This window comes from Gymnodinialimonas phycosphaerae, from assembly GCF_019195455.1.
GTDB classification, from domain to species: domain Bacteria; phylum Pseudomonadota; class Alphaproteobacteria; order Rhodobacterales; family Rhodobacteraceae; genus Gymnodinialimonas; species Gymnodinialimonas phycosphaerae.
Genome location: NZ_JAIMBW010000001.1, coordinates 3,327,191 through 3,383,514, shown reverse-complemented (window position 1 = coordinate 3,383,514; position 56,324 = coordinate 3,327,191). Strand labels below are relative to the sequence as shown.

At 62.6% G+C, this 56,324-nt stretch carries 54 protein-coding genes and 2 tRNA genes (2 of these 56 running past the window's edge); 19 read left to right on the top strand and 37 right to left on the bottom strand.

Annotation, left to right across the window (positions count from 1 at the left end; translation table 11 throughout):
* Together KUL25_RS16745 and KUL25_RS16740 are read left to right on the top strand one after the other, a co-directional pair.
* A protein-coding gene (locus tag KUL25_RS16745) for a thiamine/thiamine pyrophosphate ABC transporter permease ThiP (protein ID WP_257893961.1) crosses the window boundary here: on the top strand, positions 1-1,316 show its 3' portion. It extends 250 nt beyond the left edge of the window; 1,316 of the gene's 1,566 nt are visible here — the last part of the coding sequence; its start codon lies off the left edge, out of view; it ends in the stop codon at positions 1,314-1,316.
* Positions 1,303-1,992: a thiamine ABC transporter ATP-binding protein gene (locus tag KUL25_RS16740; protein WP_257893960.1), complete on the top strand. Its 690-nt coding sequence runs from the start codon at positions 1,303-1,305 to the stop codon at positions 1,990-1,992. The genes KUL25_RS16745 and KUL25_RS16740 overlap by 14 nt, the downstream gene beginning before the upstream one ends.
* 178 nt (positions 1,993-2,170) lie before the next feature.
* Here the strand turns inward: KUL25_RS16740 and KUL25_RS16735 are convergent, their stop codons facing one another.
* The 11 genes from KUL25_RS16735 to dapF all read right to left on the bottom strand — a co-directional run bounded on the left by KUL25_RS16735 (position 2,171) and on the right by dapF (position 10,644).
* Complete coding sequence (locus KUL25_RS16735; protein ID WP_257893959.1) at positions 2,171-2,980, bottom strand: cytochrome c1; 810 nt, start codon at positions 2,978-2,980, stop codon at positions 2,171-2,173.
* Between the two features lie 14 nt (positions 2,981-2,994).
* Entirely contained in the window at positions 2,995-4,350 is a 1,356-nt protein-coding gene (locus tag KUL25_RS16730; RefSeq protein ID WP_257893958.1) for a cytochrome b, read from the bottom strand.
* Positions 4,351-4,364: 14 nt separating this feature from the next.
* Positions 4,365-4,943: a ubiquinol-cytochrome c reductase iron-sulfur subunit gene (petA, locus tag KUL25_RS16725; RefSeq protein WP_257893957.1), complete on the bottom strand. Its 579-nt coding sequence runs from the start codon at positions 4,941-4,943 to the stop codon at positions 4,365-4,367.
* Between the two features lie 224 nt (positions 4,944-5,167).
* Positions 5,168-5,716 (bottom strand): pyridoxamine 5'-phosphate oxidase family protein, encoded by a 549-nt coding sequence (locus KUL25_RS16720; RefSeq protein ID WP_257893956.1) that lies wholly within the window; start codon positions 5,714-5,716, stop codon positions 5,168-5,170.
* A 45-nt stretch (positions 5,717-5,761) separates the two neighbouring features.
* Positions 5,762-6,178 (bottom strand): GNAT family N-acetyltransferase, encoded by a 417-nt coding sequence (locus KUL25_RS16715; RefSeq protein ID WP_257893955.1) that lies wholly within the window; start codon positions 6,176-6,178, stop codon positions 5,762-5,764.
* Positions 6,175-6,774, bottom strand: a complete 600-nt coding sequence (locus KUL25_RS16710) for a glutathione S-transferase (protein WP_257894886.1) — start codon at positions 6,772-6,774, stop codon at positions 6,175-6,177. Before KUL25_RS16710 ends, KUL25_RS16715 begins: the two co-directional genes overlap by 4 nt.
* Before the next feature lie 15 nt (positions 6,775-6,789).
* Positions 6,790-7,071: a hypothetical protein gene (locus KUL25_RS16705; RefSeq protein ID WP_257893954.1), complete on the bottom strand. Its 282-nt coding sequence runs from the start codon at positions 7,069-7,071 to the stop codon at positions 6,790-6,792.
* 50 nt (positions 7,072-7,121) lie between these two features.
* Positions 7,122-7,775 (bottom strand): FMN-binding negative transcriptional regulator, encoded by a 654-nt coding sequence (locus KUL25_RS16700; protein WP_257893953.1) that lies wholly within the window; start codon positions 7,773-7,775, stop codon positions 7,122-7,124.
* A 210-nt stretch (positions 7,776-7,985) separates the two neighbouring features.
* Complete coding sequence (locus KUL25_RS16695) at positions 7,986-8,327, bottom strand: hypothetical protein (RefSeq protein WP_257893952.1); 342 nt, start codon at positions 8,325-8,327, stop codon at positions 7,986-7,988.
* Between the two features lie 206 nt (positions 8,328-8,533).
* Complete coding sequence (gene mtaB, locus KUL25_RS16690) at positions 8,534-9,784, bottom strand: tRNA (N(6)-L-threonylcarbamoyladenosine(37)-C(2))-methylthiotransferase MtaB (protein ID WP_257893951.1); 1,251 nt, start codon at positions 9,782-9,784, stop codon at positions 8,534-8,536.
* A complete protein-coding gene (gene dapF / locus KUL25_RS16685; protein WP_257893950.1) occupies positions 9,781-10,644 on the bottom strand; it encodes a diaminopimelate epimerase in 864 nt (287 codons plus the stop codon). Before dapF ends, mtaB begins: the two co-directional genes overlap by 4 nt.
* A 120-nt stretch (positions 10,645-10,764) precedes the next feature.
* On the opposite strand from dapF, the gene KUL25_RS16680 reads away from it, so the two are divergent.
* Positions 10,765-10,840, top strand: a tRNA-Lys gene (locus KUL25_RS16680).
* Between the two features lie 45 nt (positions 10,841-10,885).
* On the opposite strand, the gene KUL25_RS16675 is transcribed toward KUL25_RS16680, so the two are convergent.
* Together KUL25_RS16675 and KUL25_RS16670 are read right to left on the bottom strand one after the other, a co-directional pair.
* Positions 10,886-12,637 carry a methyl-accepting chemotaxis protein gene (locus KUL25_RS16675; protein WP_257893949.1) on the bottom strand — a complete coding sequence of 584 codons (1,752 nt, stop codon included), beginning with the start codon at positions 12,635-12,637 and terminating at the stop codon, positions 10,886-10,888.
* Between the two features lie 34 nt (positions 12,638-12,671).
* On the bottom strand, positions 12,672-13,241 hold the full coding sequence (locus tag KUL25_RS16670; RefSeq protein ID WP_257893948.1) for a hypothetical protein: 570 nt from the start codon (positions 13,239-13,241) through the stop codon (positions 12,672-12,674).
* A 208-nt stretch (positions 13,242-13,449) separates the two neighbouring features.
* Between KUL25_RS16670 and KUL25_RS16665 the strand changes: the two genes are divergently transcribed.
* Positions 13,450-14,862, top strand: a complete 1,413-nt coding sequence (locus tag KUL25_RS16665) for an L-serine ammonia-lyase (RefSeq protein WP_257893947.1) — start codon at positions 13,450-13,452, stop codon at positions 14,860-14,862.
* 210 nt (positions 14,863-15,072) lie between these two features.
* Here the strand turns inward: KUL25_RS16665 and ggpS are convergent, their stop codons facing one another.
* Genes ggpS through KUL25_RS16650 form a run of 3 tightly spaced genes read right to left on the bottom strand, consistent with a single transcriptional unit; the run spans position 15,073 to position 18,488 of the window.
* The gene (gene ggpS / locus KUL25_RS16660; RefSeq protein ID WP_257893946.1) at positions 15,073-16,560 is read right to left on the bottom strand and encodes a glucosylglycerol-phosphate synthase; all 1,488 of its coding nucleotides are present in this window, start codon (positions 16,558-16,560) and stop codon (positions 15,073-15,075) included.
* A gap of 12 nt (positions 16,561-16,572) precedes the next feature.
* Entirely contained in the window at positions 16,573-17,349 is a 777-nt protein-coding gene (locus KUL25_RS16655) for an HAD-IIB family hydrolase (RefSeq protein WP_257893945.1), read from the bottom strand.
* Positions 17,346-18,488, bottom strand: coding sequence for an NAD(P)H-dependent glycerol-3-phosphate dehydrogenase (locus tag KUL25_RS16650; protein WP_257893944.1), 1,143 nt, complete (start codon positions 18,486-18,488; stop codon positions 17,346-17,348). Before KUL25_RS16650 ends, KUL25_RS16655 begins: the two co-directional genes overlap by 4 nt.
* 340 nt (positions 18,489-18,828) lie before the next feature.
* On the opposite strand from KUL25_RS16650, the gene KUL25_RS16645 reads away from it, so the two are divergent.
* Complete coding sequence (locus KUL25_RS16645; protein WP_257893943.1) at positions 18,829-19,719, top strand: UTP--glucose-1-phosphate uridylyltransferase; 891 nt, start codon at positions 18,829-18,831, stop codon at positions 19,717-19,719.
* Between the two features lie 116 nt (positions 19,720-19,835).
* Here KUL25_RS16645 and KUL25_RS16640 read toward each other — a convergent pair whose 3' ends face one another.
* Complete coding sequence (locus KUL25_RS16640) at positions 19,836-20,822, bottom strand: LacI family DNA-binding transcriptional regulator (protein ID WP_257893942.1); 987 nt, start codon at positions 20,820-20,822, stop codon at positions 19,836-19,838.
* Positions 20,823-20,965: 143 nt separating this feature from the next.
* Between KUL25_RS16640 and KUL25_RS16635 the strand changes: the two genes are divergently transcribed.
* Positions 20,966-21,042: transfer RNA gene (locus KUL25_RS16635), tRNA-Arg, on the top strand.
* Here the strand turns inward: KUL25_RS16635 and KUL25_RS16630 are convergent.
* From KUL25_RS16630 to KUL25_RS16595, 8 genes are read right to left on the bottom strand one after another with little or no spacing between them, the layout of a single operon-like run.
* Positions 21,001-21,708: an FkbM family methyltransferase gene (locus KUL25_RS16630; protein WP_257894885.1), complete on the bottom strand. Its 708-nt coding sequence runs from the start codon at positions 21,706-21,708 to the stop codon at positions 21,001-21,003. The two genes, KUL25_RS16635 and KUL25_RS16630, sit on opposite strands and share 42 nt — an antisense overlap.
* A 55-nt stretch (positions 21,709-21,763) precedes the next feature.
* Positions 21,764-22,807 (bottom strand): glycosyltransferase family 4 protein, encoded by a 1,044-nt coding sequence (locus tag KUL25_RS16625; RefSeq protein ID WP_257893941.1) that lies wholly within the window; start codon positions 22,805-22,807, stop codon positions 21,764-21,766.
* On the bottom strand, positions 22,804-24,345 hold the full coding sequence (locus KUL25_RS16620) for an ABC transporter permease (RefSeq protein ID WP_427854449.1): 1,542 nt from the start codon (positions 24,343-24,345) through the stop codon (positions 22,804-22,806). Before KUL25_RS16620 ends, KUL25_RS16625 begins: the two co-directional genes overlap by 4 nt.
* Before the next feature lie 5 nt (positions 24,346-24,350).
* On the bottom strand, positions 24,351-25,142 hold the full coding sequence (locus tag KUL25_RS16615; RefSeq protein WP_257893939.1) for an ABC transporter ATP-binding protein: 792 nt from the start codon (positions 25,140-25,142) through the stop codon (positions 24,351-24,353).
* Positions 25,143-25,145: 3 nt separating this feature from the next.
* Complete coding sequence (locus tag KUL25_RS16610; protein ID WP_257893938.1) at positions 25,146-26,138, bottom strand: ABC transporter substrate-binding protein; 993 nt, start codon at positions 26,136-26,138, stop codon at positions 25,146-25,148.
* Positions 26,139-26,187: 49 nt separating this feature from the next.
* A complete protein-coding gene (locus tag KUL25_RS16605; RefSeq protein ID WP_257893937.1) occupies positions 26,188-27,123 on the bottom strand; it encodes a lysylphosphatidylglycerol synthase transmembrane domain-containing protein in 936 nt (311 codons plus the stop codon).
* On the bottom strand, positions 27,120-28,730 hold the full coding sequence (locus tag KUL25_RS16600; protein WP_257893936.1) for an alkaline phosphatase family protein: 1,611 nt from the start codon (positions 28,728-28,730) through the stop codon (positions 27,120-27,122). The genes KUL25_RS16605 and KUL25_RS16600 overlap by 4 nt, the downstream gene beginning before the upstream one ends.
* Positions 28,727-29,455 (bottom strand): CDP-alcohol phosphatidyltransferase family protein, encoded by a 729-nt coding sequence (locus KUL25_RS16595; RefSeq protein WP_257893935.1) that lies wholly within the window; start codon positions 29,453-29,455, stop codon positions 28,727-28,729. The genes KUL25_RS16600 and KUL25_RS16595 overlap by 4 nt, the downstream gene beginning before the upstream one ends.
* 230 nt (positions 29,456-29,685) lie before the next feature.
* Here KUL25_RS16595 and KUL25_RS16590 point away from each other — a divergent pair, with 230 nt between their 5' ends.
* Positions 29,686-30,924 (top strand): Coenzyme F420 hydrogenase/dehydrogenase, beta subunit C-terminal domain, encoded by a 1,239-nt coding sequence (locus tag KUL25_RS16590; RefSeq protein WP_257893934.1) that lies wholly within the window; start codon positions 29,686-29,688, stop codon positions 30,922-30,924.
* 175 nt (positions 30,925-31,099) lie between these two features.
* Positions 31,100-34,036, top strand: coding sequence for an error-prone DNA polymerase (locus tag KUL25_RS16585; protein ID WP_257893933.1), 2,937 nt, complete (start codon positions 31,100-31,102; stop codon positions 34,034-34,036).
* Positions 34,037-34,116: 80 nt separating this feature from the next.
* On the opposite strand, the gene pip is transcribed toward KUL25_RS16585, so the two are convergent.
* Positions 34,117-35,106, bottom strand: coding sequence for a prolyl aminopeptidase (pip, locus tag KUL25_RS16580; protein ID WP_257893932.1), 990 nt, complete (start codon positions 35,104-35,106; stop codon positions 34,117-34,119).
* Positions 35,107-35,174: 68 nt separating this feature from the next.
* Here pip and ubiG point away from each other — a divergent pair, with 68 nt between their 5' ends.
* Positions 35,175-35,972, top strand: coding sequence for a bifunctional 2-polyprenyl-6-hydroxyphenol methylase/3-demethylubiquinol 3-O-methyltransferase UbiG (gene ubiG / locus KUL25_RS16575; protein ID WP_257893931.1), 798 nt, complete (start codon positions 35,175-35,177; stop codon positions 35,970-35,972).
* Here ubiG and KUL25_RS16570 read toward each other — a convergent pair.
* From KUL25_RS16570 to KUL25_RS16560, 3 genes are read right to left on the bottom strand one after another with little or no spacing between them, the layout of a single operon-like run.
* On the bottom strand, positions 35,969-36,412 hold the full coding sequence (locus KUL25_RS16570) for a MarR family winged helix-turn-helix transcriptional regulator (RefSeq protein WP_068360133.1): 444 nt from the start codon (positions 36,410-36,412) through the stop codon (positions 35,969-35,971). The two genes, ubiG and KUL25_RS16570, sit on opposite strands and share 4 nt — an antisense overlap.
* A gap of 57 nt (positions 36,413-36,469) precedes the next feature.
* Entirely contained in the window at positions 36,470-36,730 is a 261-nt protein-coding gene (gene grxC / locus KUL25_RS16565; protein WP_257893930.1) for a glutaredoxin 3, read from the bottom strand.
* A 34-nt stretch (positions 36,731-36,764) separates the two neighbouring features.
* Complete coding sequence (locus tag KUL25_RS16560; protein ID WP_257893929.1) at positions 36,765-37,493, bottom strand: ComF family protein; 729 nt, start codon at positions 37,491-37,493, stop codon at positions 36,765-36,767.
* 264 nt (positions 37,494-37,757) lie between these two features.
* Here KUL25_RS16560 and KUL25_RS16555 point away from each other — a divergent pair, with 264 nt between their 5' ends.
* The gene (locus KUL25_RS16555) at positions 37,758-38,441 is read left to right on the top strand and encodes a methyltransferase domain-containing protein (protein ID WP_345791001.1); all 684 of its coding nucleotides are present in this window, start codon (positions 37,758-37,760) and stop codon (positions 38,439-38,441) included.
* A 32-nt stretch (positions 38,442-38,473) separates the two neighbouring features.
* Entirely contained in the window at positions 38,474-39,526 is a 1,053-nt protein-coding gene (gene hemH / locus KUL25_RS16550; protein WP_257893927.1) for a ferrochelatase, read from the top strand.
* Between the two features lie 78 nt (positions 39,527-39,604).
* Here the strand turns inward: hemH and KUL25_RS16545 are convergent, their stop codons facing one another.
* The 4 genes from KUL25_RS16545 to KUL25_RS16530 all read right to left on the bottom strand — a co-directional run bounded on the left by KUL25_RS16545 (position 39,605) and on the right by KUL25_RS16530 (position 42,385).
* Positions 39,605-39,745 (bottom strand): hypothetical protein, encoded by a 141-nt coding sequence (locus KUL25_RS16545; RefSeq protein ID WP_201178937.1) that lies wholly within the window; start codon positions 39,743-39,745, stop codon positions 39,605-39,607.
* Between the two features lie 122 nt (positions 39,746-39,867).
* On the bottom strand, positions 39,868-40,266 hold the full coding sequence (mutT, locus tag KUL25_RS16540; RefSeq protein WP_257893926.1) for an 8-oxo-dGTP diphosphatase MutT: 399 nt from the start codon (positions 40,264-40,266) through the stop codon (positions 39,868-39,870).
* Positions 40,263-41,510, bottom strand: a complete 1,248-nt coding sequence (gene argJ, locus KUL25_RS16535; RefSeq protein WP_427854448.1) for a bifunctional glutamate N-acetyltransferase/amino-acid acetyltransferase ArgJ — start codon at positions 41,508-41,510, stop codon at positions 40,263-40,265. Before argJ ends, mutT begins: the two co-directional genes overlap by 4 nt.
* Before the next feature lie 23 nt (positions 41,511-41,533).
* Positions 41,534-42,385: a peptidylprolyl isomerase gene (locus tag KUL25_RS16530; protein WP_257893924.1), complete on the bottom strand. Its 852-nt coding sequence runs from the start codon at positions 42,383-42,385 to the stop codon at positions 41,534-41,536.
* Positions 42,386-42,623: 238 nt separating this feature from the next.
* On the opposite strand from KUL25_RS16530, the gene secA reads away from it, so the two are divergent.
* From secA to KUL25_RS16510, 4 genes are all read left to right on the top strand, one after another.
* On the top strand, positions 42,624-45,320 hold the full coding sequence (gene secA / locus KUL25_RS16525) for a preprotein translocase subunit SecA (protein ID WP_257893923.1): 2,697 nt from the start codon (positions 42,624-42,626) through the stop codon (positions 45,318-45,320).
* A 157-nt stretch (positions 45,321-45,477) separates the two neighbouring features.
* Positions 45,478-46,539: a hypothetical protein gene (locus KUL25_RS16520; protein ID WP_257893922.1), complete on the top strand. Its 1,062-nt coding sequence runs from the start codon at positions 45,478-45,480 to the stop codon at positions 46,537-46,539.
* 106 nt (positions 46,540-46,645) lie between these two features.
* Positions 46,646-47,647, top strand: a complete 1,002-nt coding sequence (locus KUL25_RS16515) for a hypothetical protein (RefSeq protein WP_257893921.1) — start codon at positions 46,646-46,648, stop codon at positions 47,645-47,647.
* Positions 47,648-47,671: 24 nt separating this feature from the next.
* Positions 47,672-49,222 (top strand): phosphate ABC transporter substrate-binding/OmpA family protein, encoded by a 1,551-nt coding sequence (locus KUL25_RS16510; RefSeq protein WP_257893920.1) that lies wholly within the window; start codon positions 47,672-47,674, stop codon positions 49,220-49,222.
* Positions 49,223-49,321: 99 nt separating this feature from the next.
* Here KUL25_RS16510 and radC read toward each other — a convergent pair whose 3' ends face one another.
* From radC to sfsA, 3 genes are all read right to left on the bottom strand, one after another.
* Positions 49,322-50,095 (bottom strand): RadC family protein, encoded by a 774-nt coding sequence (radC, locus tag KUL25_RS16505; RefSeq protein WP_068360110.1) that lies wholly within the window; start codon positions 50,093-50,095, stop codon positions 49,322-49,324.
* 193 nt (positions 50,096-50,288) lie between these two features.
* On the bottom strand, positions 50,289-51,098 hold the full coding sequence (gene map / locus KUL25_RS16500) for a type I methionyl aminopeptidase (protein WP_257893919.1): 810 nt from the start codon (positions 51,096-51,098) through the stop codon (positions 50,289-50,291).
* Between the two features lie 75 nt (positions 51,099-51,173).
* Entirely contained in the window at positions 51,174-51,902 is a 729-nt protein-coding gene (sfsA, locus tag KUL25_RS16495; RefSeq protein ID WP_257893918.1) for a DNA/RNA nuclease SfsA, read from the bottom strand.
* Positions 51,903-52,025: 123 nt separating this feature from the next.
* Between sfsA and KUL25_RS16490 the strand changes: the two genes are divergently transcribed.
* From KUL25_RS16490 to KUL25_RS21870, 3 genes are read left to right on the top strand one after another with little or no spacing between them, the layout of a single operon-like run.
* Positions 52,026-52,754 (top strand): competence/damage-inducible protein A, encoded by a 729-nt coding sequence (locus KUL25_RS16490; RefSeq protein WP_257893917.1) that lies wholly within the window; start codon positions 52,026-52,028, stop codon positions 52,752-52,754.
* 10 nt (positions 52,755-52,764) lie between these two features.
* Entirely contained in the window at positions 52,765-53,502 is a 738-nt protein-coding gene (locus tag KUL25_RS16485) for a GNAT family N-acetyltransferase (protein WP_257893916.1), read from the top strand.
* Entirely contained in the window at positions 53,499-54,461 is a 963-nt protein-coding gene (locus tag KUL25_RS21870; protein ID WP_257893915.1) for an OmpA family protein, read from the top strand. Before KUL25_RS16485 ends, KUL25_RS21870 begins: the two co-directional genes overlap by 4 nt.
* Positions 54,462-54,653: 192 nt before the next feature.
* Here KUL25_RS21870 and KUL25_RS16475 read toward each other — a convergent pair whose 3' ends face one another.
* Positions 54,654-55,559 carry a LysR family transcriptional regulator gene (locus tag KUL25_RS16475; RefSeq protein ID WP_257893914.1) on the bottom strand — a complete coding sequence of 302 codons (906 nt, stop codon included), beginning with the start codon at positions 55,557-55,559 and terminating at the stop codon, positions 54,654-54,656.
* Positions 55,560-55,750: 191 nt separating this feature from the next.
* Here KUL25_RS16475 and KUL25_RS16470 point away from each other — a divergent pair, with 191 nt between their 5' ends.
* A protein-coding gene (locus KUL25_RS16470) for a class II aldolase/adducin family protein (RefSeq protein ID WP_257893913.1) crosses the window boundary here: on the top strand, positions 55,751-56,324 show its 5' portion. Its footprint extends 167 nt past the window's final position; the window shows 574 of its 741 coding nt (coding positions 1-574); it begins with the start codon at positions 55,751-55,753; its stop codon lies off the right edge, out of view.

Here is a 56,324-nt window from a genome sequence, read left to right as displayed (position 1 = left end):
GCGGCGCGTATATCTCACTTATGGGGGCGCCGTTCATCCTGCCGGTGATCGTCGCTGTCATGGGGCTTCTGGCGATCTTCGGGCGTGCGGGCTGGCTGAATGCGGCGCTGGAGGCCATCGGCGCGGGCACGATCGAGATCTATGGCCTGACCGGTGTTGTCCTGGCCCATGTGTTCCTGAACCTGCCGCTGGCCACGCGGCTTTTGTTGCAGGCCTGGCTTGCCGTCCCGGCTGAACGCATCCGCCTTGCCCATTCACTGAACTTCACCGCCTCCGACATGCGCCGTCATTTCGAGGGGCCGCTTCTGCGAGCCACGCTGCCCGGCGCGGCCCTTGTGATCTTTCTCATCTGCACCACCAGCTTTGCGGTCGCACTGATCCTAGGCGGAGGCCCCTCTGCCACGACGGTGGAACTTGCCATCTACCAAGCCTTCCAGTTCGATTTCGACCTTGGGCGCGCGGCGCTTCTGGGCGTCATCCAGGTCGCCATCTGCGTTGGTGCCGGGGCGATCGCCTGGCGCTTTGCTTCTGCCGCGAACTTTGGCGGCGGGCTGGACCGGCCTGCGATGCACTGGCCCGGCGACAGCCCCCTTGCGCGCTTGTTGGACCGCGCCGCCCTTGTCACCGCCGGGGTGTTTCTGCTGCTGCCGCTGGCCGCTGTCACCGGCCAAGGCATTGGCGCCATCTCGGGCTTGCCCCCGTCGACGTGGGAGGCCGCCCTGCGGTCCATCCTCCTGGCGCTGGCCTCTACCGCGCTGGCTGTGACACTGGCCCTGCCCATCGCGCTTCTGATCGCGGGCAAGGCCTCGCGTGCGGGGCTGGAAGGCGTTGGCCTGCTGTCCATCGCAGTATCGCCGCTGGTCGTGGGCACGGGCCTTTTCATCCTGATCTTCCCCGTGGCCGACCCCGTGGCGCTGTCGCTGCCGATCACCGGCCTTGTGAACGCGCTGGTGGCGCTGCCGTTCCTGTTGCGCGCGCTCATCCCGGCGGCGGTGCAGGCAGAGGCCACCCAGGGTCGCCTTGCCGATGCGCTTGGCATGGGGGGCATGGCCCGGTTGCGCCACGCGATCCTGCCGCGCCTGCGGCGCCCGCTTGGATTTGGCGCAGGTCTGGCGGCGGCGTTTTCCATGGGCGACCTTGGTGTCATCGCGCTGTTCTCGGCCCAGGGGCAAGAGACCTTGCCCCTTGAGATGTACCGCCTGTTCGGTTCGTACCGCACCAACGACGCCCAGGGTGCGGCGGTGCTGCTCATGGCCCTGTCGCTGGGGATGTTCTGGATGTTTGACCGGGGGGGCCGCGTGAATGCTGCGTCTTGAAGGAATCCGCGTAACCCAGGGCAGCTTCACGCTGGCGGCCGATCTGACGATCCCCAAGGGCGCTCGCGTGGCGTTGATGGGCGCGTCGGGCAGCGGAAAATCAACGCTGCTTTCAACGCTGTCGGGGTTCCTTTGGCCGGATGCAGGGCGCATCACCATGGCAGGAGTGGACGTTACAAAGGCGCCGGTTGCGGATCGTCCGATCTCGATCCTGTTTCAGGACGGGAACCTGTTTCCGCATCTGAACGTCTCGGACAACATCGCGCTTGGGATCGCGCCGAACCTCAGGCTGACACCCGAAGACCGCGCGCGCGTGCTGGAGGCGTTGGCGAAGGTTGAGCTGGACGGGATGAGCGACCGGATGCCGTCCGAGCTTTCGGGCGGACAGCAAAGCCGCGTTGCGCTGGCGCGGATGCTGTTGCGGGACAAGCCGATTGCGCTTCTGGATGAGCCGTTTTCCGCGCTCGACCCCGGATTGCGGCGGGAGATGTTGGGGCTGGTCCGCACCCTGTGCGAGGAGACCGGGCAGACGCTGATCATGGCGACGCATGACTTGCGGGACGCCGAAAAACTGTGTGACCGGGTGGTGCTTCTGGACGCCGGAAAAGTGGTGCTGGACGCCCCCCTGAAACAGGCGATCCGGGACCGAAATGGGCCGCTGGAGCCGTGGATGTAGGGGTGCTCAAGCTTGAGCACACCCTCAAGTAATTGATTTCAAACAAAATACGCCGTGAACGTATTTTGAAACGCCCCCCGGCCTGCACCCACGAAAAAACGCGCCCTCAGACCTGAGAGCGCGCTTTGATGTTCAAACCCTGAAACCCGATTACTCGGCGGGTGGCTGACCCTTGGCCCTATTCTGCTGGAGCCGCGCCTTTGGCGCGAGCCTTGACCGGCGCCCAGAGGCGCTTGTTGGTCAGGTACAGCAGGACCGAGAAGATGCCGAGGATGATTACCGCAACAAGACCCATCTGCTTGCGTGCCATCATGTGCGGCTCTGCCGCCCACATCAGGAACGCCGATACGTCTTCGGCCATCTGCGATTCAGTCGCCACGGTGCCGTCGGCATATTCAACGGCCCCTTCCCACAGCGGCGGTGCCATGGAGATCAGGCCACCTTCCATCGTGGTGTTCTCGTAAAGGATCGCACCGTATTGTTCGACTTCTTCACCGGTATAGTGGGTCAGGAGCGAGTAGATGTACTCGGGCCCACCCAGACCGAAGATCAGCGGATTGATCGCCAGACCTTCCGGGCCAGAGAAGCCGGTGCGCGCCTTTGCCATCAGGCTCAGGTCAGGGGCGCCGACGCCGTCGTTGGCCGGGAAGTTGTCGTTCGGGGTTGCCGCACGCCAATCCTCGAGATCGTCATCGTAGACCTCGATGAAGTTTTCATCGATGTAGGCGCGCACCTCGTCCATCGTCCAGCCGATGCCGCCCTCATCCGCGAGCGTGCGGAGGGGGACGTACTGAAGCCCGTGACAGCCTGAGCAGACCTCGGTGTAGACCTGAAGGCCGCGCTGAAGCTGGTCCTGATCGAAGGTGCCGAACGGCCCCTGGAACGAGAACGGCACGTTGGTGATATCACCCCCGCCACCAGCTGCCATCGCGCCGCCGGTGGAGAGAGCCAGCGCTGCGGTGGCGCTGATTGCTAGTTTCCTGAACATTGTCAGATCCTCTCTCATTCTGCCGGGGTCGGCGCGGTGGCCGTACCGGAACCGGGTGTGCCGCCGTGGCTGCGCACTTGGTCGTTGAAGTCGTCTTCGATGGTGTCGGGCTGGGGCAGCGGCTTCTCGATCACGCCCAGAAGCGGCAGGATGATCAGGAAGTATGCGAACCAGTAAGCGGCACCGATCAGGGCGATGTAGGGGTAGATCCCTTCCGCCGGGCGCGCGCCGACCCAGGTCAGCACGACGAAGTTGACCGCGAAGACCCAGAACCACCACTTGAACATCGGGCGATAGCGACCGGACCGAACGCTGGAGGTGTCCAGCCATGGGGCCAGTGCCATCACGATGATGGCGCCGAACATGGCGATCACGCCAAAGAACTTCGCGTCGACGATACCGCCGGTCAGGAAGTCCGCCGCGATCACGACCCAGACCTCGCCGTCGAACGCACGCAGGATCGCGTAGAACGGCAGGAAGTACCATTCGGGCACGATGTGCGCGGGCGTCACCAGGGGGTTGGCCTCGATATAGTTATCGGGGTGGCCCAGGTAGTTCGGCATGAAGCCCACGATGGCAAAGAAGATCACCAGGATCACGGCAAGCGCGAACAGGTCCTTGATCACGAAGTAGGGCCAGAACGGCAGCGTGTCGGCCTCGGCTTCTTTCTTCGAGGTGCGGCGCACTTCGACACCGGTGGGGTTGTTGTTACCCGTGGTGTGGAAGGCCCAGACGTGCACGATCACAAGGCCCAGGATCAGGAAGGGCAGCAGATAGTGCAGCGACAGGAAGCGGTTCAGCGTGGCGTTGTCCACGGCCGGTCCGCCCAGAAGCCAAGTCTGGATGCCTTCGCCGATGAACGGAATGGCGCCAAACAGGCCGGTGATCACGGTCGCGCCCCAGAAGGACATCTGACCCCAGGGCAGAACGTAGCCCATGAACGCGGTGCCCATCATCAGCACGTAGATCAGCATACCGATGATCCACGTGACCTCACGAGGAGCCTTGTAGGAGCCATAGTAGAGGCCCCGGAAGATGTGCAGGTACACGGCAATGAAGAACAGCGAGGCGCCGTTCTGGTGGATGTAGCGAATCGCCCACCCCCCGTTCACGTTGCGCATGATGTGTTCAACCGACGCGAAGGCCATGTCGACATGCGGCGTGTAGTGCATGACCAGCAGGACGCCGGTGATGATCTGCATCACAAGGCAGAAGACGAGCACGATGCCGAAGATCCACATCCAGTTGAGGTTCTTGGGGGTCGGGATCATCAGCGTGTCATAAAGCAAACCGACAACGGGCAAGCGGCGGTGAAGCCACTTTTCGCCGCGCGAATTCGGTTCGTAGTGGTCGTGGGGAATACCACCCATGTGTTTATCCTCCGTTAACCGAGCAAAAGTGTTGAATCATCGATGAACTCTGCCGCGGGAATTGGCAGGTTCTCAGGCGCGGGGCCGCGACGGATGCGTCCGGCCGCGTCGTAGTGAGACCCGTGGCAAGGGCAGAACCACCCGCCGAAGTCACCAGCACCGTCACCGATGGGCACGCAGCCCAGGTGCGTACAAACGCCGATCTGCACCAGCCATTCGCCGGTGTTCTCGCCAGAGAAGTCGGGCAGCGTCCGGTTGGCGTCCGAGGCGTCGGAGCCGTCAGGGATGTTTGCGTTGCGCGCTTCCGGGTCGACCAAGTCACTGACGTCGACCGATTGCGAATCCGCAATCTCGTCTGCGGTGCGGCGACGCACGAAGACCGGCTTGCCCAAAAACAGCACCGTCAGCTGCGTACCGGGCTCGACCCCGGATACATCCACCCGAAGCTGGCTTGCGGCCTGCACGTCGGCCGAAGGGTTCATGGAGTTCACCAGCGGCCATGCCGCCGCGCCTGCTACCACCACCCCGGTGCCAGCCGTGGCGTAGTACAGAAAATCCCGGCGTTCGCCGGACGGATCATGTGTATCTGACACGAGCTCTGCGTCCTTTCTCTCTGGATCCAAACGTCTTTGGACCTGGAAACTTGCGGTTTGGGCCAAGGAATCCCTCCCATGGCCGCGCTACCGCTGCTGTTACTGTTTGATGTTATAGGCGTCCAGCGGACAAACGCGCACAGAGGGGCGGAAATGTCGCAACTTTCACACCATTTCACATCCAGAGGGTGAAATGGGCCACCTTGGACGACGCATGGTTGAATCTAATCCTCGAAAAGGGCGGTGGGCTGGCCGTCGATGGTTTCGGTATTCTTGCGCCGCCAGAAGGCTTCGGTGCCCTCTGGGCCGAGGTCTTCAAAATAGGGGATCATCTCAACGGCGGACCGGTCGGATTTGTAGTCCATGAACGGCACGCCGGACCCGCAGGACATGTTCACCGAAGTGATTTCCATGTCGAAGATCTGCCGTGTGCCGGCCATCTTGGGGAAGCGCGCGGCGGCTTCCGCCCACCCGGCATCGCGGGGGTGCAGCGTCGTGGCCGTGCCATAGAGGCGCAGGATCAGCGCGTCCCCCTCAAAGGCGCAGAACATCAGGGTCATGCGATCCGATTGCAGCAGATGCCCTGCCGTCTCATTACCGCTGCCCGACAGGTTCAGCCACTGGACGTGGGTATCGCTGAGGATGCGCAGGCTATCGGCCCCTTTGGGCGACATGTTCACCCGGCCCATGGGCGCGGCGGTGGCGACGAAAAACATCTGCTGACGCGCGATGAACGCGCGCAGGGTTGCGTTGAGTTTCTTTCCGAGAGGCATGGGGACGCTCCTTTTGGAGAAGGTAGAGAGAACACCTGCGAAAGGCTACAGCTTCACCCGCATCAGCCGGTGCAGGATGCCGGAGCCATCGTCGTATTCTGGCCCATCAGCGACGAACCCCAGCCGCGCATAGAACGGAACAGCGTAGGTCTGACTTTCCAACTCGGCCTGGGTGAAGCCACGCGCCCGGGCGTCTTCCATCAGGGTTTGCATGATGCGCAGACCAAGCCCGGTGCCGCGATGGGCCTGCATCACCGCGACGCGCCCGATCTTGGCGGTGCAGCCCTTGGCGATCACCCGCGCCGTGCCCGCATCTTCCCCCGCAAGGTAGTGCAAACATGTCGCGTCGTGATCGTCCCATTCCTCGGCCTCGGGGATCTGCTGTTCCTCGATGAAGACCGCGCGGCGGATGTCGAAACAGGCCTTCCGCGCGGCGTCGGTTTCTGCCAGCGAGATCTTCATTCCGGGGCGGTTGCCACCATCGAGGGGCGTTCGGCAAACCGTTTGTACCAGGCCGCCAGCGCGTCGCGGCCGCCGCGCCAGTCGCGGTCGCCATGGCGCAGGTCCAGATAACCCAGCGCGCAGGCGACGCTGACCTGACCCATGTCGAGCGGGCCGTAGAGGTGGCTCATCCACTGACGCTCCAACGCATCGAGTGACCGCGTGACCTTCAACCATTGGGCATCGAACCAGTCATTCCACCACAGCTCTTCCGGGCGCAGGCGCTTTTCATAGACGATGCCCACGGCGGCCTCCATGATGCCGTCGCCCGTGGCCTCCAGTGTCAACGTCTCCCACAGGCGACCTGCCGGGTAGAGGCCCGCTTGCGCGCGGTCATCAAGGAAGCGGCACACAACATTGCTGTCGTAGATCGTGGGGCCCCCGTCGCGCACCAGCGCGGGGATCTTGCCAAGGGGATTGGCCGAATTCAGCCGCTCTTCCCCGCCCATCGGCGTGGCCGTGACCTGCACGTAAGGCACATCGGTGATGCCCGCCTCCGCCACCAGAACCCGTGCCTTGCGCACGAACGGAGAGGCGTCAGAGCCCAGAAGTTCAATCATGTCGATATTCCACTATGTGAGTCGCCGTATTCTCAAACGCGCCAGCGCCGTGCCATCCATGCGGAAGCGCGGCCCGAACCGCCCCGCCCGCAGCGTTTTCGTGATCTTTCCCGCCGCCGCCAGTTGTCCGGGGGCCCGGCACACCTGAACGCCATCGGGGGCGGCGTCCATCTCGGCCTCCACGGCGGGCGAGAGCGTGCCGCGCGGCGCGTAGCGTGCGGCGGCAAAACCAGCGACGGCGACCGCGCCATAGCGCAACACGAGGAATGCCATGGGGGGGATGTTCAAAGCCATAAGAGTGTTCTCCTTATGCGCTACCGCCTTCGGCTACATGAGCGCCTGCACTAAATGTAGGTCAGCGGCGCGCCCTTATCAATCGACGGCACGCCGCCGTTCATCAAGGCCCCCAATGTTTCGACCTCATGGCCAATCGGCGATTGCTTGATCGCCTCCGCCGCGCCCTGGCGCGCGGCATCGGGCTTGTTCTGGTTCAGCTTCCACGTCCCCTCGACCTCTTGCACTTCGAGCCGGAAGGGCAGGATCTGGCGCATCATCCGATCCAGCGCGTCGTCGGACATCTTTTCCGTCGTCCAGGCCGGCTTCGGGGCCAGGCGCCCCTCGAAATGCCCGGACAGACGGTCCAGATGCTCACGCATCAGATCGCCGTCCATGGGCATCAGGACGCCACGCAGGTGAATCGCGACGTAGTTCCACGTCGGCACTTGATCCGGGATCTCGTACCAGTCCGGCGACACGTATCCATCGGGGCCATTCACCGCGATTACTGCGGGTGTGGCTTGCGTCACATGCCGCGCGATCGGGTTGGAGCGCACGAGATGCAGTTCCGCCATGCGCCCCGCCTGGTCCAGAAAAAACGGGACGTGACTGATCATGGGGGCCGGATCACCATTCAGGCACAACATCCCGAATCCGCGTTTGTGACACATCGCGATGTTGGAGAAGGCGGGCTCTTGGCGGAAAGCTGGGTTGGGATGCATAAAGTTGGCCTCGTTACAGGTGGGCGCACGACGCCAGAAGCTTTTGCTTTGACTGCCCATTGATACATGCGTTCAAGATATGGCCCACGGCCTGATCTTTTGCGAATACAACCTCTGCAATCTGCTTGGTCCGACCGTTTTTTCGGCTTTCCATCAAGGTGTTGTGGATTTGCCCTATCTGTTTGGACAGGTCCGTGCAACTTCCCCCGGTTAGTAGTCATCTCCCCCCATCATCGGGGGGCCTGCGAGCGCGTCAATGGCGCGGGCAAATGGCTGCTCACATCGGCGGACGTCAACCTGTCGCCAATTCGCCTCGTCGAACGCACTACATCGCGCGATCATGTCCTGTGGTCCGTAAGTCACCGTATCGCCGGGCACCAAATGGTATTCCAACGCAGTTTCCCCATCCAGGCGATCTGACGCGACCAAGGCAACCCGGTAGGTGGTTCCATCATATTCGTAGGTGCCAACCCACCTTTGAAACGTGACCCCAACCGAGAGGCAGGCCGATACCGTCAGAACCAAGGCTGACCCGACTATTGCTTTCCACATCGAAACTGATCCTTCCAAAAAATCTTCGGGCCGTGACAGCGACTGAAGATACAATGTGAGGCATCGCATCGGATCAGGCTTCACGGGCCAGAGTGCTGAAATGTGACAGGTTTGTTTCACGGAACTGCCCCGGCAGGCACAACGTGCCACGCCGTCGGAAACGCCTATTTCTTAGGCATCAACGTAGCAGACTGGGAGGGAATTTCCTAATCAGCCGTCAGGACCCTGCCGTTTGAACCGGTGATCCGGGCGAAAACGATGTGCCCTTCGGGTTGGTCTGTGGCGAATTTCACTTCGGTAAACTGCTCGGTCCGCCCGGTTTTCGGGCTTTCCATCAGGATGCTGTGGGATTGGCCAATCTGTTGGGACAGGTGCGCCGCTACAGCCGCGTCTCCCGCCAGTCGCAACTGCTTGGCGCGGGCCTTGATCACGGTGCCGTTGACTTGGGGCATCCGCGCGGCGGGGGTGCCTTCACGGGGGGAATAGGGGAAGACGTGGAGCCAGGTGAGGTCACAGTCATGGACCAGCTTGAGGGAGTTGGCGAAATGCGCGTCGGTTTCGGTCGGGAACCCGGCAATGATATCCGCCCCGAAGGTGATGTCGGGGCGCAGCTTGCGGGCATCCTCGCAGAACGCGATGGCATCGTCCCGCAGGTGGCGCCGCTTCATCCGCTTGAGGATCAGGTCATCGCCGTGTTGCAGGCTGAGGTGGAGATGCGGCATCAGGCGCGGCTCTGTCGCGATGGCCTGCATCAGCGCGTCATCCACTTCGATGCTATCGATCGAGCTGATCCGCAGGCGCGGCAGGTCCGGCACCAGCTTCAAAATGCGCAGCACCAGATCACCGAGTTTCGGCGTGGCGGGCAGGTCCGCGCCCCAAGAGGTCATGTCGACGCCCGTCAAGACGATCTCGTTGAACCCACGGTCCACAAGCCGCTTGATCTGGTCCACCACAACACCCGCAGGCACGCTGCGTGAATTCCCACGCCCATAGGGGATAATGCAGAAGGTACACCGATGGTCACAGCCGTTTTGCACCTGCACGTAGGCGCGGCTTCGCGTGCCGAAACCGTCGATCAGATGCTCGGCCGTTTCGCGTACCGACATGATGTCGTCGACGCGCACCTTCTCGGTCTCGCCGATCAAGTCCGGGGCGGCCCACGTGGCGGGGTCCATCTTCTCGGAATTGCCGAGGACCAGGTCGACCTCTGCCATCGCTTCGAACGTCGCGGGCTCTGTCTGGGCGGCGCAGCCGGTGACGATCAGCTTCGCAGCAGGGTTATCGCGGCGCAATTTGCGGATTTCCTGACGCGCCTTGCGCACGGCTTCGGCCGTCACGGCGCAGGTGTTTATCACCACGGCGTCTTGCAGCCCGGCTTGCGCGGTCATCTCGCGCATCGCCTCGGTCTCATAGGCGTTGAGGCGACAGCCGAGCGTATGGAAGACGGGCGCGCTCATCCCCCGGGATCCGAAGGCAACGAGTCAAGGAATGCGGGTGTCAATTCACCACTGAAGACGTGGGCCGTGGCCCCTGTCATCCAGACGCCGTCTGCGCGCCAATCAATAGCGATCTCACCGCCGTCGAGCGTCAGGCGCACCTTGCGCCCGGTCAGCCCCCGCCGTGCCGCCGCGACGGCCACCGCGCAAGACGACGAGCCCGAGGCCAGCGTCACCCCAACCCCCCGTTCCCACACCCGCATCCGCAGGTGATCGGGGCCGATCACATGGGCGAACTGCACATTGGTACGCTCAGGGAAAAGGGGGTGATGTTCGAACTTCGCGCCAAGGCCTTCCAGATCGACCGCATCGGCGTCTTCCACAAAGAAGGTGCAATGGGGGTTGCCCATTCCCGTCGCCACCGGGACGCCGTCAATCGGCAAACTCAGCGTGTCGCAGGCGCCCTTCAGGGGGATGTCCTTCCAGGTCATCACCGGCTGGCCCATGTTGACCGACGTCAGCCCATTGCCTGCGTCCACAGCTTCCAACAACCCGCGTTCGGTGCGCAGCGTGATGCGGTGCTTGCCGGTCAGCTCCATCTCTCGGCGGGCAATGCAGCGGGTGGCGTTGCCACACGCCCCCGCCGTCGAGCCATCGGCATTCCAGAACGTAAGCGCCAGGTCGCAATCTGTGCCCGCTTCGATCACGGCAAGCTGGTCAAAACCCACGCCGCGATGCCGATCCCCCAGCGCCCGCGCCAAGACGGGCGTCACCGCCCGCTTGGTTCCGCGCGCGTCGATCACGACGAAATCGTTGCCAAGGCCGTGCATCTTCAGGAACGGCAGGCCGGGATATGAGTTATGATCAGGCATTTGCCGCATATAGAAGAAGCCACGCACAGTTCAAAGACCTGATCGGCGCTTTCCCGGCCCGTTGGAAAAATCGTCCGGGATTTTGACTTGACGAGTCACCAGCACCCCCCTAAGCAACGGCCCTTGAGCGGGCCCTTAGCTCAGTTGGTAGAGCAGTTGACTTTTAATCAATTTGTCGCAGGTTCGAATCCTGCAGGGCTCACCATTCTTCTTCCCTTGATCTGAACGGTTATCTTTGTGTCGGTGGGGATCACTGACCCGCCACTGCGACCTGAAGATCAGATCCCGCGTCGCTGGAATCGTCCCCCGTGAGGGCCCCGGTCTGACTGACCCGAAACACTGCCACCAACTCTGCGATCGTATGCGCCTCTCCGGAAAGCGCGTGGGCGGCGGCGTTGCTTTCCTCCACCATTGCGGCGTTCTCTTGAGTCACCTGATCCAGGCTTAAGACGGCCTCATTGATCTCACCTAATCCGGTGGCCTGCCCCACCGCTTCCTGGGCGATGCTTGATACATGTGACGAAATTGACGCCACCTGCCTGGAGATTTCTTCCAGCGCCTTGCCCGCATTCCCGACAAGCTCGACCCCGGTCTGGACCTGTGACGACGATTGCCCGATCAACGTCTTGATCTGCATGGCAGCGTCCGATGCACGCTGCGCCAACGCGCGCACTTCCGATGCGACAACCGCGAAACCGCGGCCCGCCTCTCCGGCGCGGGCGGCTTCCACGCCGGCGTTCAATGCAAGCAGATTGGTCTGAAATGCAATCTCATCGATCAGCCCGATGATCTGCGAAACCTGAGCCGAGGACCCCTCGATATCCGTCATGGCGTTCATCGCGGATTGCACGATCGCCCCACTGCTTTCGGCCGTGGCGCAGGCATTCAAGACCACTGCTTCCACATCTCGCGCCTCTTGCGCAGTGTTCTGCACCGACTCGGTGAGCGTGCCGATTGCAGCTGCGGACTGTTCCAGCGCTGCGGCCTGTTGCTCGGTCCTGCTGGCGAGGTCATCGGAGCCTTGAGAAATGGCCTTAGAGCCCCGCGCGACCGAATTGACGTTGTAAGAAACCTCACCAATCACCTGCGCCATGCGTTGTACGGCAGCGTTGTAATCCATGCGCAAGCGTTCATAGGCCTCGGTCATGTCGTCGTCGATGCGGTGGGTCAGATCCCCATCCGACAGGGCAGTCATCGCTTCCGCCAGACGGTCCACGACAATGGTCTGAACGTGCCTTGCCTCTTCGCGTCGCGCCTCGTCGGCTTTGGCGTCGCTCAGACGGGCGCGCAGGGTTTCCAAAGCGCCAGCAATCGCCCCGATTTCATCCGCCCGGTCTTGCAGGGGAACCGTCTTGTCATAGTCCCCTTCGGCCAGGCCTGTGACGGCCTGTTCAACCTGCGTGATCGGGACACGCAACGTCTTCTGCAAGTTGCGCTTCATCAGCGCCAGGATCGCGATGAACACGAGTATCAGGACGGCAATTGCGATGGCACGTTGCACGGCGAGCTTCGCCAACACCGCGTTCGGGGACCATACGATCGCGATGGCGCCCACCGGTGGTCCATTATTATCGAAAAAGACCGGCTCTGCCACGATGTAACCCTGGCCGGCGGTTTGTCGGGTGCCTGACGTCAGCACTTCGGCGCCAAGGTCCACCAGGCCGTGGGCGGTTGCGTCCCCGACAGAAGCGATCGGAACGCCAGACACATCCACGGCAACAATTGCGACGAAGTTGTCAGCCGCCAAAACTGCGTGCCGCTCAAGCTCGGTCTGGACGGCTTCAGCATTCCCGAATCGCATATGAGGCCCAAGTTGACCAGCCGAGTTGCCCACGGCGCTTTCGGCCAAGTTGACCACACCTTCACGTGCGATCTGACTTGTCTGCCATACGGAGAACCCGATAGCCGCAACGACAATAATGACAGTGGACAACGCGGACAGCGCCAGCACCCTCAAGAACAAGGACTTTTCAAGCCCTTTTAGCATAGTCGAAATGGCCATCAGACACTCCTTCGGAAGAGAAAAGGCAGGCAATCTACAGCAAGGCTTGCGCGTCGACCCCAATGGTCACGGCGCCAATGGCATCACCGGTTTCCGGGTCCACCAGCGTCAAGGAGATCTGGCCCTGATACCGCTGGCTCGATTCATCCAGTTCGACGTCACCGAAATGGACGGCATCGGGGCCGACGCCGTAGGTCTCCTGGTGCTTGGCTTCATCGCCCTGCCAGTAGTCAGATGTCACGTGGCTGACGGCAACGTTCAGGCCCTGCGCATCCATCAGGATGATTTCGGTAATGATTCCGCCAGAATCCGCCACCACCTGGCGCAGGAAGTCAGCGGTTCCGTTATCAAGCACGCTATCGACAAGCGCGGTATCGGCGGTCCCGACCTCTGCGCGCCAAGCGGTATCCATGGCGATGATCTCGGCCTCGGAATAGCCGGCAGTTGTTTCATTGGCAGCGGCCACAGCCGCAACAACAGACGGCTCAGACGTCCAGGCGGCCGCCCCCGAGTCCAGATAGGCCTGCATCGAGGATTGATAATCCGTCGCAAAGGCGGGGGCGCTAGCCGACAACAGGGCCGCGGCGATAAGGAATTTACGCATGATGATCCTTTCAAGACGTGTGTTCACGAAGTTCGTCGGGACACCAAAGCGCAATACACCTATCAAATCGTGAACACGGCCCACGCGAAAGATAGGATTTCGCGCAATTCGACAGGTCGGGCGCTCGACGCGGGGCGTCGTATCCGGGATTGGAGGGGCGTCAGAAACCCCTATAATCGGGCCGTGCATTGGGCGGTGGGGTAATCGTATGTTCTTGAGTATATTCGATATTTTCAAGGTGGGCATTGGCCCGTCGTCGTCCCACACCATGGGACCGATGAGCGCGGCCGCGCGCTTCCTTGATGACCTGCGCCGGGGGCGCGAGAAAGAACCGGGAGCCGGTAACCTAGGCGGCCTGGGTTGTTCACTTCACGGTTCGCTGGCTTTCACCGGAAAGGGCCACGCGACCGACCGCGCGGTGATTCTCGGCCTCTCCGGCCACACGCCGTCCACGCTGGACCCCGACCAGGCCGAAGCGCTGGAGGCGCAGATCCGCGCCTTGGGCAGGGTCACGCCCCCGGACCTTCCGCCGCTGAAATTCGCGCCCGAAACCGACCTTGTCTTCGACTACGACACCACCTTGCCCGGCCATGCGAACGGCATGATCCTGCGCGCCTATGACACCGCCGGGAACCTTTATCTGGAGGAAACGTATTACTCCATCGGCGGCGGCTTCGTGGTCACCGCGAAGGAGTTGGACGCCCAGGGCGATGGCCCCGAGGCGCTTCATGCCGAGAAGGAGGAAGCAGGCTTCCCCCATCCCTTTGGCTCTGCCGCCGAGATGCTGGTGATGGGCCAAACGTCAGGCAAGACCATCGCCCAGATGAAATGGGAGAACGAGGCCGCCTTCTCCCCCCGCGCCGAGGTCAAGGCCCGTCTTGATACCGTCTGGCGCGCGATGGACGATTGCATCGACCGTGGCCTGCGGATGGAGGGAGAGCTTCCCGGTGGCCTGAAAGTCAAACGCCGCGCCAAGAAGATTTATGACCAACTGAAAGCCGAGGCAGGCACCAACCAGGCGCAGCCCCATGTCGCAAACGATTGGCTATCGGTCTACGCCATGGCCGTGAATGAAGAGAACGCCGCCGGGGGCCGCGTCGTGACCTCGCCCACCAATGGCGCCGCTGGCGTCGTCCCTGCCGTCCTGCGCTACTACCGTGACCATTGTATTGGCGCGACGGAGGACGGCCTGCGGGACTTCATGATGACCGCCGCCGCGATTGGCGGGCTGATCAAGCACAACGCCTCTATCTCGGGGGCCGAAGTTGGGTGTCAGGGCGAAGTGGGCAGCGCCTCTGCCATGGCCGCGGCGGGCCTGTGCGCGGCTTTGGGCGGCACCAACGCCCAGATCGAGAACGCCGCCGAGATCGCGTTGGAACATCACATGGGCATGACCTGTGACCCTGTTGCGGGCCTTGTGCAGGTGCCTTGTATCGAGCGCAACGGACTGGGCGCGATCAAGGCCGTTTCCGCCGCGTCCCTCGCCCTGCGGGGCGATGGCACCCACTTCATGCCTTTGGACAATTGCATCGAAGCGATGCGCCAGACCGGCCTGGATATGAACACGAAGTATAAGGAAACCAGTTTGGGCGGCCTGGCGGTGAACCTGCCGCAATGCTGATCGTATCTTCGCCAGAAAACAGATCTCCGAGGTTTCCCGGACCCTCGACACCTGCACCCCTGAGGGATCACGACAAGATCGCTTGCCCGCGGGGTTTGGTGCATGCTCTGCCGGGGCAACTGATATCGGCGCCGTTGCAATCCTTGCCTGACCCAGCACGACCCCCGGTGCTAATCGGCGCATAAGGCCCGCCGACAATCGCCCCAAGGCTCACTCGGCGGCAAACGTCTTGTCGCCGCCGGTTAGAAACCCGATGGGCTTCCAGTTCTTGATGTCGGTCTGCGCGACGGCGTGCCACAACGACGCCATGCGGCGGCGGCGTTCGTCCTCGGGCATGGCGATGGCGTCCTCGATGGCGCGATCCATCGACCGGTTCGAGAAGGGGTTGGCAAGCACTGCATCCTCCAGCGCCACGGCGGCGCCCGCGAATTCCGACAGCACCAAGACGCCGTCCCCATCCACGCGCGCAGCGACGAATTCCTTGCAAACAAGGTTCATCCCGTCGACCAGTGGCGTGATCCATGCCACGTCGGCGGCACGGTAGTAGGTCACCAACTCCGAGAACTGGATGGCCCGCGAGATCAGGGCAATGGGCTGCCATTCCAGCGTGCCGAAACGCCCGTTGATCCGCCCCGCGATCTGTTCGATCTCATTCTGGATCTGCTCGTAGGCGGTCATGTTGCGATTGGCCGAAACCGACACATGCATCAGGCGGATCTTGCCTTTCAGCTCTGGCTTGCCTTCAAGCAGGCGTTCGAAGCTGAGAAGCTGCTCGATGCCGCCCTTCGTGTAGTCGGTGCGCCCAACGGACAGCAGCAGCTTGGTATCCCCAAGCTCTTCGCGGATTTCAGCGGCTTTTGCGCAGATCTCGGGCGCGCGGGCGCGTTCCTCGATATAGTCGATATTCACGCCGACCGGTGCGACGCTGATGCTTGTCTGGCGTCCCTCATGGGCCAGCAAGGTCGGCTGCACCCGCTCGGTCAGCGCGGTTCCTTCCGAGATCCATTTTTCGGGCACGCGCACCCGCTTTGCCACCTCGACATCGAACAGGCTGCACGCGACTGAAACGAAGTTGGCGGCATAGCGGGGGATGTGGAAGCCGATGTCGTCGCAGGCCAGAAGGCTAGAGACGATTTCGCGCCGCCATGGCAGCACGTTGAACACGTCGGCGGCGGGAAAGGGGGTGTGATGGAAGAAGGAAATCTTCAGGTCCGGTCGCATCTGCCGCAAGAACCCCGGCACCAGCCACAGGTTGTAATCATGCACCCAGACAACACCGCCCAACGCTGCTTCCTTGGCAGCGGCTTCAGCGAACTGCCAGTTCACCGTCCGGAAGTTCGCCCAGTCCACGGGGTCGTAATTGTAGCGCTCCTTGAAGCCGTGGAGAATGGGCCAGAACGCCTCTTTCGAGGTCACGTGGTAGAACTCGCGGACCTGTTCGGCGGACAAGGGCAGGCGAAAGACCGAATACTTCCCGTGATCGTCCTCGATCTCGATGCGCGGCTCAAAATCGGGATTGTCGGGGTCTTCCGCCAGCTTCCACGCCACCCAGGCGCCGTGGGTGACGCCCCCGAAAAAGCTTTTGAGCGTCGGCACGATCCCATTCGGGCTTTTGTTCTCCCGCAGGACGGTTTTGCCGTTCTCCTGCACCTCCTCATAGGGCTGACGGTGATAAACGATGACCAGATCAGATGACATGGGAAGGCTCCTTCAGGCAGCGGGGAACAGGCGAAAATGGGAAATGGCTTCTGCGATGCCGGTCACGCCGGGCCCATCGGCATGATAGACATGGGCGGCATCGGCGATCTGCTGAACCAACGCGGGTTCCGAGTTGCCGACAGCCACGGCAGGCAAGCCAACGGTCAGCATCGACAGATCGTTCATCGTGTCGCCAGCCACCAGTGTGCGACGTTCGTCGACGCCCAGATGATCCAGCAGGCGGCGCAAGGTCGGCCCCTTGCTGATCCCCTTGGGCAACACGTCGAAGAAACGATTGTCGGATATCAGGGCGTCCAAGCCCATCTCTTCGATCACGGTCACTGCAATGGGGTCAAACACGTCCGGGTTCAGATCGTAGCTCAGGCGATAGCGAAACCCCGTGGGCTGAAGCGTGAGGCCCGGCATATCCGCCAGGGCCGCCTTGACGCGGTCGCCCGTATCGGCCCAGGCCTGCGCGATGGGGGTTTCAAGGTCGGCCAGCGGCGTGATCTCGGTGTTGCCGGCGACGGACGCAATGGTCGTGCCGACATCGCCCACAACGTAGTCGGGCCGAGGTACGCCACGTTCTTCGCACAGGTGGCGAATGTGGTCCGGGTCGCGCCCGGTCACGAAAATCAGGCCAACGCGCGCGCGGTGCGCCTCGATCCAGGAGTAGAAGCTTTGTCGTGCGGCCGCATCTCCGCCCAGGAATGTCCCATCGAGGTCTGTGGCAAGGACGAATTCCTTTCCGGCGATGGGGTTGATCGTAAATGTGTCCTGACGGGTCATGAGATCCTTTCTGCAAGCGTTGCGATTTCCTGGTCAGAGGCGGGGTGGTCGAAGGCCACATCCATCCCGCGCGGCTCTGCCTCCAGTGGGCGCGCCCAAAGATCGGCAAAGGCGACACCCAGATCGGCACCATCGTGCAGGATGGCGCGCACCGTCTCGCAAATCGGCATGGAGACGCCCAGGCGACGGGCGAGGTCGGTGACGGAGCGCGCGTTCACTTCACCTTCCACAACGACCGGGCGCCCCTCGAAACAGGCCTTGCGGGCAAGGCCTTGGCCCAATTGCTGGCCCAGCGCCATGTTGCGTGAGGTCGTGCTGGAACAGGTAAGCGACAGGTCGCCAATTCCCGACAGGCCGGTGACGGTTTCCCGGCGTCCGCCAAGGGTCTCGGCCAGCGCCTTCATTTCGTCCAGACCGCGGGTGATCAGTGCGGCACGCGTGTTCTCGGCAAATCCTGCGCCGGTCATCATCCCACAGGCGATCGCGATGACGTTCTTGACCGCGCCGCCGATCTCTACGCCGACCAGATCGTCCGAGACGTAGGCCCGAAAGCTTTCGGTCGTCAGTGAAAGTGCAAGCCGCACGGCAGGGCTTTGTTGCGGGTTCAGGCGGTCGGCGTAATCGAACGGAAATGCCACGGTAGCCGCCGTTGGATGCCCAAGTGCGGTTTCCGCAGCGAAGGTAGGGCCCGAGACGCAGCCGATCGCCCGATCGCCCAACTCTTCCCGCGCCACCTGCGCCATGAGAAGGCCGGTTTCGGCCTCGATCCCTTTGGCGCAGACCGCGACAGTCATGCCCGCTGGCGCCTGAGCGGCGACTTGCCGGGCCACGCCGCGCAGGCTGCGGGACGGCACCACGATCAAGGCGACCTCTGCGCCCTTTAACGCTTCGGTCAAATCATCCGTTGCGACAAGCGTGCAGGGTAAGGGGATGTCCGGCAAGTAGTGTGTATTGACCGACGCAGTGTTGATCGCATCCACCACGGCGCGGTCGCGCCCCCACAGACGCGTGTCCACCCCCGCCCGCGCGAACGTCGCGGCCAGCGCCGTACCCCAAGCCCCCGCACCAATCACCGCCGCCCGTTGGTACGGGCGCACCTTGGTTGGGATGGGATCACCTGAAAAATGCTCGCGCTTCATTGCTGACCTGACCGCGCTGAAAGCGCTTTTGGGATGAGTCCTGCCGTCACTTGCAGCGACTGACAGACCCTTTTCGACCGTTGGATACAGTAAAGTTTTGGCCAGAAGGGTCTTCCGTCAACAATGCACCCGCAGAAACCGCATTTTTAAGTTATTTTCTGCGTTTTTCAGTACGTTCTCGCACAAGAATAGGAAGAGTCGCACAGATCTTGAGCACAAACATGTCGTTTTTAGAATATTTTTACGTCGCTTTTCGACGTTTGCTGCAGTTGCATTATGATGATTTCGGGGCACGTCAGTTCGGCATGTTCGGCACCGACACACTCAGGAGACATCCATCATGAACGCATCAGTTCGCACGGTCATTTTCCCGGTGGCAGGTTTGGGCACCCGCTTTCTTCCCGCCACCAAGGCAACCCCGAAAGAGTTGTTGCCCGTCCTCGACACGCCCCTGATTCAATATGCCATCGACGAGGCGCAGGCCGCCGGGATTGAGCGTATGGTGTTCGTCAGCCACCCCTCGAAACGGGCGATCGAACGGCATGTCATGGATGACGCCCGCCTGCGCGCCGAGCTGAAGTCCCGGGGCAAAGGCAAGCTGGCGGCCGAGCTTCAGGACGCGGCCCTGTGCCCCCGCAACGATGACGTGGTGTTCACCATGCAGGACCAGCCCCTTGGCCTTGGCCATGCCGTTCTGTGTGCAAAAGACCACGTCTTGCCCGGCCCAGTCGCTGTGGTTTTGCCCGATGACCTGATCCTTGGCAAAGCTTGCCTTGCAGAGATGGTTGAAGCCTATGACAGCATCAACAGTGGTCATCTTGTCGCCACGATGACGGTCCCGCGGGCAGAAACCGGCAAGTATGGCGTGCTTGCCACCTCGACCCACGTCGGGTCCGTCGTTCAGGCCGAAGGCATTGTGGAAAAGCCCGACCCGGCAAAAGCCCCCTCCTGCGAGGCGGTGGTGGGGCGCTATATCCTTGACGCATCGATTTTCGACGATCTAAGCGCGCAACCTCCGGGGGCGGGCGGTGAGATACAGCTGACGGACGCCATCGCTACAGGTATTTCTCGGGTTGGTTTGTCCGGGCTGCGCTTCTCCGGCACCCGCTTCGATTGCGGCTCCAAGGCCGGAATGCTGCGCGCCACCTTGCACCTTGCAGCCCAGGATCAAGAGTGTGTTGAGGTGTTGCGAGACTATGCGGCGAGATCCATCGAGACCGCAGCGGCATGATATCGACCGTGGCGTCGGGCAATAGCGTCGGGCAATAAATCCGGAAACGGGGATCGACGCGGGATGTGGGCCTGTGGCGCTACGCGCTTGGGAAAGCGGCTGAGGCCGTTGCGATTTCAGCGGCTGCGCACGGTATCGCCAGGCAAGAACTCCGGCTCCAGACGCATCACTTCATCGGTCAGCTCATTGGCCACCATCAGCTCGGCGGCGCGGCGGCCGATGGTCTCACGCTGGCTGTCCATGGTGGCAATGCGCATCGGCAAGCCGTCCAGAACCTCAAAGGAATTGAATCCGGCAAGCCCGATCTCATTCGGGATATCCATCCCTTTTTCCATGCAATACAGAAGACCTCCAGCGGCGTTCATGTCTGTGTTATAGTACAGAAAATCCAATGTGGGTGTGCGCTCCAACAAGGCTTGGGTCATCTTCCGCCCGGTCCCGAACCCCGAGGTTCCGTCGTAGAAAATGCTGTCGGCCAAGGTGATCCCGGCCTCGGCCAACCCCGCCTCAAACCCGCGATACCGCTTCTGCGCCCGCGCGTCCGCGATCGAGCTGGACCCCAGATATCCGATGTTCTTATACCCCCGGGCGACGATTTCCGCCGCCATCGCGCGCCCCGCAGCCTCATGGCTGATGCCCACGGCAGCCGCCACCGGGTCGCCATCGACGTCCATGACCTCGACCACCGGCACACACGCGTTGCGCATCATCGCGCGGGCGGCGTCCGTATGCTCCAGGCCCGCCACGATCAGGCCCGAGGGACGCCAGCTCAGCATCTCGTAGATAACCTTTTCCTCTTGCTGAAGGTCATATTGCGAGGTGCCGACAACGGGTTGTAGTTCCGTCCCTTCCAGCGCTTCACCGATGCCGTGAAGGACATCCGGGAACACCATGTTGGACAGCGACGGGATCACCACGCCTACCAAATTGACCCGGTTCGATGCCAAGGCGCCAGCGATCTTGTTGGGCACATAGCCCAAGGTTCGCGCGGCCTCGAACACGCGCTCGCGCGTTTTGTCCGACACATCACCCCGGTTCCGCAGCACCCGGCTTACCGTCATTTCACTGACCGAGGCGGCATCGGCCACATCCCGCAGCGTCATCTGTGGTTTACCATCGAAGGGATTTCGTCCGCGCAATGTGGTGTCCTCGGATTGTGAGCGCTACCACAGCTTGATACGCCCGCGACCCGCCCCTGCGCAAGCGCTTGCGGGACCGCGCTAAATCATCGAAAACAGGAGGCGCTGGCCCCGTGGCTCAACTGGATAGAGCAGCCCCCTCCTAAGGGGCAGGTTGCAGGTTCGAATCCTGCCGGGGTCGCCAGTCCTTCAGACGCGCGTAGACATCGCCGGAGTTGGCGGATGTGGGCAGGTTGTGAAGCATCGCTTCCATCGCCCTGGCCGCGACCCAGCCCCCCTTTTGCAGGACGTGACCCTCCCCAAGGCTGAAGGCGAACTCATAGGGCCCAAGGTCCGCAATGCGCGTCAGGCAGGCGCTTGCAACGTCTCGCTGGATCGTCGTGACCTCGAATGACAGCGCGCGAACAGGGGTGGAAAGGCCTGCCAGTACCTCCGCTTCAAAGCCCTCCACATCGATCTTGATGAAAGCGGGAAGGCCATGGGTTTCAATAAGGCGATCAAGGGGCACCACCGGCACGCGGATCGTCTTGTCCCACGTCTGATCTGCCCACGCCTCCGCGCCGGGCGCGGCCTTGATCAAGGCGCGCGACGCGGTGGAAACCGTTGGGTTGAGGGTGTTGAGATGCATGTCGACCTCACCCGCCTGCGCGCCCGCTGCTGCGCAATGCAACACGACACCAGGGTCTCGGCCATGGATCAGGCGAAGGGCACGGAACACATGCGGTTGCGGTTCCAGCGTAACGACCCGGGCGCCAAGGCGGCGAAAACTGGCCGTGCGATCGCCCACATGGGCACCGATATCAAACGCAAGATCTCCGGGCCCGATGAAGGCCGCGTTCAGGCGGTCCATCCGCTGGGTCCGCGCCACATCACGGTAGTAGACGTCAAAAGACCGGCCAAGCGCGCTACGCATTCAGGCTGTCCAATACGCCACCGGCCACCCGCGCCGTGTCCTTCCAGGTCGGCAGCTTCGAGCCCGCGCGCAGGGCAATCCGCGCCATGCGACCGCGCAGGGCCTTGTCCGTCAGCACGCGGCCCAAGGCGCCCGAAAGCTCTCCCACATTGTCCGACGCCACCAAAATGCCCGCACCCTTCGGCACCGTGTCCGGCACGGCCCCCGTGGCGCAAGAGATGATCGGAAGCCCCCAGGCCAGCGCTTCGTCAAAAACCATGCCATACCCCTCGTACCGGGTGGCCAGTGCGAAGACGGAGGCCGTCGCATAGAGGCCATCCAGCACGTCCTGCGGCACCCGACCCATCAGCGTCATTCGATCCGACAGGGCAAGATCCTCCACCATACGCGCCAAAAGCGCGGCGTGCTCTGCATTGTGGACCCCGCCGACAATCGCCGCGCGCCACGGCAAGTCCCGCAACTCAGCCAAGGCGTTCAACAGCACGTCATGTCCCTTGCGGGGATGTTGCAGGCCGACGGACAGGATCAGCGGCGGATCAACGGGCGAGGGTGTCCCGCCTTTCACATCGGTTCCCGGCTGCGCGATCGTGATTTTCGCGCCAGGGACGCCGTAATCATCCCGCAAGATCCGCGCCGTATGGGGGCTGGGGACAAGGACGTGCCGCGCCAAGGCCAGGTTGGCCTTTTCGGTTCGGAACAAATGCATGCGCTGCGCCGTGGCAAGTCCCGTTTCCAGCGCCAGCGGATGGTGGATCATCGCCACGATCGGGGCGCGCACGCGGGCAAGACCCTCGGTCGCGATGGAGCCATAAACCAACCCGTCGAGGATCAGCGCGCGGGCGGGGTCCAGTGCCACCAGCTGAGTGACCGCGTCGTTCATGTCGGTGTCCGACGGATCCGGGAAGGAGGCCGCCAGTTGCACGTGCGCCACGTCATGGCCAAGGGCGCGCAACTCTTCCAGCAGCCGCCGCTCGTAGATGTAGCCGCCCGTTACCGTGTCGATGTCGCCGGGGATCGCAAACGCCGCTTGCCTCATGCCAATTGCTCCGGCGCATAGCGGCCAAGTACGCGGCGCTCTAGCCAACCGACACCCGCGTAGCCAAGCGACGAGAGAAGGGCCACCAGAACCACCGAACTCCATAACATGTCGTAGTCCGATTGCGAGGCCGACAGGGCCATCAGGCTGCCGATGCCGTTGCCCGTGGCCAACCACTCCACCACCGTCACGGCAAGGACCGAGGCCGGAACGTTCATCCGCGCGGCGGCGAAGAACGCGGGCAGCATCGCGGGGATGCGGACGCGGATCAACACGTCCCAGGGGCTTGCGGCATAGCTGCGCATGACGTCGATCACCCGCCCCGGCGCTTGGCGCAACCCGTGCAGGCAGGCCACAAAGGTTGGGAAAAACACCATGATCGCGACCAGGACGATGGTTCCCACCGCCCCGCGCCCCGCGACCAAAACGACCAGCGGCGCGGTCGTGATGATCGGCACAGAGCGCAGCGCAATCGCCAGCGGCATGGCGGTTCCCGCCATTCTGGGCACAACCACAAGAAGCATCGCAAGGACCGCGCCCGCCCCAAGCCCAGCGGCGTAGCCAGGCAGCAGGAACACCGCCGTTTCGCCCAAGGCAGTCCCCAATGTCGCCCGTGTCAGCGCGGCGTCATGCGCCAGAAAAAGCGCGTCAAAGATTTCCACCGGTCCCTTGGCGAAAAACGGGCTGACGCCAAGGACCTGCAAACCGCCCCACCACATCGCCAGAAGCGCCAGCATCACGCCCGCCAGTGTGACCAACGCGTTGCCCTGCCGTCCGACCTTTGGCGGTGCCAGGATCACCGGCGGCTCTTCTCGCAGCGCCTTGCGTGCGATCCAGCCAATCGCCGCATACCCCAGCACGGCGACCGCAGTCGCCACGGTGGCCAAGGCCCATGTCATCTCGACGTTCATCCCCCGCATCGCGCGGATCGTCAGAACGCCCATTCCCCGCTCGGCGCCCGTGAACTCTCCGACCATGGCGCCCAGAAAGGCGGCGGGCGCAGCAATCTGAAGGCCCGCCACGAAATACGGCAGCGCCGCCATCGCCCGCACATGGACCAACGTCGCCAAGCGACCGCGGCCATAGCTGTGCACCAGATCCAGCCAGCCCGCAGGCAACGCGCGCAAGCCCACCAGCAAAGGGATGAGCGTCGTATAGTAGACCGCCAGCGCCGCCAGCACGATCTGAGGGCCATCACCGGGGCCGAAGACGACCCGCAGGATCGGCCCCGTGGCCACCAGCGGCAAGCAAAAGACGACGAGGGCCAAGCCCCGCACCATCGCATCGCAACGGGGAAGGACCGTCGCGATCGTGGCCAACAGGACGGCGGCAAGGTTGCCGATGACAAATCCTGCCAGCGCGTTCGCCAACGTCTCGGACAATGCGCGGGTCATCAGGGCCGCGTTTTCGATAAGGTAGCCGAGGATCGCTGAGGGCGCCGCCAGCACGAATGCATCGGCCCATGCGCGTGCTAGCAATTCCCAAAGCAGCACCGCCAGCACCGGACCCAACCAGGGAACCCGCCGCGGGGCCGCCATGGAAGTCATTGCGCCGCCTTGGGCATCGTCTCGGCCATGCCGTCCGAAAGGGCGGCGAAGACGTTCTCCACGATTTGCGTGAATGCCGGCCCACGCCGCATCTCAGACCGTCGGGGGCGCGGCAGGTCCACGGCGATATCCGCCACGATCCGGGCCGGGCGCGGCGACAGGACAACAACGCGGTCGCACAGCATCACCGCCTCACTCACCGAATGCGTCACCAGCACTGTCGTGGTCCCGCGCGCCTCCCATATTCCGGGCAGGTCATGGGCGAGTTGCTGGCGGGTCAACTCATCCACAGCGCCAAAGGGCTCATCCAGCAACAACAGGCCCGGTCGTGTCGCAAGGGCCCGCGCCATCGCCGCGCGTTGGCGCATGCCGCCCGACAGCTCTGCCGGGCGCGTGTCCGCGAACCCCGAGAGGCCGACGAGGTGAATCAATTGATCGACTTCCGCCGCGTCCACCTTTCGACGCGCCAAGGACAACGCCAGCTCGATATTACCCCGCACAGATCGCCACGGCAGCAGCGACGGATCCTGGAACGCCACGGACAGCCCGGCCTTTTTCAGCGTTTCCGAAGGTGGCCCGCCGCCAATGGTGATCGACCCGCCCGTTGGCGCCTCCAGCCCCGCGATCATCCGCAACACCGTCGACTTGCCGCAACCCGACGGCCCGACCAGCGCGGTGGTCTGGCCCGCGTGAAACGTCAGGTCCATCGGACGCACCGCCTCCAATCGGCCGGGGTAGGTCTTCGACAACCCTTTGCAGATGACCTCGGATGATCGGGAGGACGACATCGCTTACCCGTGAACCTCTTCGAGGATCGAGCGGTCCCAGAGGTCCGCAGTCACGTTGCGGTCCAGAAGCGCCAAGGTCTCGATATTCGCGGCAACGGTCTCATCGGTCCACCAGCCGAAGCCGTTGGCGTCGGTGAGGTCCGAGAACATCAACGGCACTTGCCGTTCTGCCTGCAACAGCTGGGTATCGCGGTCGAGGCCTGCGTCAGGGAACATGCTTAGCGTCAGGTCCGTGGCGGCCTCGGTATCGGCGCGGTACGCATTCCACCCGGCAACTTCGCCCGCCATCAGCGCCACGATCTCGGCCCTGCGGTTGGCGAGGCTGTCGTCGGTCGCGATATAGGTCTGCGAGTGGACGGCATAGCCGTGATCGGCCAGCAGCATCGTGGTGTTATCGATCCCCTGTACGGTCAGGGCGACGGGCAGGTCGGTTTCCCAGCTGAGCAGGCAATCGACCTCTCCGGCGACCAGGGGCTGCGGAGAATACTGGGTCGGCACCACCTCGATCGCGTCGAAATCCACGTCGTTCAAAGTGCAGAGCGCCCGCAACACGGGCGTATTGGCCAAAGCCATGCCGATGCGCTTGCCTTCCAGATCAGCGGGCACATTCACCGGGTTCGCAGTCAGCGAGGTGATGGCGAAGGGATTGTTCTGCATCGCCACCCCGATGATCTTGAACGGCGCGCCCTCGGCCACGGCGGCGGCGGTGTAGTCCGCTGCCGAAATTCCCACCAGAGCGGTGCCTGCCACGACCGGAGGCTCCACCGGCGCGTTCGGGCCGCCGGGCAGCAGTGACACCTCAAGCCCGGCGTCGCGCCACAGGCCGCGATCCAACGCGATATAGCTGCCCGCGAATTGCGTTGAATGCAGCCATGACAGCTGTAGGGCGACCTGCGACTGCGCAAGCGCCATTCGGGGCGCGAGGCTGAATGCGCCAAGCGCCGCGGCGCTGCTGGCAAGGGCGTGGCGGCGGGTAATGCTTCTGGATCGGGTCATCTGGATTGGTACTCCGTCGAAATCTAGACTGCGTTGTTAACGATTTAGCTCACCTGCGTCCAAACACAGGTGCGTTTGGTCGCATCCATGTCAGAAGGAGGCCGGGCACGACTGTGGATAGAAACACGAGGCCGAAGGCGACGCTGACGGCCAGTCCTTCACTCATCGAGGCACCGACAAGGGGGAATAGGACGGTTGCCGCTCCCTCACGCAGGCCCCAGCCACTTATCGAAAGCGGCAAGACCATGGCGATCAGGATCAACGGAACCAAAGAGATGGCCGCAAGGGGCGGCACCGCAACGCCAAGGGCCATGCCGCAAAAGCCGAAGGCGGCGATATTGCAGAGCGCCGTGCAAAAGCTCAGGCTCATTTGTTGTGGCAAGACCTCTCTCGCCAGAACCGCGTGACGAAAGCTTTGGATCGACTGCCCAAGGCCGGTCGGGGCAGGGGCCTGCATCCACAGACCAAGCACGACGATGACCAGCGTTGCGGCGCCAAGGGCCACCGGCACGATCAGCCATAGCGGCCATGTCATCCCGGTCGGGACGAACAACGCCAGGACCAACCCAAACGCCAGGACCGCCAGTAATCCCATCTGCCCGGCCAACCGTTCGAACACCACGGCCTGGCCCGAGGCTATCAGCCCCGCCTGCGCCCGCGCCCGCACTGCTCGGCTCGCGTCACCAACGACGCCGCCGGGCAAGGACTGGTTCACCACCTGGCTCAGGTAGTATTCCCGCAGCGCCTCAGGCACCGGGATCACGATCCCCAACCGTGCCGCCGTAAGCCGCCATCGCAGCGCCGACAGGACGGTTTGCACCGTCAACGCCAGCGCCGCTGCCACAAGCCACCGAGGATCCGCCGATTGCAGCAAGCCAAGCGCCGCGCGCCAGTCGACGGCGCGCCAGAGTAGCCAGACGATCACCGCCAGCACCAAGGCTTGCACCGCTCGGAGCAGCCAGTTGGGAAATACGCGTCGTGTCACTCGGCCCCCCTTTGGTGCGGCGCATCGGCAAAGGCTCGGATCACGATATCACGGACCGCGTCCATCGGCACAACGGGTGTCTCTTCCCCCGGCAAAAGACCGCCACCGGGCGCAATCTCGCTGAGGGCGGCGACAAGATGTTCCGGCCCGATCACGTGAACGGGGACCTCTCGGCGTTCGTCGAGACCGATAAATGACGCTGCCTGATGGTCGCCGATGACCACCATCAACGGCGGGTCTTCCGCGTGGAGGATGGCGTATTCGAACACCGCTTGCAGGGCGTAATCCACGGCGAGGCGATACTGGAAACGCACCCTCTCGCGGTCCCGCCACACGACCTCGGGCGTATCGCCGGAAGCCGCGACCTCATTGAACACCGTGCCGTCGCCGATGTCCTCCCACGGCAGGATCTGGGGCACCGGCACCCATGGCGCATGGGACGAAATCAGCGCCACCTGCGCGAACAGATGTCTGGGGTCACTGCCGTTGCGCAGCAAACGGTCCATCGCGGACAGCGTGAACTGATCGGGCATCGTGACCCAGTTGAAGGGCAGGCCCGCATAGCCGATGTCTTCGAACGCCACGATCTCTTCGAACCCCATGAACGCGGCCTCGGGCCAGTCCAGCGTGATCTGGGGCATCACCGCCGCCGTGCGCAGACCCGCGTTGGCGGCGTGGTGAAACAGTGTCTCTCGGCCGCTGGCCAAGGCCGCCCGATAGCTCACCTGGTTATCGATCCACATCCCGTTGGACACCGTCGAATGCGCCAACCAGCTTTGTCCACCATGGGTCGGCGAGCCGAGGAACCCGGACTGAACACCAAGGCCAAGGTCCCGCAGGCGGGTGCCGTAGGCGGCCAGTGTCTCGCGGTGCAGTTCCGCGTAGTAGGGCGTGTCATGGCTGGTGCGCCCATAGCTTTCGACGAAGATGATCAGAACGTCGCGGTCGACGGCAGTGAACAGCCCCTCTGCATCGGTGAACGGGTCATTGGACACGTCCTCGCGGAAGGTGCGAAGCTCGGCCAACGTGCGGCGCGCCAGGTCCACCCGCTCGACCCCGACACGGGCCGTGAAGGCGGTGCCCGGTGGTGTCAGGGGCAGAGTCCAGCGGCCCATGGTCTGGCCGACCTCTCCGATCACAAGCCCGGTGGCAAGAACTGCTGCAACCGCTGCAACGCCCATGCCCAGGGTGCGCAGCTTGACCCGGGACCACACGCCCGTCGCCCACCAGATCAGCCCCGCCAAGACGCCCGCCGCCAAGACGCCGCCAACCAGCACCAAGCCGGTCAGGATGGGTCCAAGCGTGCCCGACAGCAACCGGATCAATGCCTCGATCAGCGGCAGGTCGGCCACCGGGTTGAAGCCCCGGGACAGCGCGTTGAAGCTGACGAAATCAGCGGTCTTGAGGACGACGATCACGGTCAGCACAAGCATCAGGGCCGCGCGAACCCAGCGCGTCAAACGCGTCTCCCCCAGCGCGATCATGGCCAGAAGGATCGCGGGCAACTCCAGCGGGAACAGCCAAAGCGCGCCCCATGTCATGGCGCCGGGATGGTTGGGTTGGATCAGCACAAGGTGCAGGATCAGCGCTGCCGCGATGAACCTCACACCCGTGCCTCCCGCAGCACGCGCACGTCCAGCCAGAACGACCAGACCAGCGCAACGGCGGCAAGGCCCACGCATAGGCTTGCAAGGAGGGGCGCGACGGGTGGAAGCAATGCCAGAAGCAGGGCGGCGATCTGCACGACGCAAACGACCTTGCGGCTGAACCGCTCTGGCAATGCGCCATTCAGCCAAGGAAAGGGAACTTGCGCGGCCCAGAAAATGTAGCGTGGCAAGCCAAGGATGATCACGTAGGCCCCGACTGACCCGCTTTGCCACGCCAGAAGCGCGAGAAGCAGGGCCAGGAGCGAGTCGACCTCCATATCGAAGCGAGCCCCAAAGGCGGAGGCCCGCCCCTCGCGCCGCGCCAGCCAACCGTCAACGCCATCCAGCGCGAATGCCAAGAGCGCCACCCAAAACATCGCCCAATCGGGCGGGTGGGACGCAACCAGCGCGGCGCAAAGGACGGACACCAACGTCAACCGCAGGATCGTCGCGACGTTGCACAGGCCGATGACGCGGTGGGGGAAACTTGCGGCCAATCCGGCCAAGGCAACCGCCATGGCAACGGCATATAGGGCAAGACCCGCCATCACCGCAGGGAGGTCCGCGATCAACGCCCACGCCAATCCGCCGGTGATACCGAAACCCACCAGCCCTACGCCCACGAACTGAACCGATACGCCAGGCAGCGTCACTGTTGTGCCCGTGGACTTGTTGGAGATCGCCATGAGTTGCTTTGCCCGTTCCGACCTTGTTCGCGTGAAGGATCTCAACTTAAAATGTCCCATCAGACGGGAACGGCAACTCTTAACCGACATGAGGGGCTGCGGAAAATGACATTTGCGATACCTTGCGTGTCATAGGGAAGCCCCCATCAAAGGCCAGCGCCAATCTGTCAACTTTGATTGACATTTCAGCCTCCGCGCCTGAGTATCCCTTGGCAAACCGAAAGCCGTCCATGCCAAAAGATAACTTAAAATCAGATGTTTATGCGCCCGCTCTGTCTGGTGCGCCGCGCCTCGGCCTCTGTACTGATTGCGGCATAAGCCGCATGGACGACGGCAAGGCCTGTGGCAAGGCCTGCCAGTTCATCGCGCCGGATTACCCCGCCTCCGAAACCCGCGTTCATGGCCGCATGGCTGATCCCGCCTTGGGGGAAGAGGCCTTCTTCGGCGTCACAACCGCGATGCAACGTGCGCGCCTGACCGTGCCGGCCGACGGCGCGCAGTGGACCGGCATCACCACGGAACTCGCCGCGGACCTGTTGCGGTCGGGCGCTGTTACCGCCGTCCTCGCCGTGGCCCCGGATCCATCCGACCGCTGGAAACCCCTGCCCGTCATCGTCACCAACGCCGAAGACATGGCCCAATGTCGCGGCATGCGCATGGGCTATGCGCCAACGTTGGCCGCGCTGGAACCCGCCATGGAAGCGGGCCACAAGCGCATCGCCATCATCGGCATTCCCTGTCAGGTCTACGCGCTGCGCCAGATCGAACAGGACCTTGGACTGGAGCGTTTGTATGTCATCGGCACGCCCTGCTCCGACAACACGACGACCGAGAATTTTCACCATTTTCTCAGCTTGTTGGACGATGCGCCGCAATCGATCAGCTACCTTGAATTCCGCGCCGACTATAAGGTCGAGCTCCGGTTCGATGATGGCCGCGCCCCCCGGGTGGTGCCGTTCCTGAAGCTGCCGATCTCCAAGCTCAGCCCGGATTTCTTCCCTCTCACCTGCAAGACCTGCGTCGATTACACGAACCGATTGGCCGACATCACGGTGGGTTACATGGGCGGCGATGGCGACCAATGGGTCATCACCCGCAATGCGCGCGGCGCCGAGATGCTTGCCGCGCTTCGCCCCAAGATCACCTATAGCCCCCTGACGGACAAAGGTAAACGCGAGGGCGCCGTCAAAGGCTTCCTCTCCAATACCGAGCGCGCCGCCGGGGGCCTTCCCCTCCGCTCCATGCCCGATTGGCTGCGCCCCCTCGTGTCTTTCCTGCAACCGCGCATCGGCCCCCGTGGACTGGAATTCGCCCGCGCCCGGGTCGAGATGAAGGCGATCGAGACCATCCTCCACCTCCGTCGCACCCATCCGGCGCGGATCAAGAACATGGTGCCCGATCACGTCTGGAACGTGGCCGAACGCTACGGCCTGACGCCGTCGCAAGACGAACGCAAAACGCCTGACTGACCCGCCGCAGGTATATCAATGGTATATCAATTCGTGAAACGCTCCTCCTTTCATCTTGCCAGAAAAACTCCGGGGGTCCGGGGGCTGGCCCCCGGTTGGTCGCCGCGGCGCAAGCGCGGCGAAATCCCTCAAAACCCGACTCCCAAATTGGAACAAAGTGTGAACAAATACACCCATGGGATTCGCAGAGCTCTCCATCACCACCAACTTCACCTTTCTCACGGGCGGCTCCCACCCCGAGGACTACGCGCGCCGTGCGGCCCTTCTCGGCATCGACGCCATCGCCATCGCCGATGAAAACTCCGTCGCCGGCATCGTCCGCGCCTGGTCCGAGCTGCAAAAGATCCAAGCCGAGATCGAGGACGCAAAGGCCGCTGCCAGTGATCCCATCGGCCCTCCGAAACCCGCCCACCTTCCTGACCCGCCACGGGCAAATATCGACCATGTCCCGCGCCTCCTCCCCGCGTCCCGGCTTGTCTTCACCGAGGGTCTTCACATCACCGCCCTACCGCAGAACCGCACGGGGTGGGCCACGCTCTGTCGCCTGCTTTCAACCGGACGTCTGCGCGCCCAAAAAGGTGCCTGCACCCTCCATCTTGACGACCTGCTCGCCCGGCACGAAGGCCTCACACTCCTTCTTCACGCGCCGCAACGCCTCACGAAAGGATGGCTCACGGCCGCCGAACGCCTCACGCCCCTCTCTCCTTTTCTCTGCCTGCAACCTCACTACGACGGCCAGGACGCGGCTCGGCTCAAAGCCCACACCCGCCTTGCCGACACCCTGAACCTGCAAACCGTGGCCTCTGCCCGCCCTCTCATGCACCACGGCTCCCGGCGTCGCCTGACGGATGTGCTCACCTGCATTCGCACCGGCATCAAGGTCGAAGACCTCGGGACCTCGGCCCAAGCCAATGCCGAGCAACGGCTGCGAGGAGAGGCCGAGATGCAGCGCATCTTCAAAGGCCTCGAGGAGGCCGTCGCGCGCAGCGCGGAAATCGCCGAGCGCTGCCAGTTCGACATCGCCAGCTTGCGCTATGAGTACCCTTCCGAAATCACCGAGGATGAAACCGCCGCCGACCGCCTGCGTCGCTTGGCGCTGGAGGGCCTGAGGTGGCGCTATCCCCAAGGCGTGCCGGACCGCGCCACACGACAGCTGAACCACGAACTCACCCTGATCGCCAAACTGGGCTACGAGCCCTATTTCCTGACCGTCAACGACATCGTCGCTTTCGCCCGCTCCCGTGGGATCCTATGCCAAGGACGGGGCTCTGCGGCCAATTCCATCACCTGTTACGCCTTGGGCGTCACCTCCGTGTCGCCCGAGATCGGCACCATGGTGTTCGAGCGGTTCGTGTCCGAAGCCCGCAATGAGCCGCCGGACATCGACGTCGATTTCGAGCACGAGCGCCGCGAGGAGGTGATCCAGCATATCTACGAGCGCTACGGCCGCCACCGCGCGGGTCTTTGTGCGACCGTGATCCACTACCGGGGCAAACGGGCGGTGCGCGAGGTGGGCCGCGCCATGGGATTGAGCGAAGACATCCTCTCGGCCCTGTCGTCGCAGATCTGGGGCAGTTGGTCCAAGACCGGCCCCGAGATGGAGCGGATGCGCGAGATTGGCCTTGATCCGAAAAGCCCGCGCCTCGCCAAGACCATCAAGCTTATCGAAGAGATTATCGGATTCCCTCGCCACCTCAGCCAACACGTCGGTGGCTTCGTGATTACCGAAGGGCGGCTGGATGAGTTGGTCCCGATCGAGAACGCCTCCATGGATGACCGCACCGTCATCTGTTGGGACAAGGACGATATTGACGCGCTGGGGATCCTGAAGGTCGATGTGCTGGCACTGGGGATGCTGACCTGCATCCGCAAGGCGTTCGACTTGTTGAAAACCCACCATCAGACCAACTACACGCTGGCCACCCTGCCGCCCGAGGACCCGGCGGTCTACGACATGCTGTGCAACGCCGACAGTCTTGGTGTGTTCCAGGTGGAAAGCCGCGCCCAGATGAACTTCCTGCCCCGGATGCGGCCGCGTTGCTTCTATGATCTGGTGATCCAGGTCGCCATCATCCGCCCCGGCCCGATACAAGGCGACATGGTGCATCCATTCATCCGGCGCAGGAACGGAGAGGAAGCGGTCAGCTTTCCCTCCGACGCCTTGGGTCGCGTCCTCGGCAAGACCCTCGGCGTGCCGCTGTTCCAGGAACAGGCGATGCAGATCGCCATTACCGGCGCGGGCTTCTCGCCCGAGGAAGCCGATCGCCTGCGTCGCGCGCTGGCGACGTTCAAAAAGCATGGGAACGTCAGCGAGATGCGCACCCGCTTCCTGCGTGGCATGCGCGACAACGGCTATGACGACGATTTCGCCCAGCGCTGCTTCAGCCAAATCGAAGGATTTGGCGCCTACGGCTTCCCCGAATCCCATGCCGCCTCTTTCGCCCTGCTGGTCTATGCCTCGAGCTGGATCAAACGCCACCACCCCGGCATCTTCGCCTGCGCGCTGCTGAACTCCCAGCCCATGGGCTTCTACGCGCCCGCACAGATCGTGCGGGACGCGCGCGAGCATGGTGTGGAAGTGCGGCCAGTCTGTATCAACCACTCCGGCTGGGACAACATCATGGAACGGACGGAGAAAGGGGACCTCGTCCTTCGCCTCGGGTTCCGACAGATCAAGAGCATCCGTGAGGAGGAGGCTGATTGGCTCACCGCCGCGCGGGGCAACGGGTATACGTCCGTGGAAGATGTCTGGCGGAGGGCCGGGGTGAACGCGGCGATCCTGGCGACCCTGGCCGAGGCGGATGCCTTCGCATCCCTCGGCATTGCGCGGCGCGATGCCCTTTGGGCCGCCCGCGCGCTGGCGCCAAAAAAAGAGCTGCCGCTGTTCAGGGGGGATCTGGACGGCGAGGGGATCATGGAGCCGTCGGTGCATTTGCCCCAAATGACGGAGGGGGAGAACGTGGTGGAGGATTACATCTCTCTCCGCCTGACGTTACGGTCCCACCCCCTGGCGCTGATCCGAGACCGGCTTAGTCCAGAGATCGACCCAAGATTGCTCACACCGCCTACGCCGGGCGCGAAATCTCTTTCAAGAGATTTGCAAAAGCCTTGAAAGGCTTTTGGCGCGCCCAAAAGGCGCGCACCAGCTTTTTGCAAAAAGCTGTTAAGGCCCTTGCAAGGGCCTTGTCCCGCTCACAATCCGTATTTAGAGCGCTTCTCACCAACGGCCCGCATCACCCGAACAAGTTCTTGGCTGATACCGGTCTCGCTGAGGGCATGGCCCGCGCCGCGCACCATGTGCAGCCGCCCCCCAGGCCAGTTAGACGCCAAGGTATGAGCTGAGATCGGCGGGCAGATCATGTCATAGCGTCCCTGTACGATCATCCCCGGAATATGGGCAATCCGGTGCACGTCGCGCAAGATCTGGCCGTCTTCCTCCAGAAAGCCCTTGTTGGCGAAGTAATGGTTTTCCAGCCGCGCGAAGGCACGCGCGTAATCGGCCGGGCTTTCACCCCCGTGCCCGTCGCTGTCCATGGAGGCCAGCGCATTCTCCCACGACGCCCAAGCCCGCGCGAAGCGCGTCTCCAGCATCAGATCACCCGAGAACAGGCGGCGATTATAGGCCGCGATCAAATCACCGCGCTCCTCCTCTGGCACGAGGTTCACGAACCGCTGCCATTGGTCGGGCCAGAACTGGCCCGCCCCGCCGCCGTAAAACCAATCCAGCTCTCTCTGCATCGCAAGGAACACGCCCCGCAGCGACAGGAACGCCACCGCGTCAGGGTGCGTCTCGGCATAAACGAGGCCCAGGGTCGCGCCCCAGGAACCACCGAAGACCGCCCACCGCTCGATCCCCAGCGTGTGCCTTATCCGCTCGATATCCGCCACAAGATGCCACGTCGTGTTGGCGTGGGTCGCGGCATGGGGGCGGGACCGCCCGCACCCCCGTTGATCGAACAGGATGACGCGCCAGACCTCGGGATCGAAATAACGCCGCATCGCAGGGCTACAGCCGCCGCCTGGCCCGCCATGCAATACCACCACGGGCGCGCCGCGGGGATTGCCGCATTGCTCCACGTAAACGTGGTGCCCGTCGCCCACCTCTAGAATGCGCTGATCGAAGGGGTCGATCGGCGGAAACAAATGCGAGATTGCGCGCTTTTGGCCCGAGAACTTATCCATGCCCGTCCTATATAGAGCGTGGCGACGATGCCGCATGATCAAAGTGCCAAGAGATTGAGAGGATGTCCATGACAGCCGCACCCGTGAACACCCCCGAGGCCGGAGGCGTCAACACCCCCAGCGCCGGAGGCGTCAACACTGTCGACGCCGGAGAAGTCGCGAAATTCGAAGCAATGGCCGCTGAGTGGTGGGACCTTGAGGGCAAGTTCAAGCCGCTGCACATGCTCAACCCGACGCGGCTGGACTACATCACCAGCCAGATCGCGGCAGAGTTCGGGCGTGACCTGACGGCAGAGTCCCCCTTCGCAGGGCTGCGCATCCTCGATATCGGCTGTGGTGGCGGCTTGCTCGCCGAGCCCATGGCGCGGTTGGGTGCCGACGTGGTCGGCGCCGATGCAGCCGAGCGCAACATCCCCGTGGCGCAGGTCCATGCTGCACAGTCGGGACTGGAGATCGACTATCGCCACACCACCGCCGAGGCGATGGCAGAGGCTGGAGAGCAGTTCGACGTCGTCCTGAACATGGAGGTCGTGGAGCATGTGGCCGATCCCCTCGGCTATCTGACTGCCTGCCAACAGCTTCTCAAACCGGGTGGGCTGATGGTCTGTTCGACCCTCAACCGAAACCCAAAAAGCTTCCTGATGGCGATCATCGGAGCCGAACACGTGATGCGCTGGCTTCCCAAGGGCACCCATGAATGGTCCAAGTTCATCACGCCCGATGAGCTGTACGACCTGATCCGCAACGCGGGCCTCGACCCCGTGGACCGCAAGGGGTTCGTCTTCAACCCCGTCCTCTGGACCTGGGGCATCAGTGCGCGGGACCTGAGCGTGAATTACGTGACGGCCTCGGTGAAGCGGGCCTAGCCCTCGTCTTCAAGCTTGCGCCGCACCTCGCGGAGTAGCGGCAGCGTATCGCGGACCTTGGCAGGGCCGATCTCGGCCACCGCCTCCGTCAGAATCGGCACGATCGCGGAAATCGCCGCCTCACGGGCGCGCCGCCCCGCCGGGCTGATCGAGATCAGCTTGCGCCGTGCGTCGTCCCAATCGGGACGCACATGAATGTGGCCTGCCCACTCCAGCTTGTTGAGCGTGTTCGTCATCGCCCCCCGTGTCAGATGGAAGGCGCGGGCAAGCTGGGCCGGGGTCTTCTCATCGGCAGAGGCCACAAGGTGATTGAGCACGGAAAAGTGGCTTAGTTCCATACCTTTGGGCAATGCCTTCGACAGACGGGCCCGCGCCAGCTGGTCAATCATGAAGACCTCGCTGAACAGCGCAACGGACAGGGGATCATCATGCTTGGACATGGGGCGGAGTAAAGCGCCGCAGTGCGGCATTACGCAAGGGAAAATCTGCCTCTTGGGTCACTCCGCCGCGAGCAAGGGATCCAGCTTTCCGCTCCGCTCCAGCGCGGCCATGTCATCGTAACCGCCCACGTGGGTATCCCCGATGAAGATCTGCGGCACTGTATGGCCGCCGTTGGCGCGGCTCATCATTTCTTGCCGCTTGGAGGGGTCGCGCGCGACATCGATCTCGGCGTAGCTGACGCCCTTATCGGTCAACAGCCGTTTGGCAGCGTGGCAAAAACCGCAAAGCGGCGAGGTGTAGAGCGTGACATTGGCCATTTCGGTATCCTAGGCGGTTCGAATTTCGCCCAACCTAGATATCGTCCCCCACACGCGCCAGAGCCAAAACGGACACATTTTTGGCACCGGCCTGTCGACAGGCCTCGGTCGCGATCGCAAGGGTCGCGCCAGAGGTCATCACGTCGTCGATCAGGATCACATTGCGTCCCTCCATCGTGTGGCCTTTGCGGGGATGGGGAATGATTGCCTCATCCACGTTCTGATACCGTGCGTCCCGTGACCGTCCTTCTTGCGAGGGCGTCGGGCGCAGACGCAACAGGGCCATCGGCTCGACCTCCGCATCACAATGCCGTGCGAGGGACCATGCCAGAAGCGCCGCCTGGTTGAAGCGCCGCCGGGCAAGGCGGGTCCAATGCAGCGGGACTGGCACCAGCAGCGGCGAATCCTCCAGTAGATCCGCCGCCGCGCGGGCCATCCAGGGGCCCGCCGCGCGCGCGATATCGGTACGATCGCCGTGCTTGAGCGCCAGCACCAGCTTTCGCCCGACACCTTCGTAGGCGAACACTGCGCGCGCGTGATCCCAGGCGCGGGGAACGCGCTGGCATTCGCCGCAAATCAAGGCCTCTCCGTCAGCCGCCGTTTGACCGGGCAGACCTGTGCCACAGAGGTCACAAGCGGCCCCAAGGATAAACGGCGTATCGGCCCAACACGTCCCACAAATCGCAAACGCACTTTCCACACGCCCGCTGCAACTGAGGCATTCCGGCGGAAACACCGCATGCAGCATGGTTTGCAATCTCATGACGGTCCCCTAGATACCGCGCAGCAAACCACTGCACAGAGCCTCACCTTGCCACAGCCACGCCTGACAGATGCCACCGCGCTTGCCGCCCATCGTACCCGCGCGATGCCGCGCATTGCAGATGCGCGATTCCTTCACGATGAAGCGATGGCTGAATTGCAGGAAAGACTCGAGGATATTAACAGAACGTTTACGCGCACGTTAATTGTGACCGATTTTCCGAAAATTTGGTGCGATTTTCTTCCAGACGCTCAAATTGTTCCGATGACGGAGACCTTGGACTTGGAAGTGGGGGCCTATGATCTTGTCGTTCACGCCATGGGCCTGCATTGGGCTGATGACCCGGTGGGACAGGTCGTGCAATGCGCCCGCGCGCTGCAACCCGACGGTCTTTTCCTGTCTGCCGCCTTCGGGGGCAGCACCCTGACAGAGTTGCGCCAGGCCCTTGCGCAGGCCGAGACGCAGGTTATGGGCGGCTTGTCGCCCCGCGTCGCCCCGATGGCGGAGGTCCGCGATATGGGGGCACTGTTGCAGCGCGCCGGACTTGCGCTTCCGGTGGCAGATACACTTAGAAAAACGGTGACTTACAGCGATGCGATTGCCCTGATGAAAGACCTGCGCGCGATGGGGGAAACCAACGCCTTGGCGGGCCGACACAAGGCCATTGCCCCCCGTGCGTTTTTCCCGACAGCCGCCGCGATCTACGCTAATTCCTTCCCGGCAGAAGAAAATCGCATCCAAGCGAGCTTCGAGTTCGTATTCCTTACAGGATGGGCGCCACATGACAGCCAGCAGCAACCGCTGCGGCCCGGCGCTGCAACCTCTCGTTTGGCGACGGCGCTGAACGTGACTGAACATTCTGCAAGCGCACCTCTGGGTGCGACATTTGACGAGGGGACCAATCCGGTCCATGACCTCCCAAAAGATGGAAGCTCGAACCAAAAATGAACATGATGCCAGCCGGAGATGCGCCAGCTTTGATGAACACAGACGCGCCAGCCCTCACCCATGCCCCCGCCGATCACCCTCGGGTGAAGATGGGAAAGGTGGGCGTCTTGCTTGCCAACCTCGGCACGCCGGACAATTACGACTACTGGTCCATGCGCCGCTATCTGAACGAGTTCCTGTCCGACAAGCGAGTCATCGACTACAGCCCGTGGATCTGGCAGCCGCTGTTGCAGCTGGTGATCCTGACGAAGCGCCCGTTCAGCTCGGGCGCGGCATACAAGTCGATCTGGAACCACGAGGCTGGCGAATCGCCTTTGGCGACGATCACGAAAGAACAGACCGCGAAGATGAAGGCGCTGATGGCGGAACGCTATGGCGACGATGTCGTGGTCGATTACTGCATGCGATACGGCAACCCCTCCACCAAGTCGAAGGTGGATGAACTGGTGGCCCAAGGCTGCACCAAGATCCTGTTTTTCCCGCTGTATCCGCAATACGCGGGCGCGACATCGGCCACGGCCTGTGACCAGTTCTTTCGCAGCTTGGAGAACATCAAATGGCAGCCGCAGGTGCGCACGGTAGAGCCCTACTTCGCCAACCCCCTGTATATCGACGCGCTCGCCCAATCGATCGAACGTGCCTATGCCGAGATGGACGTGAAGCCTGACCTGCTGGTCACCAGCTACCACGGCGTGCCGAAGCGATACCTGATGGAGGGTGATCCTTACCACTGCCAGTGTCAGAAGACCTCGCGCCTGTTGAAGGAGCGTCTGGGCTGGGACGACACGCAGATTGTCACGACCTTCCAGTCGAAGTTCGGACCCGAGGAATGGTTGCAGCCCTATACCGTCGAAGAGGTCGCAAGGCTGGCCGAGCAGGGCAAGAAGCGCATCGCCATCTGCGCGCCTGCGTTTTCTGCGGATTGCATCGAGACGTTGGAAGAAATCAACGAAGAGATTCGGGAAAGCTTCGAGGAAGCGGGCGGCGAAAGCTTCACCTATATCCCCTGCCTCAACGATGACGACGCGCATATGCAGGCGCTGGCGACCGTGGTGGATGACAACCTGCGGGGGTGGATCGGCTAGACCGATTGTACGGATCAGACACAGAAGAAGCGGGCCAAAAGGCCCGCTTTTTTCTTGAAGTCAGTATCTTCGGTGATCTCAGGCGGCCTGCGCCTGTGACACGGGACGACCCGTGAAAAGCTGTTCACCCACGCGCACCGTGACAAGGCCATTGGACAGGCGTTTCACGAAGTTTCCTTGAATGGACACACAGGTCCCAATCACAACGGTCGTCAACACAGTCTGATCCCCCCAGATGCTGATGCCCCACTGTTAACCAAAAAAGTTAACAAATCACTGAGAAAATCGACACAATCCGCAACTTTTTGCATTTTTTTTTCGCATAGAGCACAAGTAGGCGATTACAGCCAATCCCGAAGGATGGGGATCAGCGGGATATCGGCGGGCGGCATGGGGTAGTCACGCAAGGCAGCCGCGCGCACCCACTTGAGGGTCTGTCCTTCCCGCGACTGAGGTATGCCGTCCCACTTGCGACACGCAAAAAGCGGCATGAGAAGGTGAAATTTCTCGTAGGCATGGCTGGCGAAGGTCAGCGGCGCAAGGCACGACGCCCACGTGTCGATCCCAAGTTCTTCCTGTAGTTCCCGGATCAAGGCCTGTTCGGGCGTCTCACCCTGTTCGACCTTGCCACCGGGAAACTCCCACAGGCCCGCCATGGATTTCCCCTCGGGGCGTTGGGCCAGTAGGATGCGCCCTTCAGCGTCGATCAGCGCAACAGCCGAGACCAGAAGAACACTCAAGATCGATAGTCCGCGTTGATCTGGATGTACCCGTGGGTGAGGTCGCAAGTCCACACGGTCGCCGCCCCATCGCCAAGGCCGAGATCCACGTCGATCAACAGCTCTGCCTGCTTCATGTAGGTAGCGCCTGCGTCCTCGGTGTAGCTTTCGGCGCGCCAGCCGTTCTCGGCCACAAGGATATCACCGAAACGGATCGTCAGCCGGTCCCGGTCGGCCACAGCCCCGGATTTCCCGACGGCCATGACAATGCGACCCCAGTTCGGATCCTCACCCGCAATCGCGGTTTTCACCAGCGGCGAATTAGCGATGGCACGTGCGACACGGTCGGCGTCGGCCTCCGTCTCGGCACCCGAGACGCGAACTTCGACGAACTTCGTTGCGCCTTCACCGTCCCGCACGATCTGGTGCGCGAGGTCTTGCATGACGTCCAGCAGCGCCGCCTGGAACGCGGCATGGGGTGCGGTGATAAGGGGATTCCCGGCCCGCCCGGTGGCGGCAATCAGAACAGTGTCAGAGGTCGAGGTGTCACTGTCCACCGTCACTGCGTTGAAACTGGCGATGTTACAGGTCGACAGCATCTGTTGCAGCGCGTCGGGTGCGATGGCGGCATCGGTAAAGATGTACCCCAGCATCGTCGCCATATCCGGCGCGATCATGCCAGAGCCTTTGGCGAATCCCATGATCTTCACGGGCGTACCGTCCACGTCCACATGGGCCACGGCCCCCTTGGGAAAGGTATCCGTCGTCATGATCGCCCGCGCGGCGGGCTCGGCCCCGGCGACGTCCAGCATCCGCGCCAGTTCGGGCAAAGCGGCGGTGATCTTCTGGGCCGGCAAGGGCTCTCCGATCACCCCGGTGGAGGAAGTGAAAACGCGGGAGGGCGGCAAACCAAGCGCGTCAGCCGCAGCCTGGGCGATCAGGTCCACATCGGTGACGCCGCGTTTGCCGGTGAAGGTGTTGGAATTACCCGAATTCACGACAATCGCGAAACCCTCTTCCCCCGACAGGCGGGCCAGCTTCGCCTGACAGTCCAGCACGGCGGCCGAGCGGGTGGCCGAGCGGGTGAATACCCCCGCAATCGTCGATTCTGCCGCCACATGGGCCAGCATCACATCGACACGGTCTTGGTACTTGATGCCAACAGCGCCCGCCGCAAAGCGGACACCGTCGATTGCAGGAAGCGTTGGAAAGCTGGCAGGCGCCAGCGGAGAGACGGCTTTGCCGCCCTTTGTGGTGTCGGTCACAGTCGTCTCTCCCATCGCGTGCGTTATTGCGCAATCAGGTCTAGGTCGCGGATCATGGCGGGGTCAATCTCTACCTCGGCGCGTTCGATCTCCGCCTCTGCGGTCAGCTCTGCCAGACGCGCATCAACGCGGGCGCGGCGGATGCTTTCTTCCAACTCGGCCCGGACGTCCTCAAGCGCAGGGGCGGCCTGTTCGCGGGTCTCGTTCAACAGAACGACGTGCCAACCAAACTGCGTCTGCACGGGGGACGATACCTCACCGGCTTCAAGCGCCATCACGGCGGCCTCGAACTCGGGCACCATCATGCCTTCGGTGAACCACCCCAGCGCGCCGCCGTTCGGACCCGAGGGGCCGATGGAATGCTCGGCCGCCAGTTCCGCGAAATCGGCACCTGCTTCCAGCTCGGTCAACATGTTCTCGGCATCTTCCTGACCTTCCAGAAGGATGTGAGCCGCGTTGTATTCGATCGTCGGCTCCACCGCGCCATAGGTTTCGTCATAGGCGGCTTGCAGTTCTGCCTCGTCCAGATCGGCCATGGCGACGTCGTCCATGTACATGGCGGCAAGGAAGGCGCGACGCTCATTCTCAAGCCCCAGCTCCATCGAGCGGGTCACGTTGCCCTCGGCTTCATCCGCGAGGACCTGCTGCTGGATCAATTGCTCCAACATGCCGTCGAACAGCACTTCGTCGGGCAACTGCTGGTACTCGGGCGGCAACATCTGACGCATGGCGATCAGGTGACCGACGGTGATTTCATTGCCATTCACGGTGGCCAGAACGGTGTCGCCGCTTGTCTCGTCCTGAGCGAAGGCGGGGCCGAAAGACGGGGCCGAGAGGGCCGCAACAAGGCTGACCGAGGCTAAAAGCTTCTTCATCGGGTGAAATTCCTTTGTGTGGCGCGAAACTTCCTGAAGGTAGGCCCTACAGGCAGGATCGCCTTACGTTGACTATCATCAGGCCGCCCCTTATCTCGCTTACGGGTTACAAGACCCCGGGTATCGACCGTTGGCGCAATAGTTAGTCTGCCGCGCGAGGGCGAACAACCCGAGGACCCACACGAATTGTTCAGATGGCAACGGCCCGCCTCAGAGGCCGTGATAGAGGTTATTGACTATGCTCGGACTGGGATCGATTGCGAAGAAGGTGTTTGGATCGCCAAACGACCGACTGGTGAAAAGCGTCCGTCCGATCATCGACAAGATCAACGCCTTTGAGCCCGAGTTCGAGGCACTGGACGACGCAGGCATCGTTGCCAAGACGGGCCAGCTGCGCAACCGAGCCCTGAACGGCGAAAGCCTGGATGACCTGCTGCCGGAAGCCTTTGCCAACTGTCGCGAAGCCGCCAAGCGCGCCCTTGGCCTGCGCGCCTTCGACGTTCAGTTGATTGGCGGTTTGTTCCTGCATCGCGGCAATATCGCCGAGATGAAGACCGGTGAAGGCAAGACGCTTGTCGCGACCTTCCCCGCCTACCTCAATGCGCTGACGGGCGAAGGTGTCCACGTCGTCACCGTCAACGACTACCTCGCCAAGCGCGACAGCGAGTGGATGGGCAAGGTGTTCACCGCGCTGGGCATGACCACGGGTGTCGTCTACCCGCGTCAGCCCGATGCCGAGAAGCGGCAGGCCTACGCCTGCGATGTCACCTATGCCACCAACAACGAATTGGGCTTCGACTACCTGCGCGACAACATGCGCGGATCGATCGCGGAGATGGCCCAGCGCGGTCACAATTTCGCGATTGTGGACGAGGTGGACTCGATCCTTATCGACGAGGCGCGGACACCGCTGATCATCTCGGGCCCGACGCAGGACCGCAGTGATCTGTATCTTTCCATCGACAAGATCATCCCGCTTGTGCAGGACGATCACTATACGCTGGACGAAAAGACCCGGCAGGCGACCTTCACCGACGAAGGCAACGACTTCCTCGAAGAGATCCTGCACGCAGAGGGTATCCTGCCCGAGGGCCAGTCGCTTTATGATCCCGAATCGACGACCATCGTCCACCACGTCACCAACGCGCTGCGGGCCCACAAGGTTTTCACCAAGGACAAGGAATACATCGTCCGCGATGGTGAGGTCGTGCTGGTCGACGAATTCACCGGCCGCATGATGCCCGGCCGCCGCATGTCCGAGGGTTTGCACCAGGCGATCGAGGCGAAGGAGGGCTGCAAGATCCAGCCCGAGAACGTGACCCTCGCCTCGGTGACGTTCCAGAACTACTTCCGCCTTTACGGCACGCTCAGCGGCATGACCGGCACGGCGACGACCGAGGCCGAGGAATTCGCCGATATCTACGGTTTGGGCGTGGTCGAGATCCCGACCAACCGCGAAATCGCGCGGATCGACGACGATGACGCCGTCTACCGCACGGGTGCCGAAAAATACGCCGCCATCGTCGAGACGATCAAGGAAGCCCACGCCAAAGGCCAGCCTGTTCTTGTCGGCACCACATCGATTGAGAAATCCGAGATGCTGGGGCAGCTGCTGACCAGGGCGGGCCTGCCGCACAACATCCTCAACGCGCGCCAGCACGAACAGGAAGCGCAGATCGTGGCCGATGCGGGCAAGTTGGGGGCAATCACAATCGCCACCAACATGGCCGGACGCGGCACCGACATCAAACTGGGCGGCAACCTGGAATTCCAGATCATGGAAGCCATTGCCGCCGATCCCGACGCCGATCCCGAGGAAATCCGCAACCGCATGGAGGTTGAGCACGCCACCGCCGAGCAGGCCGTGAAAGACGCGGGCGGGCTTTATGTTCTGGCCACCGAGCGGCACGAGAGCCGCCGGATCGACAACCAATTGCGCGGCCGTTCCGGCCGTCAGGGTGACCCCGGCAAGTCGTCGTTCTTTCTGAGCCTTGAAGACGACCTGATGCGTATCTTCGGGTCGGAGCGGTTGGACAAGATGCTCAACACGCTTGGCATGAAGGAAGGCGAGGCGATCGTGCACCCTTGGGTGAACAAGTCGCTGGAACGCGCGCAGGCGAAGGTCGAGGGGCGCAACTTCGACATCCGCAAGCAATTGCTGAAATTCGACGATGTGATGAACGATCAGCGGAAGGTCGTCTTTGGCCAGCGCCGTGACATCATGGGTGCCGAGGACATCGCCGAGGTTGCAAAAGACATGCGCGATCAGGTGATCGAAGATATGGTCGACACCTACATGCCCCCCAAGTCCTACGCCGATCAGTGGGACGTCCTCGGCCTGAAGGAATCTGCGCAGAAGATGCTGGGGGTCGATCTGCCGATCGAGACCTGGGCCGATGAAGACGGCGTTGACCAAGAGGTCGCGGTGGAACGGCTGGAGCGTGCGGCAGACGAATACATGGCCTCCAAGGCCGCGAAGTTCGGACCCGAGCAGATGCGCAGCATCGAAAAGCAGGTGTTGCTGCAAACCATCGACCAGAAGTGGCAAGAGCATCTGCTGACGCTGGAGCATCTGCGATCGGTCGTCGGCTTCCGAGGCTATGCCCAGCGGGACCCGCTCAACGAGTACAAGACCGAGGGCTTCCAACTGTTCGGGTCGATGCTTGACGGTTTGCGCGCCGATGTGACCGAAAAGCTCGCCCGCATCCAACCCCTCACGCCTGAACAACAGGAACAGCTGATGGCCCAGCTACGCCAACAGCAGGCCGCAGCGGGTGCCACGACGGCAGGTGATGCGGAGGCCGCCGCCTTCGTGAACGCCAAGCCGGGGTTTGTCGAAGACGATCCCAGCACCTGGGGCAACCCGGGCCGCAATGACGACTGCCCCTGCGGGTCTGGCAAGAAGTTCAAGCACTGCCACGGTCGGCTTGCCTAACAGGCAAGGACCTTGGCTGGATGCGCTTGGTCCGCAGAACGCGGCAGGACAATCGCATTTCCCAATGTGACAGCTTCACATACGGAATGACCAGAATTGCACCCTGCGACTATTTTCGGCGCGAGATGCAATTTATCAATCAAGGAATGAGCATCTGTTGCCTAATATCGTTCATATCGGATTGGGAAAAACAGCGACGACAACGTTACAATTGATCGTATTTCCATTGCTGTGCAAACTTAAAGGGTTTGAATACAACAACCCAGTATTGAAGAATCTTTCTTTGAAACGGACGCTGATAGACCTTAGCGATGCAGAGCAGCAAGCTCAGCGAGAATTGCTTGCTCGGGGGAACAATTTTATCTCCAACGAAGCGCTTGCCGGTTGGGATCCCGCGATCTGGGAGGTTGCAGCGGAAGAAAATCTGCGCACCTTTGGGCGTGATACAATCATTCTGATCACGTTCAGAGAATCCTATTCCTTTATCAGGTCTGTGTATCAACAGTATGTTCAGGGGGGAAATGTCGTTCGACCTGAATACTTTTTTGTTGATAAGAAAACCTATCACGACTGCAAAAGACTTCGGTCTGAGTTCAAGCTTGATTATTATTGCACCGACTATTTGAACTATGATGACCTGGTAGGCTTCTACACTAGCCGCTTCGCACGCGTTGTTTGCGTAGATATGAAGAATATCGGAAAGTTTGACTTCCTGGACGGCATTATAGATCTGGACGATGCCGAGAAACGAAAGCTGGCAGTAGCGCTTGAGCGCGCACCAAGGAAAAACAGGAGCTACTCCAGCGGTGCAATGAAACTGACGTTCTGGCGGGAGAAGTTCTCGAACGCGCTGGGGCTAAAGACCTTCGGCAGCAGCGACTTGCGGTATGAGAAACTACTCACAGGCTTTGGCGATTGGAGTGACGCCCCCCTCCCGCTTCAATACAAGAACCTGTCGCGCAGGGATCAGATCCTTCAGTTCCCAAAGCGCGCCTTTAAAAGGATCACCCGCTGGCTTGGAGTATCATCCTGGAATTTGTTCATGCATCAGCGTCTGGACCGCTTTGTTCCATATAAAGAGTATGAACTTCCCATCGACAGGCTCTCGATCAACAGGGAAAACATGGACAAGTGTAACGCTTTCCTCGATCGACTTAACGCAGGCACGGCGGCTGGCGGCGCCCCCGAGACGAAACCGGCGCCTTTGCGGCAAAACTGAGAACAGTGGAGGGAAATCGCCCCGGATTCCTTCCATTTGCGGCACAATCACGCCTAACTCATGAACGATACCCACCTCCAAACCATCGAGGTGGAGTGATCGTGCTATGCTAAATTCTCTCGTCATCCGTGCAGCCGCAGGCAGCACATTGATCGTTGGCGGCGCTTTGTTCGCCATGCAGTCGGGCTGGATTCCCAGCATCGCGTCGGCGCAGACCGGCACCGAGTTGACACAAGAACAGACCCTGGCTTCGTCGTCCCGCCCCACGGGGTCGATGACGCTGATGTTGCCGATTGTTGAGGAAAACAACATCATCGTGCCCTTGGCCGAGCAGTCTTTGGCCACGCAAGCAACGGTTGTTCCGGCTGCTTTCGATGGTCCTGCCTCTGCTCCGACGGCGCCAATGACCGAAACGACCGAGTTGAGCCCTCTTGGATTGCCCTGTGACATCACCGTCACCGCAACGGCAATGCCCGCCGCCATGGTGGCGCTGGATGTGATGGCCCCGTGTCGCGTTGGCGCCGAGGTCACGATTAACCATTCCGGCCTTCAGATCGCATCCGCAACCGACGCGGTTGGTTTGCTGACCCTCGACATTCCGGCGTTCGAAACGCCTGCCTTCTTCTCTGTCGCCTTCGCCGATGGCGTAGAGGAAACGGTGCTGGTCGGTACGCCCGACCTTTATGAGTTCGATCGCATCGGCCTCAATTGGCAGGGCGATATGGGCTTGGAATTGCACGCGATGGAATTCGGCGCCGCCTTTGGTGACCACGGCCACGTCTGGCAAGAGGCCCCGGCAACGCCGGAGGCCGCGATTGAGGGCAGCGGTGGGTTCCTGACCATGCTTGATACCGGCGAAAGCTTCGCCCAGATCTATACCCTGCCCCGCGCCACCCTGCGCGAGGGCGACAGCGTCCGTCTGTCCATCGACGCGCCCGTGACGCAGACCAATTGCACCCAGGAGGTGCTGGCCTGGACGCTGCGGGTGGAAGGCGGCGGGCCGGTCGATGTGACCGACTTGATGTTCACCGTACCGTCTTGCGACGCCGTGGGTGACGTTCTGGTCTTGCAAAACCTGCTGGACGACTTGAGACTCGCCTCGAATTGAGGCCAACGTCGTCGGGGTTTCGCCATGTCGAAACACATCGGGGCGGTCCTTGGGGCCGCCCTTTTTTCATGCGTCATGGGCGCTGCGGCCGCGCAGGACGTGGAATTGCGCTCACTCGACGGGACGGTCGAGCTGGAGGGCAACCTGATCTCGTATGATGGGGCGTTTTACCGATTGGATACGGTCTATGGCCCCCTGACAGTCTCGGCAGAGGGTGTGTCCTGTGCCGGGCCGGGGTGCCCGGATCTGGCGACCTTCGTGGCCGAGACCCGCATCGCCGGCGCCGCGACCGTAGCCGCGGGGCTGCTGCCGGATCTGCTGGCCGCCTTTGCGTCGGCACAAGGCATGGCCTTGGACGTTGAAACCGGACCGGAAGGCCCGGTCTACATCTTGCGCCGCGCCGACGGATCGCCTGCGGCGCGCTTCGCGATCACGCCGGGAAGCACCGACGACGGATTCCTTGCACTGTTGAACGGAGAGGCCGACATCGCCTTGGCCCTGCGCGAACCCTCCGTCGCTGAAATCGTCGCCTCCGAGGCCGCAAGCCCCGATGACCCGCCGCTGGATGACCGCGTGCGCGTTTTGGCGCTGGATGCGCTGGTGCCTGTCGTCTCACCCGAGAACCCGATTGACGCGCTGTCGCTGCCGGATTTGGCGCGTCTGTTTTCGGGTGATGTGACGAATTGGCAGGATCTGGGTGGACCCGATGCGCCGATTTCCCTCCACGCCTTGGCGCCGGGTTTCGGCCTGTCACAAGCCTTTGCGACACGGGTATTGCTTCCGTCCGAGGCGGGTTTGAGCGCCCAGATCACGCGCCATGAAGGCGCTGAAAGCCTGGCCCAGGCCGTCGCTCGCGATGCCTATGCCGTGGGGATCACCGCACGGTCCGGGGCGGGGGCGGCGCATGCCTTGCCGCTGGTCGGGACCTGCGGCTACCCGTTGAGCGCCACCCTGGAAGCGGTGAAGGCCGAGGATTACCCCCTGACCGCCCCCGTCTACATGTACCTTGCGCCCCGCCGGTTGCCGCTGTTGGTGCGTCAGTTCCTTGCGTTCACGGAAACGGAAGAGGCCGAGCGCATTGTCGGCGAGGCAGGCTTCGTGAACCAACTTCTGACCAGCACGCCGCTGGCCTTGCAGGGAGAGCGGTTGAGCAACGCGATCCGCGCGGCGGGGGAAGACGTGGATTTGGCCGAGTTGCAGCACGTCGTGGAAGTCTTGGGCAGCGCCGAGCGGTTGTCCACGACCCTGCGGTTCAACCCCGGCGGGGCTGGGTTGGACATCCAGTCCCGCACCTCGGTCAGCCGCCTGGCGGCCGCGATCGAACGCGGCACGTTCGACGGGCAGCAGCTGATTTTCGCCGGATTCTCGGACAGTGACGGGTCTTCCACGATGAATGCGCGGCTATCCCTGCGCCGCGCGGGCGTGGTGTTGGACGCTGTGCTGGCTGCGGGCGTGGCCAGGGCGGACCGGGTCGAAATGACCTCGGTTGGGTTCGGGGAAGCGATGCCGATGGCCTGTGACGACACCGACTGGGGACGCGCGGTAAACCGGCGCGTCGAGGTGTGGGTGGATTGAGGGATTGCGCGCGGCGCCAAAGGCGCCGCGCGCCGAGCCGGGGGGCTAGCCCCCGGACCCCCCAGAGTTTTTCTCGCAAGATGAAAGGGAAAGAGGGGGTTAGAGGTAACCTTCTGCCCGGAAGCTGAGTTCACGGGCCTTGCCGATCACGAGGTGGTCGTGGATGGCGATGTTGAAAACCTCGGCTGCATCGCGAATGGCGAAGGTCATTTGTACATCGGCCTCACTCGGTGTGGGATCGCCAGAGGGGTGGTTGTGGACAAGGATGAGCGCGGTGGCATTCAGTTCAAGCGCGCGTTTCACAACCTCACGCGGGTAGACGGGGACGTGATCAACGGTGCCGTCGGCTTGCGCCTCATCGGCAACGAGGACGTTCTTGCGGTCCAGGTAAAGGACGCGAAACTGTTCCAGATCACGATGCGCCATGGCGGTTTGGCAATAGTCCAGCAGCGCATCCCAAGACGACAGAATGGGTTTTTGCATCACCTTGGCGCGGGCCATGCGGTGGCCGGTGGCCTCGATCAGTTTGAGCTGAAAGATGACTTTGTCACCAACGCCGTCCACCTCTTTCAGGCGCGCTTTGGGGGCCGCGAGGACGCGGTTGAGGTCCCCGAAGTGCGCAATCAGCCGTTTCGCCAGCGGCTTGGTATCCCCGCGCAGGATCGCGCCATAAAGGATCATTTCCAGCAACTCGTAGTCCGGCACGGCATCGGCACCACCCTCGGTAAAGCGCGCGCGCAGGCGGTCGCGGTGTTTGAGGCGATGCGCCTCTGCCCCCTTGGACGGGCCTGCGGCCTTTCGCGGCGCAACAGGCATGGCCTGGAGAAACTTGGGCGAGGCTTCATCAAATGAAAAGGTGGGTTGATCTGACATGGCCAGCAGCCTGCCGCAAATCGGTTAACGAAACGTTGACAGCGCCGCCTACTCGGAAAGGTCCAGATATTCCCACTCCGACACCACACACCTGGTAATCGACGGGGCCAGCGTGTCCCCACCTACGGCTTACACCCGCGCCAAATCGATAAAGGCGATGGCCATCATGCTTTCGGGCTGATCGGGATACGGTTTACCCGTAGGTCGGGTGGAAACGGCCCGTTGGCGACAGCGTGAAGATCTCGAACCCGTCCGCTGTCACCCCGATCGAATGCTCGAACTGCGCCGACAGCGACTTGTCACGGGTCACCGCAGTCCAGTCGTCGGAGAGGACCTTGGTTTCAGGACGACCGAGGTTCACCATCGGTTCGATCGTGAAGAACATGCCTTCCTCCAGCACCGGGCCGGTGCCGGGGCGTCCATAGTGCAGCACATTGGGCGGGGAATGGAAAACCTGCCCCAACCCATGGCCGCAGAAGTCACGCACAACGGACATGCGCTTGCTTTCCACGAATGACTGGATCGCGTGGCCGATATCTCCGAAAGTCTTGCCGGGTTGCACCACTTCGATGCCCTTGAACAGCGCATCATGGGTCACCTGGATCAGGCGCTCGGCCTTGCGTGGCAAATTGCCTGCCACGAACATCCGAGATGTATCGCCGAACCAGCCGTCCACAACGACCGTCACGTCGATATTGACGATATCGCCGTCCTTCAGCTTCTTGTCGGACGGGATGCCGTGGCAAACGACATGGTTGATGCTGATGCAACTGGCATGCTTGTAGCCGCGATAGCCAATGGTGGCAGAGGTCGCGCCGGCCTCCAGCACCCAAGCCTCGATCTGCGCGTCGAGCGCCCCCGTGGTCACGCCTGGCACGACCAAAGGCGCAATGCGGTCCAGAATGTCGGCCGCCAGCGCCCCCGCCCGGTGCATACCCGCGAAGTCGACAGCTTGGTGAATGCGGATGCCGTCCTTTGTCAGGCGGCCAGTAAAATCGTCCAAAACGGACCTCCGAGGCAGATGTTGAGGCTAATTTACGCCTTTGATGGGAAGATTTCCAGTGACGGTGATGTGACGTCAGGGCGCGGGGGATTGCGGGTTCGGGTCAACGGGCAGCGGGCCCGTTAGCGTGATCCCATCGGGGGTGATGTCGGTGCCGTGGCACAGCACCTCGACCCCTGCGTCGCGGGCGGCATCGAACGCCCGCGCATAGGCCGGGTCAAGATCAGGGGCGAGGCGGAAGCGGGTGCAATCGGTGCGCTGCACGACATACAGCATGACGGCGCGGCTACCGGATTGGGCGATTTTCGTCAGTTCCCGCAGGTGCTTCGCGCCACGCTCGGTCACGCAATCGGGGAACTCGGCCCAGTCGTCGTCGCGCCGCAGGTGGCAATTCTTGACCTCCACGAAGGCATCGGGGCGACCCGGATCCGACAGCAGGAAATCGATGCGGCTGTTTTCGTCGCCGTATTTCTGCTCGGGCCGGATGCTGGAATAGCCGCGCAGCGCCTCGATCCGCCCCTCGGCCAGGGCTTCTTTCACCAATGTATTCGGCAATCCCGCGTCGATGCCCGCGAAGTGGCCGTCGGGAAGCTCTACCAGCCGCCAGCCGTATTTCAGCTTCTTCTTCGGGTCATCATTGGGCAGCAGCCAGACCCGGGCGCCGTCGTCCTTCAGGCCCAGCATGGCACCGGGGTTGGGGCAATGGGCGGTGACCTCGCGCCCGTCATCCAGCACCACATCGGAAAGGAAGCGCTTGTAGCGACGCAGAAGATGGGCGGGGACGAGGGGGGTTGGAAAGCGCATGGGGGGGGACCTATACCGTTGCAAAGCACTGTCCAACCCGCCCTTGGATAACCGAAGGGCGGCAGGGCATAGAATCCGCCCTCAAGCGGCCCGAAGGGTGGTAGGGCATGGAAGGAAGACATCATGCCGAACCCAACCGCCGCCATGCTCGTTATCGGGGATGAGATCCTCTCGGGTCGCACCCGCGACAGCAACATGAACCATTTGGCGAAGGCCCTGACGGACCACGGCATTTCCCTGCAAGAGGCGCGGATGATCAGCGACGATCACGGGGTTATCGTGGGCCATGTGCAAGCATTGTCCGGTTCCTATGACCACGTGTTCACGTCCGGCGGCATTGGTCCCACCCACGATGACATCACGGCCGAGGCCGTGGCCGAAGCGATGGGTGCCGCCTGCGGCATTCGCGATGATGCCCGCGCGATCTTGCAGGCCCATTACGACAAGTCGGGCCAAGAGTTGAACGAGGCCCGCCTGCGCATGGCCCGCATCCCCGAGGGCGCGACCCTCATCGACAACCCGATCAGCGCCGCCCCGGGGTTTACCCTCGGCAACGTCCACGTCATGGCAGGCGTCCCGAAGATCTTCGAGGCGATGCTGGAGGGGCTGCTGCCGACCCTGACCGGCGGCGCGCCGATGGTCTCTGCCTCCCTGCGGATCGAGCGCGGTGAGGGTGATATCGCCGGCCCCTTGAGCACCCTCGCCGAGGCCAACCCCGACGTCTCCCTCGGTTCCTACCCGTTCACGCAGAACGGTATGCACGGCTCCAACGTCGTTGCGCGCAGCCAAGACGCCGCCGCCGTGGCCCGCGTGATGGCCGCCCTGCAAAAGCTTTTTCCCACAGGTACTTAAGAGGGGCCGCATGAACATCGCTGACCTGATCCCGGTCCTTGCGGCCACCTGGCCCGCTGCCGACAGCCAAACCGTCGGCCCTTTCACTGTCCCCAGCCATGATCCCGGCGGCAACCGTGTCAGCGCCGCCCGCCTCACCATTCCAACTGCGAGGAGCGCAAGCGAGGAGGGGTTGGCCGCCGCGCAGGCGGCCATGGAGGCACAGGGCCGGAGGCCCTTGTTCCAGGTGCTGGATCATCAAATGCCCCTCTCCGACATGCTGGATGCCCAAGGCTATACCACCCGCGACCACACCGACGCGATGGTGATCCGCGCCACCGACCTTGCCGCCACGCCGCCCCCCGTGACCGCTTTCACCATCTGGCCCCCCCTCGCGATCCAGACCGAGCTTTGGGAGGCCGGCGGCATCACCGCCCCGCGACGCGCCATCATGAATCGCGCAACCTGTCCCAAGACGTCACTGTTCGGGCGCATCTTGGACAAGCCCGCAGGCGCGGGCTACATCGGCATCCACGGCGATATCGCCATGCTCCATGCCCTCGACGTGGCCCCCGCAGGTCGCCGCAAAGGCCTCGCCGTCCATATGATGCGCACGGCTGCAAAATGGGCGGCGGATAACGGCGCAACGTGGCTATCCATCCTCGTCACCCGCGAAAACGCGGCGGCCCATGGGCTTTACACTTCCTTGGGGATGAAACCTGTGGGAACCTACGTTTACCGAGAGAAAGAAGGCGGAACGGCCCAGTGACACCAAGAGGCGCGCAACGACTTGGCAGCACGGTTCTGCTGTGCACAGCCTTACTGTGTCTGCCCTCGCCCGGCCACGCGCTGGAACTTGCCTTTCCCGGCACCGCTGACCTCGTGTCCACGACGCCTGCGGTGGACGGCCAGCATCTGATTGCCACGGGCCCGTGGTCTGACACCGGCCTGCCTACCCATGCCGCCACCGGTGCCGTGCAGCAGTTTACGTGGCGCATTACCGGCGAAGACATCACAACCGCGGGTCTTCTGACCAGCCTGCGTGACCAGATCGAAATGCAGGGTTTCACTGTCCCCTTCACCTGTTTCGCCACCGCCTGTGGTGGCTTTGATTTCCGCCATGCCCTTTCCGTCGGAAGCGCGCCGGAGATGCACGTGGATTTGGGTGACTTCCACTATCTCAGCGCCCTCTCCGAGGATGGAGAGACCGAGGCAGCGCTGATGATCTCTCGCGGCGGCGCGACCGGCTTCGTGCACCTTTCCCTGATCCAACCGCCGTCCCAGGCCGAGGCCCCCGTCATTCAATCCACACGCACCCCGGATCCGGGCACCGAATTGCCCGAGACACCGCCCACGGACCTGATCGCACTGCTCACGGCTTTCGGTGCTGCACCGCTGGAGGACCTGCAATTTCAAACCGGGGCCGCGGAGCTGAGCGGTGAGCGCTATGCCTCACTCACCGCGTTGGCTGCTTTTCTGGCCGAAGATCCGACCCGACAGGTCGTCCTGGTCGGTCACACCGATGCCTTGGGATCGCTTTCGGGCAATATCGCCCTCTCCCGTGCCCGCGCCTTGGCCGTGCGCCAGTTCTTGACCGAAGAACTCGGCGTCGTGCCCACACAGGTCGAGGCGCAAGGCATTGGCTTCCTCTCCCCCCGCGCGCCCAACACCACCCCCGAAGGCCGCGAGGCAAATCGCCGGGTCGAGGTTGTGTTGGCCAATCCCTGAAACAGACCCTAACCTGCCTATTGGTGACGGATCACGCGCGCAATCGTTGGCCAGTGCGTTCCGTGCCCCCTTCTGATACCGACCAAAAAAATCCCGGACGACGCACAAGGCATCGTCCGGGATCAAGGGGGCTCTCGGGGGGCGTTCGGTTTGCAAACCGTTCCCGAAGAGCGCGGCAAGGGGGTTGGGGCGTTACCAGTCTTCGGGGCCTTTGTCGCGGAAGACTTCGACCAGGTAATCGATGAAGGAGCGCACCTTGGGCTGAATGTAGCGGCCCGGTGGATAGACGGCGTAGACGCCTTGGACGTTCGAGGGCAAATCCGGCATCGCGTCGATCAAAAGACCCTGACGCATCGGCTCTGCGTACAGAAAGCTGGGAAGATAGGCGATGCCGAGGCCACCGACAGCGGCATTCAGCAGGCTTTGGCCGTCGTTCACGGTCAACCACCCGGCGGTGCGCACCTGGCGCAACTCGCCCGAGGGGGCCGTCAGCTTCCAGACGTTGCCCGACGAGGCGTTCGAATAATGCAGCAGCTTGTGCTCGTTCAGGTCATCGATCCGCTCGGGCCGACCGTATTCCTCGAAGTAGGAGGGCGCTGCGATCATCCGGCGCTGGGTCTCGCAGATCTTGCGCGCCATCAGCGAGCTGTCTTCCAGCTCTCCGACGCGGATCGCCATGTCGAACCCTTCCGAGATCAGTTCCACATAGCGGTTGTTGAGGACCATGTTGACGGTGATCTCGGGGAAAGCATGAAGGAAATCGCCAAGAATGGGCGACACGTGGTTCACACCGAAGTCCGTGGCGATGGACACACGCAACGTGCCGGACGGCGCGGATTGCATGGCAGTCACCAGGGCGTCGGCCTCTCCGGCGTCGTTCAGAACGCGGCGGGCGCGATCGTAGTAGGCAAGGCCGATCTCAGTCGGGGACACGCGACGTGTCGTCCGGTTAAGGAGGCGGGCGCCAAGGCGGGCCTCCAGTGAAGAGACGTGCTTGGAGACGGCGGATTTGGAAATCCCCATCTTCTTTGCCGCGTCCGTAAATCCACCTTGATCCACCACCGTGGCGAAGGCTTCCATTTCTGTGAGACGGTCCATACTGGTTCTGCCCTTATACTCGTTGCGGACAGTTTTGGGCGCGAAATGGGGCGCAAATGGGATGGGGCTTTGTTCAAACCACGATTATTCCGCGGATCGTTCATGGCACCGCAACAAACGTTTACCCTCTGTTTACGATTGCACCCGGATCGGGGGCGGGATTAGCCTTTGCGCAACAATGGCCGGAAACAATGAGAGGTTTCACAATGGACCATGCGATTGCTCGGGCAGAGATGGCCGCCGCATTCCGCCTGACAGCGCGCGAGGACATGCATGAGGGGGTGGCCAACCACTTCTCTCTTGCGGTGAATGAGGCGGGAACGCAGTTCCTGATCAACCCCAAGAAGCACTTCAGTCTTATGCGCGCATCGGATCTTTGGGTGATCGATGCCGATGACCCTTCCACGATGGTGGGCGACAATGCCCCCGATCAGACGGCTTGGGGGTTACATGCCAGCCTGCACCGCCACGTCCCCCACGCCCGCTGTGCGATGCATGTGCATTCGACCTATGCCACCGTTCTCGCGTCCCTTGCTGACTCGCGGCTGCCCGCGATCGACCAGAACTCTGCCATTTTTCACAACCGTCAGGTGGTGGATGAGAACTACGGCGGCCTGGCCCTTGAGGAAGAAGGCGCGCGGTGTGCGCAACTGTTCCAGGACCCCAGCATTCGCACCATGATCATGGGCAACCACGGCGTGTTGTTCATCGGCGAGACCGTCGCCGAGACGTTCAGCCGAATGTACTACTTCGAGCGCGCAGCGC

What these genes read in the sequence shown, in the direction of transcription:
- KUL25_RS16740 (WP_257893960.1), top strand. Translation starts at nt 1,303, where the DNA reads ATGCTGCGTCTTGAAGGAATCCGCGTAACCCAGGGCAGCTTCACGCTG.
- KUL25_RS16735 (WP_257893959.1), bottom strand. Translation starts at nt 2,980, where the DNA reads ATGTTCAGGAAACTAGCAATCAGCGCCACCGCAGCGCTGGCTCTCTCC.
- KUL25_RS16730 (WP_257893958.1), bottom strand. Translation starts at nt 4,350, where the DNA reads ATGGGTGGTATTCCCCACGACCACTACGAACCGAATTCGCGCGGCGAA.
- KUL25_RS16720 (WP_257893956.1), bottom strand. Translation starts at nt 5,716, where the DNA reads ATGCCTCTCGGAAAGAAACTCAACGCAACCCTGCGCGCGTTCATCGCG.
- KUL25_RS16715 (WP_257893955.1), bottom strand. Translation starts at nt 6,178, where the DNA reads ATGAAGATCTCGCTGGCAGAAACCGACGCCGCGCGGAAGGCCTGTTTC.
- KUL25_RS16705 (WP_257893954.1), bottom strand. Translation starts at nt 7,071, where the DNA reads ATGGCTTTGAACATCCCCCCCATGGCATTCCTCGTGTTGCGCTATGGC.
- KUL25_RS16700 (WP_257893953.1), bottom strand. Translation starts at nt 7,775, where the DNA reads ATGCATCCCAACCCAGCTTTCCGCCAAGAGCCCGCCTTCTCCAACATC.
- KUL25_RS16695 (WP_257893952.1), bottom strand. Translation starts at nt 8,327, where the DNA reads ATGTGGAAAGCAATAGTCGGGTCAGCCTTGGTTCTGACGGTATCGGCC.
- mtaB (WP_257893951.1), bottom strand. Translation starts at nt 9,784, where the DNA reads ATGAGCGCGCCCGTCTTCCATACGCTCGGCTGTCGCCTCAACGCCTAT.
- dapF (WP_257893950.1), bottom strand. Translation starts at nt 10,644, where the DNA reads ATGCGGCAAATGCCTGATCATAACTCATATCCCGGCCTGCCGTTCCTG.
- KUL25_RS16675 (WP_257893949.1), bottom strand. Translation starts at nt 12,637, where the DNA reads ATGGCCATTTCGACTATGCTAAAAGGGCTTGAAAAGTCCTTGTTCTTG.
- KUL25_RS16670 (WP_257893948.1), bottom strand. Translation starts at nt 13,241, where the DNA reads ATGCGTAAATTCCTTATCGCCGCGGCCCTGTTGTCGGCTAGCGCCCCC.
- KUL25_RS16665 (WP_257893947.1), top strand. Translation starts at nt 13,450, where the DNA reads ATGTTCTTGAGTATATTCGATATTTTCAAGGTGGGCATTGGCCCGTCG.
- ggpS (WP_257893946.1), bottom strand. Translation starts at nt 16,560, where the DNA reads ATGTCATCTGATCTGGTCATCGTTTATCACCGTCAGCCCTATGAGGAG.
- KUL25_RS16655 (WP_257893945.1), bottom strand. Translation starts at nt 17,349, where the DNA reads ATGACCCGTCAGGACACATTTACGATCAACCCCATCGCCGGAAAGGAA.
- KUL25_RS16650 (WP_257893944.1), bottom strand. Translation starts at nt 18,488, where the DNA reads ATGAAGCGCGAGCATTTTTCAGGTGATCCCATCCCAACCAAGGTGCGC.
- KUL25_RS16645 (WP_257893943.1), top strand. Translation starts at nt 18,829, where the DNA reads ATGAACGCATCAGTTCGCACGGTCATTTTCCCGGTGGCAGGTTTGGGC.
- KUL25_RS16640 (WP_257893942.1), bottom strand. Translation starts at nt 20,822, where the DNA reads ATGACGCTGCGGGATGTGGCCGATGCCGCCTCGGTCAGTGAAATGACG.
- KUL25_RS16630 (WP_257894885.1), bottom strand. Translation starts at nt 21,708, where the DNA reads ATGGACCGCCTGAACGCGGCCTTCATCGGGCCCGGAGATCTTGCGTTT.
- KUL25_RS16625 (WP_257893941.1), bottom strand. Translation starts at nt 22,807, where the DNA reads ATGAGGCAAGCGGCGTTTGCGATCCCCGGCGACATCGACACGGTAACG.
- KUL25_RS16620 (WP_427854449.1), bottom strand. Translation starts at nt 24,345, where the DNA reads ATGGCGGCCCCGCGGCGGGTTCCCTGGTTGGGTCCGGTGCTGGCGGTG.
- KUL25_RS16615 (WP_257893939.1), bottom strand. Translation starts at nt 25,142, where the DNA reads ATGTCGTCCTCCCGATCATCCGAGGTCATCTGCAAAGGGTTGTCGAAG.
- KUL25_RS16610 (WP_257893938.1), bottom strand. Translation starts at nt 26,138, where the DNA reads ATGACCCGATCCAGAAGCATTACCCGCCGCCACGCCCTTGCCAGCAGC.
- KUL25_RS16595 (WP_257893935.1), bottom strand. Translation starts at nt 29,455, where the DNA reads ATGGCGATCTCCAACAAGTCCACGGGCACAACAGTGACGCTGCCTGGC.
- KUL25_RS16590 (WP_257893934.1), top strand. Translation starts at nt 29,686, where the DNA reads ATGCCAAAAGATAACTTAAAATCAGATGTTTATGCGCCCGCTCTGTCT.
- KUL25_RS16585 (WP_257893933.1), top strand. Translation starts at nt 31,100, where the DNA reads ATGGGATTCGCAGAGCTCTCCATCACCACCAACTTCACCTTTCTCACG.
- pip (WP_257893932.1), bottom strand. Translation starts at nt 35,106, where the DNA reads ATGGATAAGTTCTCGGGCCAAAAGCGCGCAATCTCGCATTTGTTTCCG.
- ubiG (WP_257893931.1), top strand. Translation starts at nt 35,175, where the DNA reads ATGACAGCCGCACCCGTGAACACCCCCGAGGCCGGAGGCGTCAACACC.
- KUL25_RS16570 (WP_068360133.1), bottom strand. Translation starts at nt 36,412, where the DNA reads ATGTCCAAGCATGATGATCCCCTGTCCGTTGCGCTGTTCAGCGAGGTC.
- grxC (WP_257893930.1), bottom strand. Translation starts at nt 36,730, where the DNA reads ATGGCCAATGTCACGCTCTACACCTCGCCGCTTTGCGGTTTTTGCCAC.
- KUL25_RS16560 (WP_257893929.1), bottom strand. Translation starts at nt 37,493, where the DNA reads ATGAGATTGCAAACCATGCTGCATGCGGTGTTTCCGCCGGAATGCCTC.
- KUL25_RS16555 (WP_345791001.1), top strand. Translation starts at nt 37,758, where the DNA reads ATGACGGAGACCTTGGACTTGGAAGTGGGGGCCTATGATCTTGTCGTT.
- hemH (WP_257893927.1), top strand. Translation starts at nt 38,474, where the DNA reads ATGAACACAGACGCGCCAGCCCTCACCCATGCCCCCGCCGATCACCCT.
- KUL25_RS16530 (WP_257893924.1), bottom strand. Translation starts at nt 42,385, where the DNA reads ATGAAGAAGCTTTTAGCCTCGGTCAGCCTTGTTGCGGCCCTCTCGGCC.
- secA (WP_257893923.1), top strand. Translation starts at nt 42,624, where the DNA reads ATGCTCGGACTGGGATCGATTGCGAAGAAGGTGTTTGGATCGCCAAAC.
- KUL25_RS16515 (WP_257893921.1), top strand. Translation starts at nt 46,646, where the DNA reads ATGCTAAATTCTCTCGTCATCCGTGCAGCCGCAGGCAGCACATTGATC.
- KUL25_RS16510 (WP_257893920.1), top strand. Translation starts at nt 47,672, where the DNA reads ATGTCGAAACACATCGGGGCGGTCCTTGGGGCCGCCCTTTTTTCATGC.
- radC (WP_068360110.1), bottom strand. Translation starts at nt 50,095, where the DNA reads ATGTCAGATCAACCCACCTTTTCATTTGATGAAGCCTCGCCCAAGTTT.
- sfsA (WP_257893918.1), bottom strand. Translation starts at nt 51,902, where the DNA reads ATGCGCTTTCCAACCCCCCTCGTCCCCGCCCATCTTCTGCGTCGCTAC.
- KUL25_RS16490 (WP_257893917.1), top strand. Translation starts at nt 52,026, where the DNA reads ATGCCGAACCCAACCGCCGCCATGCTCGTTATCGGGGATGAGATCCTC.
- KUL25_RS16485 (WP_257893916.1), top strand. Translation starts at nt 52,765, where the DNA reads ATGAACATCGCTGACCTGATCCCGGTCCTTGCGGCCACCTGGCCCGCT.
- KUL25_RS16475 (WP_257893914.1), bottom strand. Translation starts at nt 55,559, where the DNA reads ATGGACCGTCTCACAGAAATGGAAGCCTTCGCCACGGTGGTGGATCAA.